This window comes from Lacticaseibacillus zhaodongensis (genome assembly GCF_009687905.1).
GTDB lineage: Bacteria > Bacillota > Bacilli > Lactobacillales > Lactobacillaceae > Lacticaseibacillus > Lacticaseibacillus zhaodongensis.
Map to the genome: position 1 here is coordinate 1 of NZ_BLBG01000015.1, position 56841 is coordinate 56841.

Annotated in this window: 59 protein-coding genes and 2 tRNA genes; 25 read left to right on the forward strand and 36 right to left on the reverse strand. The window is 53.7% G+C overall.

Annotation, left to right across the window (positions count from 1 at the left end; translation table 11 throughout):
* Nucleotides 1–377: 377 nt before the first annotated feature.
* On the reverse strand, nt 378–1775 hold the full coding sequence (locus GN107_RS09080; protein WP_155287544.1) for an aspartate ammonia-lyase: 1398 nt from the start codon (nt 1773–1775) through the stop codon (nt 378–380).
* 210 nt (nt 1776–1985) lie between these two features.
* Between GN107_RS09080 and GN107_RS09085 the strand changes: the two genes are divergently transcribed.
* Nucleotides 1986–2165 (forward strand): hypothetical protein, encoded by a 180-nt coding sequence (locus GN107_RS09085; RefSeq protein WP_155287545.1) that lies wholly within the window; start codon nt 1986–1988, stop codon nt 2163–2165.
* A gap of 39 nt (nt 2166–2204) precedes the next feature.
* Complete coding sequence (locus tag GN107_RS09090) at nt 2205–2804, forward strand: pentapeptide repeat-containing protein (RefSeq protein WP_155287546.1); 600 nt, start codon at nt 2205–2207, stop codon at nt 2802–2804.
* Between the two features lie 86 nt (nt 2805–2890).
* On the opposite strand, the gene GN107_RS09095 is transcribed toward GN107_RS09090, so the two are convergent.
* Nucleotides 2891–3760: an AraC family transcriptional regulator gene (locus GN107_RS09095; RefSeq protein WP_155287547.1), complete on the reverse strand. Its 870-nt coding sequence runs from the start codon at nt 3758–3760 to the stop codon at nt 2891–2893.
* A gap of 112 nt (nt 3761–3872) precedes the next feature.
* On the opposite strand from GN107_RS09095, the gene GN107_RS09100 reads away from it, so the two are divergent.
* The gene (locus GN107_RS09100; protein WP_196246306.1) at nt 3873–4694 is read left to right on the forward strand and encodes an HAD family hydrolase; all 822 of its coding nucleotides are present in this window, start codon (nt 3873–3875) and stop codon (nt 4692–4694) included.
* Nucleotides 4695–4992: 298 nt separating this feature from the next.
* Here the strand turns inward: GN107_RS09100 and rpsR are convergent, their stop codons facing one another.
* The 13 genes from rpsR to dnaA all read right to left on the reverse strand — a co-directional run bounded on the left by rpsR (nt 4993) and on the right by dnaA (nt 19269).
* The gene (gene rpsR / locus GN107_RS09105) at nt 4993–5232 is read right to left on the reverse strand and encodes a 30S ribosomal protein S18 (RefSeq protein ID WP_155287549.1); all 240 of its coding nucleotides are present in this window, start codon (nt 5230–5232) and stop codon (nt 4993–4995) included.
* 27 nt (nt 5233–5259) lie between these two features.
* Complete coding sequence (gene ssb, locus GN107_RS09110) at nt 5260–5862, reverse strand: single-stranded DNA-binding protein (protein WP_155287550.1); 603 nt, start codon at nt 5860–5862, stop codon at nt 5260–5262.
* Nucleotides 5863–5897: 35 nt separating this feature from the next.
* A complete protein-coding gene (gene rpsF, locus GN107_RS09115) occupies nt 5898–6194 on the reverse strand; it encodes a 30S ribosomal protein S6 (protein ID WP_155287551.1) in 297 nt (98 codons plus the stop codon).
* A gap of 239 nt (nt 6195–6433) precedes the next feature.
* On the reverse strand, nt 6434–7066 hold the full coding sequence (locus tag GN107_RS09120; protein WP_230678592.1) for a Gfo/Idh/MocA family oxidoreductase: 633 nt from the start codon (nt 7064–7066) through the stop codon (nt 6434–6436).
* 19 nt (nt 7067–7085) lie between these two features.
* Complete coding sequence (locus GN107_RS11395; protein ID WP_230678593.1) at nt 7086–7340, reverse strand: Gfo/Idh/MocA family oxidoreductase; 255 nt, start codon at nt 7338–7340, stop codon at nt 7086–7088.
* A gap of 66 nt (nt 7341–7406) precedes the next feature.
* Nucleotides 7407–7919: a GNAT family N-acetyltransferase gene (locus GN107_RS09125; RefSeq protein WP_230678594.1), complete on the reverse strand. Its 513-nt coding sequence runs from the start codon at nt 7917–7919 to the stop codon at nt 7407–7409.
* A gap of 14 nt (nt 7920–7933) precedes the next feature.
* Nucleotides 7934–9013, reverse strand: coding sequence for a M42 family metallopeptidase (locus GN107_RS09130; protein ID WP_371863486.1), 1080 nt, complete (start codon nt 9011–9013; stop codon nt 7934–7936).
* A 1005-nt stretch (nt 9014–10018) separates the two neighbouring features.
* Entirely contained in the window at nt 10019–12643 is a 2625-nt protein-coding gene (gyrA, locus tag GN107_RS09135) for a DNA gyrase subunit A (RefSeq protein WP_155287554.1), read from the reverse strand.
* A gap of 108 nt (nt 12644–12751) precedes the next feature.
* Nucleotides 12752–14710, reverse strand: coding sequence for a DNA topoisomerase (ATP-hydrolyzing) subunit B (gene gyrB / locus GN107_RS09140; protein WP_155287555.1), 1959 nt, complete (start codon nt 14708–14710; stop codon nt 12752–12754).
* Between the two features lie 34 nt (nt 14711–14744).
* Nucleotides 14745–15869, reverse strand: a complete 1125-nt coding sequence (recF, locus tag GN107_RS09145; protein ID WP_155287556.1) for a DNA replication/repair protein RecF — start codon at nt 15867–15869, stop codon at nt 14745–14747.
* Between the two features lie 2 nt (nt 15870–15871).
* A complete protein-coding gene (gene yaaA / locus GN107_RS09150; protein WP_155287557.1) occupies nt 15872–16087 on the reverse strand; it encodes a S4 domain-containing protein YaaA in 216 nt (71 codons plus the stop codon).
* Nucleotides 16088–16609: 522 nt separating this feature from the next.
* Complete coding sequence (gene dnaN / locus GN107_RS09155) at nt 16610–17746, reverse strand: DNA polymerase III subunit beta (RefSeq protein WP_155287558.1); 1137 nt, start codon at nt 17744–17746, stop codon at nt 16610–16612.
* A 182-nt stretch (nt 17747–17928) separates the two neighbouring features.
* Entirely contained in the window at nt 17929–19269 is a 1341-nt protein-coding gene (gene dnaA / locus GN107_RS09160; protein WP_155287559.1) for a chromosomal replication initiator protein DnaA, read from the reverse strand.
* A 686-nt stretch (nt 19270–19955) separates the two neighbouring features.
* On the opposite strand from dnaA, the gene rpmH reads away from it, so the two are divergent.
* The 4 genes from rpmH (at nt 19956) to jag (ending at nt 22692) form a co-directional block, all read left to right on the forward strand.
* Nucleotides 19956–20096: a 50S ribosomal protein L34 gene (gene rpmH, locus GN107_RS09165; protein WP_155287560.1), complete on the forward strand. Its 141-nt coding sequence runs from the start codon at nt 19956–19958 to the stop codon at nt 20094–20096.
* Nucleotides 20097–20265: 169 nt separating this feature from the next.
* Nucleotides 20266–20619, forward strand: a complete 354-nt coding sequence (gene rnpA / locus GN107_RS09170) for a ribonuclease P protein component (RefSeq protein WP_155287600.1) — start codon at nt 20266–20268, stop codon at nt 20617–20619.
* A 124-nt stretch (nt 20620–20743) separates the two neighbouring features.
* Nucleotides 20744–21535 carry a YidC/Oxa1 family membrane protein insertase gene (locus tag GN107_RS09175; protein ID WP_196246308.1) on the forward strand — a complete coding sequence of 264 codons (792 nt, stop codon included), beginning with the start codon at nt 20744–20746 and terminating at the stop codon, nt 21533–21535.
* A 377-nt stretch (nt 21536–21912) separates the two neighbouring features.
* The gene (gene jag / locus GN107_RS09180) at nt 21913–22692 is read left to right on the forward strand and encodes an RNA-binding cell elongation regulator Jag/EloR (protein ID WP_155287562.1); all 780 of its coding nucleotides are present in this window, start codon (nt 21913–21915) and stop codon (nt 22690–22692) included.
* 404 nt (nt 22693–23096) lie between these two features.
* Here jag and GN107_RS09185 read toward each other — a convergent pair whose 3' ends face one another.
* On the reverse strand, nt 23097–23267 hold the full coding sequence (locus GN107_RS09185; protein ID WP_155287563.1) for a hypothetical protein: 171 nt from the start codon (nt 23265–23267) through the stop codon (nt 23097–23099).
* A gap of 420 nt (nt 23268–23687) precedes the next feature.
* On the opposite strand from GN107_RS09185, the gene mnmE reads away from it, so the two are divergent.
* Both mnmE and mnmG read left to right on the forward strand, forming a co-directional pair.
* Nucleotides 23688–25070, forward strand: a complete 1383-nt coding sequence (gene mnmE / locus GN107_RS09190) for a tRNA uridine-5-carboxymethylaminomethyl(34) synthesis GTPase MnmE (RefSeq protein WP_155287564.1) — start codon at nt 23688–23690, stop codon at nt 25068–25070.
* A 55-nt stretch (nt 25071–25125) separates the two neighbouring features.
* Nucleotides 25126–27021 carry a tRNA uridine-5-carboxymethylaminomethyl(34) synthesis enzyme MnmG gene (mnmG, locus tag GN107_RS09195; protein ID WP_155287565.1) on the forward strand — a complete coding sequence of 632 codons (1896 nt, stop codon included), beginning with the start codon at nt 25126–25128 and terminating at the stop codon, nt 27019–27021.
* A 102-nt stretch (nt 27022–27123) separates the two neighbouring features.
* On the opposite strand, the gene GN107_RS09200 is transcribed toward mnmG, so the two are convergent.
* The 5 genes from GN107_RS09200 to GN107_RS09220 form a co-directional block, all read right to left on the reverse strand.
* Nucleotides 27124–27630: a GNAT family N-acetyltransferase gene (locus GN107_RS09200; RefSeq protein ID WP_155287566.1), complete on the reverse strand. Its 507-nt coding sequence runs from the start codon at nt 27628–27630 to the stop codon at nt 27124–27126.
* Between the two features lie 6 nt (nt 27631–27636).
* A complete protein-coding gene (locus GN107_RS09205; protein ID WP_196246307.1) occupies nt 27637–28125 on the reverse strand; it encodes a GNAT family N-acetyltransferase in 489 nt (162 codons plus the stop codon).
* Nucleotides 28126–28331: 206 nt separating this feature from the next.
* Nucleotides 28332–28499: a hypothetical protein gene (locus GN107_RS09210; RefSeq protein ID WP_155287568.1), complete on the reverse strand. Its 168-nt coding sequence runs from the start codon at nt 28497–28499 to the stop codon at nt 28332–28334.
* An 11-nt stretch (nt 28500–28510) separates the two neighbouring features.
* The gene (locus GN107_RS09215) at nt 28511–28774 is read right to left on the reverse strand and encodes a hypothetical protein (protein ID WP_155287569.1); all 264 of its coding nucleotides are present in this window, start codon (nt 28772–28774) and stop codon (nt 28511–28513) included.
* 256 nt (nt 28775–29030) lie between these two features.
* Entirely contained in the window at nt 29031–29762 is a 732-nt protein-coding gene (locus GN107_RS09220) for a CPBP family intramembrane glutamic endopeptidase (RefSeq protein WP_155287570.1), read from the reverse strand.
* Nucleotides 29763–29914: 152 nt separating this feature from the next.
* Here GN107_RS09220 and GN107_RS09225 point away from each other — a divergent pair, with 152 nt between their 5' ends.
* Nucleotides 29915–30847: a ribose-phosphate diphosphokinase gene (locus GN107_RS09225; protein ID WP_155287571.1), complete on the forward strand. Its 933-nt coding sequence runs from the start codon at nt 29915–29917 to the stop codon at nt 30845–30847.
* A gap of 235 nt (nt 30848–31082) precedes the next feature.
* Here GN107_RS09225 and GN107_RS09230 read toward each other — a convergent pair whose 3' ends face one another.
* Both GN107_RS09230 and GN107_RS09235 read right to left on the reverse strand, forming a co-directional pair.
* On the reverse strand, nt 31083–31223 hold the full coding sequence (locus tag GN107_RS09230; protein WP_155287572.1) for a hypothetical protein: 141 nt from the start codon (nt 31221–31223) through the stop codon (nt 31083–31085).
* 119 nt (nt 31224–31342) lie between these two features.
* Complete coding sequence (locus GN107_RS09235; RefSeq protein WP_155287573.1) at nt 31343–32476, reverse strand: SLAP domain-containing protein; 1134 nt, start codon at nt 32474–32476, stop codon at nt 31343–31345.
* A gap of 317 nt (nt 32477–32793) precedes the next feature.
* On the opposite strand from GN107_RS09235, the gene GN107_RS09240 reads away from it, so the two are divergent.
* Both GN107_RS09240 and GN107_RS09245 read left to right on the forward strand, forming a co-directional pair.
* Nucleotides 32794–33894 (forward strand): PTS sugar transporter subunit IIC, encoded by a 1101-nt coding sequence (locus GN107_RS09240; RefSeq protein ID WP_155287574.1) that lies wholly within the window; start codon nt 32794–32796, stop codon nt 33892–33894.
* Nucleotides 33895–34080: 186 nt separating this feature from the next.
* The gene (locus GN107_RS09245; protein ID WP_155287575.1) at nt 34081–35121 is read left to right on the forward strand and encodes a branched-chain amino acid aminotransferase; all 1041 of its coding nucleotides are present in this window, start codon (nt 34081–34083) and stop codon (nt 35119–35121) included.
* Nucleotides 35122–35528: 407 nt separating this feature from the next.
* Here GN107_RS09245 and GN107_RS09250 read toward each other — a convergent pair whose 3' ends face one another.
* Nucleotides 35529–36638, reverse strand: a complete 1110-nt coding sequence (locus tag GN107_RS09250; RefSeq protein ID WP_155287576.1) for a lactate oxidase — start codon at nt 36636–36638, stop codon at nt 35529–35531.
* Nucleotides 36639–36820: 182 nt separating this feature from the next.
* On the opposite strand from GN107_RS09250, the gene GN107_RS09255 reads away from it, so the two are divergent.
* The 4 genes from GN107_RS09255 (at nt 36821) to GN107_RS09270 (ending at nt 38817) form a co-directional block, all read left to right on the forward strand.
* Nucleotides 36821–36893 (forward strand) — tRNA-Lys (locus GN107_RS09255).
* Nucleotides 36894–37208: 315 nt separating this feature from the next.
* Nucleotides 37209–37281, forward strand: a tRNA-Lys gene (locus GN107_RS09260).
* 244 nt (nt 37282–37525) lie between these two features.
* The gene (locus GN107_RS09265; protein WP_155287577.1) at nt 37526–38173 is read left to right on the forward strand and encodes an HAD family hydrolase; all 648 of its coding nucleotides are present in this window, start codon (nt 37526–37528) and stop codon (nt 38171–38173) included.
* A gap of 11 nt (nt 38174–38184) precedes the next feature.
* Nucleotides 38185–38817 carry a sugar O-acetyltransferase gene (locus GN107_RS09270; RefSeq protein WP_155287578.1) on the forward strand — a complete coding sequence of 211 codons (633 nt, stop codon included), beginning with the start codon at nt 38185–38187 and terminating at the stop codon, nt 38815–38817.
* 94 nt (nt 38818–38911) lie between these two features.
* Here GN107_RS09270 and GN107_RS09275 read toward each other — a convergent pair whose 3' ends face one another.
* A complete protein-coding gene (locus GN107_RS09275; RefSeq protein ID WP_155287579.1) occupies nt 38912–39349 on the reverse strand; it encodes a MerR family transcriptional regulator in 438 nt (145 codons plus the stop codon).
* 118 nt (nt 39350–39467) lie between these two features.
* Here GN107_RS09275 and GN107_RS09280 point away from each other — a divergent pair, with 118 nt between their 5' ends.
* On the forward strand, nt 39468–40952 hold the full coding sequence (locus tag GN107_RS09280; RefSeq protein ID WP_155287580.1) for an MDR family MFS transporter: 1485 nt from the start codon (nt 39468–39470) through the stop codon (nt 40950–40952).
* Complete coding sequence (locus GN107_RS09285) at nt 40952–41689, forward strand: DUF4811 domain-containing protein (protein WP_155287581.1); 738 nt, start codon at nt 40952–40954, stop codon at nt 41687–41689. Before GN107_RS09280 ends, GN107_RS09285 begins: the two co-directional genes overlap by 1 nt.
* A gap of 79 nt (nt 41690–41768) precedes the next feature.
* Here GN107_RS09285 and GN107_RS09290 read toward each other — a convergent pair whose 3' ends face one another.
* Nucleotides 41769–43121, reverse strand: a complete 1353-nt coding sequence (locus GN107_RS09290; protein ID WP_155287582.1) for an amino acid permease — start codon at nt 43119–43121, stop codon at nt 41769–41771.
* A 277-nt stretch (nt 43122–43398) separates the two neighbouring features.
* On the opposite strand from GN107_RS09290, the gene GN107_RS09295 reads away from it, so the two are divergent.
* Nucleotides 43399–43809, forward strand: a complete 411-nt coding sequence (locus tag GN107_RS09295) for a hypothetical protein (RefSeq protein ID WP_155287583.1) — start codon at nt 43399–43401, stop codon at nt 43807–43809.
* A 121-nt stretch (nt 43810–43930) separates the two neighbouring features.
* Here the strand turns inward: GN107_RS09295 and GN107_RS09300 are convergent, their stop codons facing one another.
* The 6 genes from GN107_RS09300 to GN107_RS09325 form a co-directional block, all read right to left on the reverse strand.
* Complete coding sequence (locus tag GN107_RS09300; RefSeq protein WP_155287584.1) at nt 43931–44368, reverse strand: MarR family winged helix-turn-helix transcriptional regulator; 438 nt, start codon at nt 44366–44368, stop codon at nt 43931–43933.
* On the reverse strand, nt 44368–45003 hold the full coding sequence (locus tag GN107_RS09305) for an NAD(P)H-binding protein (RefSeq protein ID WP_155287585.1): 636 nt from the start codon (nt 45001–45003) through the stop codon (nt 44368–44370). Before GN107_RS09305 ends, GN107_RS09300 begins: the two co-directional genes overlap by 1 nt.
* Nucleotides 45004–45382: 379 nt before the next feature.
* Nucleotides 45383–46687: a serine/threonine transporter SstT gene (gene sstT, locus GN107_RS09310; protein ID WP_155287586.1), complete on the reverse strand. Its 1305-nt coding sequence runs from the start codon at nt 46685–46687 to the stop codon at nt 45383–45385.
* 250 nt (nt 46688–46937) lie between these two features.
* Complete coding sequence (locus GN107_RS09315; protein WP_155287587.1) at nt 46938–48392, reverse strand: PTS transporter subunit IIC; 1455 nt, start codon at nt 48390–48392, stop codon at nt 46938–46940.
* Nucleotides 48393–48536: 144 nt separating this feature from the next.
* Complete coding sequence (locus tag GN107_RS09320) at nt 48537–48845, reverse strand: PTS sugar transporter subunit IIB (protein ID WP_196246309.1); 309 nt, start codon at nt 48843–48845, stop codon at nt 48537–48539.
* A gap of 22 nt (nt 48846–48867) precedes the next feature.
* On the reverse strand, nt 48868–49365 hold the full coding sequence (locus GN107_RS09325) for a PTS sugar transporter subunit IIA (protein ID WP_155287589.1): 498 nt from the start codon (nt 49363–49365) through the stop codon (nt 48868–48870).
* A 224-nt stretch (nt 49366–49589) separates the two neighbouring features.
* Here GN107_RS09325 and GN107_RS09330 point away from each other — a divergent pair, with 224 nt between their 5' ends.
* The 4 genes from GN107_RS09330 to GN107_RS09345 all read left to right on the forward strand — a co-directional run bounded on the left by GN107_RS09330 (nt 49590) and on the right by GN107_RS09345 (nt 52739).
* Nucleotides 49590–50360, forward strand: a complete 771-nt coding sequence (locus GN107_RS09330; protein WP_155288060.1) for a DeoR/GlpR family DNA-binding transcription regulator — start codon at nt 49590–49592, stop codon at nt 50358–50360.
* A 29-nt stretch (nt 50361–50389) separates the two neighbouring features.
* Nucleotides 50390–50818: a galactose-6-phosphate isomerase subunit LacA gene (gene lacA / locus GN107_RS09335; protein WP_155287591.1), complete on the forward strand. Its 429-nt coding sequence runs from the start codon at nt 50390–50392 to the stop codon at nt 50816–50818.
* 72 nt (nt 50819–50890) lie between these two features.
* Nucleotides 50891–51466, forward strand: coding sequence for a galactose-6-phosphate isomerase subunit LacB (gene lacB / locus GN107_RS09340; RefSeq protein ID WP_155287592.1), 576 nt, complete (start codon nt 50891–50893; stop codon nt 51464–51466).
* Nucleotides 51467–51797: 331 nt separating this feature from the next.
* The gene (locus tag GN107_RS09345; RefSeq protein WP_155287593.1) at nt 51798–52739 is read left to right on the forward strand and encodes a hexose kinase; all 942 of its coding nucleotides are present in this window, start codon (nt 51798–51800) and stop codon (nt 52737–52739) included.
* Between the two features lie 48 nt (nt 52740–52787).
* On the opposite strand, the gene GN107_RS09350 is transcribed toward GN107_RS09345, so the two are convergent.
* Nucleotides 52788–53729 carry a LacI family DNA-binding transcriptional regulator gene (locus tag GN107_RS09350; RefSeq protein ID WP_155287594.1) on the reverse strand — a complete coding sequence of 314 codons (942 nt, stop codon included), beginning with the start codon at nt 53727–53729 and terminating at the stop codon, nt 52788–52790.
* 187 nt (nt 53730–53916) lie between these two features.
* The gene (locus GN107_RS09355; RefSeq protein WP_155287595.1) at nt 53917–54363 is read right to left on the reverse strand and encodes a PTS sugar transporter subunit IIA; all 447 of its coding nucleotides are present in this window, start codon (nt 54361–54363) and stop codon (nt 53917–53919) included.
* 231 nt (nt 54364–54594) lie between these two features.
* Between GN107_RS09355 and GN107_RS09360 the strand changes: the two genes are divergently transcribed.
* Nucleotides 54595–55140: a Crp/Fnr family transcriptional regulator gene (locus GN107_RS09360; protein ID WP_155287596.1), complete on the forward strand. Its 546-nt coding sequence runs from the start codon at nt 54595–54597 to the stop codon at nt 55138–55140.
* Between the two features lie 69 nt (nt 55141–55209).
* Nucleotides 55210–55800, forward strand: coding sequence for an NAD(P)H-dependent oxidoreductase (locus tag GN107_RS09365; RefSeq protein ID WP_155287597.1), 591 nt, complete (start codon nt 55210–55212; stop codon nt 55798–55800).
* Between the two features lie 89 nt (nt 55801–55889).
* On the opposite strand, the gene GN107_RS09370 is transcribed toward GN107_RS09365, so the two are convergent.
* Both GN107_RS09370 and GN107_RS09375 read right to left on the reverse strand, forming a co-directional pair.
* Nucleotides 55890–56576 (reverse strand): ABC transporter ATP-binding protein, encoded by a 687-nt coding sequence (locus tag GN107_RS09370; RefSeq protein WP_155287598.1) that lies wholly within the window; start codon nt 56574–56576, stop codon nt 55890–55892.
* A 4-nt stretch (nt 56577–56580) separates the two neighbouring features.
* Nucleotides 56581–56739, reverse strand: a complete 159-nt coding sequence (locus tag GN107_RS09375) for a hypothetical protein (protein WP_230678595.1) — start codon at nt 56737–56739, stop codon at nt 56581–56583.
* Nucleotides 56740–56841 lie beyond the last annotated feature (102 nt).

The following is a 56841-nucleotide window of genomic DNA, read 5'->3' on the forward strand; positions in this document are numbered from 1 at the left end:
TAATTCTTCCTTCAGCAAAATGCTGAAGAACCTACATTTATACGAAACTTTGTTCAGTTTTCAAAGGACTACTTTGTTGCTCGTCATCGCCTCGCGACAACTTTTATATCATATAATATTGTCAGCAGTTTGTCAACAACATTTTTTATTTTGTTAGCAATGAATGCCGGCCCGATAGGCCTTGTGCCGTTCTTGCGAACGCCGCACTCAATTGACAACTTGAATATAGTACCAAGTAGAGCCACTCCCGTCAACAGTTTTCAGCAAACTTTTTCGCCGCAACGTCCCCTTTTCAATTTTGTCTTTACGCCACAGCATTCAAAAAGCCGCAACGGCAGGACCGTCACGGCTTTTGCTTAGTTTACGAATTTACTTAATTAATGACGTTCAGACGAACTCGAGGCCGTTGCCATGGCACTTTTGCCGCCCAGCAAGGATTCATTGCTGAATAGCAGTGCGACCGTGTCCGCATCCAGCAGGCCGTGTTCCAAAATTAGTTTACGCACAGATTGACCGCTGCTCAGTGCCTCCTTGATCAGTTTCGTTGTGGCCGTGTAACCCAAGTACGGCGTTAGCACCGTCGCCGCAACGGCGGAGTGCTCAACCTCATGCTTGCAGCGCTGCTCATCCACATCCAGCTGCCGCAAGCAGTTGTCGACCAACATGCGGATGGCGGCAGTCAGTTGTTCCTCACCTGCAAAGAGCTTTTTGAAAATCAGCGGTTCAAAAGCATTAAGTTCCATCTGCCCCGCTTCGGCGGCCATGGTGACCGTCACGTCATTACCGATCACGGCAAAAGCAATCTGGCTCACCGCCTCGGGAATAACCGGGTTAATTTTGTTCGGCATGATTGATGAACCCGCCTGGCGGGCTGGCAGGTGCAGCTCACCTAAACCAGCTTGGGGACCACTAGATAGTAGGCGCAGATCATTGCAGAGTTTGTTGAGGTTCACGGCTAATGTCTTCATGGCCCCGGAAAACTCCGCAAAGACATCGGCATTCTGGGTGGCATCACTCAAATCTGGTGCCTGCCGCAACTGTAAGCCACTCAGCTTGTTGACCTGGCCCACAATGTGACTCTGATAGTAGGAACTGGCGTTAATCCCCGTCCCGATTGCGGTGCCGCCAAGGTTGACGTCGAGCAAGCTATCGCCCGCAACGCGCAACCGGCGCACATCGCGCTGGAACATGCTGGCGTAGGCGTGGAAGCTGCGGCCGTAAGTAGTTGGGACAGCGTCTTGCAGCTGCGTCCGGCCCACCTTGATCACATCCGCAAATTGGTCCGCCTTACTAGATAATGTCTGGCTGAGACTCTGCACCGCGTTGAGCAATGCCGGCAACAGCCGGACCGTCGCCATTTTGCCGGCACTCGGGTAGTCATCGTTGGTAGACTGACCCTGGTTAACATCATCATTCGGGTGAATGGCGCTGCCGCTCATCTGCTTGGCCAGGTGGGCAACCACCTCGTTGACGTTCATATTGGTGGACGTCCCCGCGCCGCCCTGAATCGCGGGAACAATGAACGCGTCCGCGTGCTTACCTAATAGTAGTTCGTTGCATGCCGCGATAATGGCTTTTGCCTTAGCCTGGGTCAAGGTTCCGCCCTCGAGGTTACACGTTGCTGCAGCCTTCTTGATCAGCAGCAGTTCGTGCACCAATAGTGGGTGGACCCGCTCCTTGAATGGAAAGTTAGCAGCAGCGCGTGCGCTGTGCACCCCATACAGTACGTCATCGGCGAGGGCAAGGCGCCCTACGCAGTCTTCTTCATAATGCATTCCGTAATCCTCCAGTCACAGCTGAAAATTAATTACTGGGCGGCACAATTGCCGTTCCCAAATATTATTCAAATTGTCAGAAGTATCGCACATTCGCGCCGGCTTGTCCATGCCTAACCCGGCTTTTGTTTCATGGAACGGTTGTGGGCGTTATAATGATAGTATTTATCAGTGACGCTAGTAAATCTGACATCAAAGGAGTCCCTCTACATGAGTCCTAAGCATTACAAAACCACCTTGTGGATCATCATCGGCGTATTAATGCTGTTACCACTCTGGATGGTCATTAAGAGTTTCGAAGCCGGGATCGGTAACGGCTTGCTCGCACTCGCCCTGCTGGCTGCCATCGTGATCGGTTTCATCATCTACGCCAAGCCAAGCAAAAAGTAAGCCGCTGCATTTTGCCAGTAACACCGGAGGATAAACAGTATGACTGACCCAGACGAAATCAAGGACCAGACCCTCACGCTTGACGACTGCACCAACGAGCACCGCTACCTAAACTGCATCCTGACTGGCAGTCTGGAGCCGGTCCATCTCGCGAGCGTGCAGTTCGATCACTGCACCTTTCAGGGTGACTGCACGCACACCGAGCTCCTCGACTGCAGCCTAACGCACTGCAACTTGGCTAATAGCGACTGGAATGAAAGTGTGCTTAGCGGCGTGCAGTTTACTAGTTGCCGGCTGACCGGCATTAGTCTGACCGCGTGCCGCCTCATTCAGTGTGCGCTGCGCGATTGTACCGCTAGCATGCTGAACCTGAGCGAATCAACGCTGGAGAAAACGACCATCACTGGGTGTGACCTGCACGAAGCCAGCATGCAGGCTGTAGTGGTGAAGCCAAAGCTGGTCCTTGACGATTGTAATTTGGACGGCGCAGACCTCACCGATAGTAACTTAGCAAAATGGGACCTCAGCGGTGCGAGCTTCAGCGCACTCATGCTGAGCCCGGACCGAATCCGGGGACTCAAAATTGCGTCTTGGCAAGCACCAGCACTGGTAGCAGTACTGGGCGTGCGGGTTAAGTGAAGGGGTACTTTCCCTATCAATATTAAAAGCACATGCTCAGTTGTTGAGTAGCAACTGAGCATGTGCTTTTTGAGTTCTACTATATATTAGCTGCGAGCAGCCACCCGGTACGCGCGCGGCGTCTGGCCAAATTGCCGCTTAAAGACGCGGGCGAAGTAGCTCGCATCATTGAAACCGGCGCGCTGCGCAACGGTCGCCATGTCGAGCTCGGTCCCCCGCAGCAGGGCCGTGGCGTATTCGAGCCGCTTTTGGAGTAACAAAGCATTGGGGCTGACGTCCAGCACCTTGGCAAACAGGTCATAGCACTGGCTGCGCCCGACCCGCCCGGCCCGCGCGATGTCGCTGACCGCAATGTCCGTCGCAAAATTCCGGTCAACATAGTCCACCATCTGCCACACCGCGGCGGTCTGGCTTGCATCGGCGGCAACCTCTGGCCGCACGTTGCGAGCGAAGTGGCCCACGGTCCGTGCACACAAGGCCAGTGCGTCGGTATACGCACTCAGCGGGTCACTGCCGCCGTAGCGGTGGTAATTCGCTAGCAGGCTGAGGCGGCGCAAAATCGTGGCCTGCCACGGAGTCTGCTTCTCCAAATACAGATAATCCTGACTACTGCTGGCGCTGTGCTGCCGTAATTCCGCACCGGCATCAGTGGTGCTCGCCGCCAGCAGCTCGGGATTGACCAGCACGGTGGCGACGCGGGCGGTCGTGCCCCGCTCGGCGCTGAGGTAATGCAGACGCCGACTGTTGACCACTAAACCCGTCCCCTGCTGCAATTGCTGCCACACGCCGTTAACGTAAACCGCAGCCGTCCCGGCAATCACGAGGTAAAATTCCAGATCAGCTTGCCAGTGCGGGGGCTGCTGGTAATTGAGTTGGTACATGTCTAGCACGTCAATATGTAGAGGATAGGTGCCCACGTTATACCGCGTCCCGGGCTTAGGTTCCGCTGTCGCCATCAGTTTTTGCCTCCGTTCCGTACGATAATGATATTTCTACGGACTATTATCGCATATTTTGCGGATTTTGCCAGCTATACTGTGGTCATTGATGCGAAAGGAGGTGGCGGCGATGAGCAAAATCAAACTGGTGGCGAGCGACATGGACGCCACCCTCCTGGATAGTGCCGGGCGCTTGCCCGCAAACTTCAATAACTACGTAACAGCACTGAGCCGGCGCGGCATTCAGACCGTGATTGCCAGCGGCCGCTCGCTGCAGACCCTGCTGGCGATGTTCCCGGAGACGCAACTGAGCCTCATCTGTGATAACGGCGGGCTGATTTACCGCAACGGCCAAATTATCAGTGCCGAGCTGGTGGCGCCCGCGATTTATCGGCAACTGGCGGCGCAGATTGCTGCGGCCGGCGACGTACCCTGCCTCTGCGGGAGCGAATCCGTCTATGTGGCCGCGGCGGACCGCAAGTACCTGCCGGAGCTGCAGCAGTTCTTCAGCAAAATCACGGTCGTGCCCGATTTGCAGCGGCTGCACGTGGCTGTCGACAAAATCAGTGCCTACTGTCCCGGTGCCAGTGCGCAGCAGCAATACGTTGCCCACTACCGCCAACTTTGCCATGGCTGCTACGAATGTACCGTTAGCGGGCCCGCGTGGGTGGACATTGCCCCGCGCGGCGTCAGTAAGGGCCGCGCCCTCCGCATGCTTGGAGCACTCGATGGCATCACGACCGACCAGATGCTGGCCTTCGGGAACGCCGCCAACGATAAGGAGATGTTACAAACAGCCGCGTACAGCTTCATCGTGGCCAACGCGGATCCCGGCATGGAAGCTTACGCGCGCTTTCGCACCACCTCTTGTGATGACAATGGTGTGCTGCGGGTCCTGACCCAACTGCTGCGGCAGCCGAAGCCACCAATGAACGCAGCCCTGCAGGCTTAACAGCGAATTGCGGCAACCCACTTAGGCGTAGACCATTGCCCCAATCGGCCTACCGCAATTCCCCCTCACTAATTTCCACACAAAACCAGTAGCAGCCCGCGGGGGCCGTGTCCCGCGGGCTGTTTTTTCGCTACCATAGTCTAGCTACGAGGAACTAAAGGTTGCGGCCAAAATGTCAAAGCCCAGGTATTTAGTCCGGAGCTCCCTAGTCCTCACCTTCAGACCGTTCCTCTCCGCTCTGTACAAAAAGAGCCTGCAGTTTTTGCAAACTGCAGACTCCCATTAAATTCATGTTTAATTAGTCTTCTGCAACGAAAGGCAAGAGACCCATGATCCGACTGCGCTTGATCGCAATCGTAAGCTTCCGCTGGTTCTTTGCGGAAGTACCGGTAACCCGGCGTGGCAAAATCTTGCCGCGTTCAGAAATGAACCGTTCGAGCAAGTTAGTGTCCTTGTAATCGATGTATTCAATGTGGTTTGCTGCGATGAAGTCTACCTTACGGCGACGACGACCGCCTCCACGACGTTGCTGTGCCATCGAAATCACTCCTTCTTTTTTTAGATTTTAGAAGGGAAGATCATCATCCGAGATGTCGATCTGCTTGCCGTTGCTGGCAAACGGATCGGGATTGTTGAACGGGTCGTTAGAGCTCTTGTTACCACTAGCACCGTTGCCGGCGTTCTGGTTCGAATTGTTCTGCTGATTACCATTCATCTGGTTCCCGGAGCCAGCTGGGGCAGCCGGCCGTGATCCACCCTGGGCTGGACGGTTCTGCTGTGAACCGTTGCCCTGGTTATTGAAGGAATTGCTACTGCTATTTGTATCGTGGGGCCGGGCCTCAGTTGTGGCACGGCTTTCGAGTAGGGCAAAATTGTCGACGACCACTTCGGTCACGTACACACGCTGGCCCTGAGCGTTGTCATAAGTCCGGGTTTGAATCCGGCCCTCGACCCCGATCAGTGAACCTTTACGTGTGAAGTTCGATAGGTTTTCGGCACTCTTACGCCAAATAACGCAGCTAATAAAGTCACTCTCACGTTCGCCCGCCGCGTTCGTAAACTGGCGGTCAACTGCAAGTGTAAATGTCGCGACCGCGGAACCACTCTGCGTGTAACGCAGGTCGATGTCCCGAGTGAGGCGACCAGTTAATGCGACTTGATTAATCATTCCTTCGTCCCCCTATTACCGGGTACTAGGCCCGGTTAGTCTTCACGCTTAACGATCATCTGACGCAGAATATCACTGCTGATCTTAGCAAGACGATCGAATTCGTTGATTGCTTTGTCATCAGAAGCAGTTGCGTTAACAATGTGGTAAGTACCTTCAGTGTACTTATTGATCTTGTATGCGAACTTACGCTTCTGCCAGTCTTTGGAGTCAACGATTGTTGCACCGTTATCCTTCAAAATGTTGTCAAACCGTTCAACAAGAGCTGCTTTGCCTGCTTCGTCCATGTCAGGACGGATGATGTAGGTAATTTCATACTTTGTTTCAGTCATTTGACGTTTCACCTCCTTATGGTCTATTGGTCTCTACACGTAGTAGAGACAAGGGGCAAGCACGGGGTCACTAGGACCAAATACTCACAGACCAATAGCTTATCATAGTTCGGTGCAGGCGGCAAGCACCCACGGGCCACGAGCAAAATATTTTTAGCGACGCCGTGGTTTCTTGCGACCATACTAGTACATTACGCAATGGGTGGCCATCTTTACCGCGGCCACCCAAAATTTTGCCACTATTTTTCCGCTTTGAATGTCGCCACGATCGCCGCGCAGGCCGCGTGACTGGCGATTGCGGACTCCGGGCTGACTGGATTGGCGCCGCCGTCACTGACGGCCTTGAGGAAAGCACGGGTCAGAATCGCAAAGCCGCGCGTTTCGAGCGTCGGTTCCCAGTCGGGCCGGTGCTGGATCTGAATGCCGCTGGTCGTTGCCACCCGCAGCTGGAGCAAGTCGTTGCTCGTCATGCGGGCGTCCGCGGCCTGCACCGTCACCAGTTCGTTGTTGGCGTGGGCGTCCATGTTGGTAATAACTTGCACCTGACTGTGCACGCCGGTCACGGTGAGGTAGCCCTGCAGCAGCTCGCCCGCATCATTGCGGAGCACCCGCGCCGTCTGCCCAGTGACCGGCTCGTCCATCAGCCACAGCGCCGTATCGACGGAGTGAATCATTAGGTCCCAGACGGCAAATTCGGCGTCTTGCAGGGTGTGTTCGCGGTCTTTTTCGGCCACGATCATCTGCTTATTGGGCAGCTGTTTGAGTGCCACGTTGTTCGGCGCAAAACGGCGGTTAAAGCCGCAAGTAAGCAGCACACCCTTTTGCTTGGCCAGCGCGTACAGCTCCCGCACCACGTTCACATCTGTTGCCACCGGCTTGTCGACGTAGACGTTAATACCCCTGCCGCAAGATCTGCGGGTGCGTCGTGGTCGGCGTGTGCACGAACACGGCGTCCATCCCCGCCGCAACCAGCTGGTCCACGGTCTGGAACACGTTCGTGAAGCCGTATTTGGCCGCAAGCGCGTGGCCCTTCTCGGCGTTACGTGTGCACAAGTACCAGTCATATTCATCCTGCATTCCCGCCATCACCGGCAGGTAGGCCTTTTGAGCGATGTTGCCCAGACCCATTACCCCAATTTTTAGCATCAATAGCTCCTTACTTGCGGCCAGCTCGCCGCGCTAGTGTTAGCGCTATTATACCACGAGCAAAATTCAGGCATGCGTGAGCGCGATGTGGTAAATGCACAGCGGTTCATCCCCCTTACCGGGGACCTGCCGCTGCAAAACGCCCCCGTTGGCCTCAATTACGTGGCGGCTGGCCTTGTTCCCGGCGGCGGCCGTCAGGATCACGAAGGGCTCCCCGCGGCGCCGGTACAGGTTCAGGGCGTACTGCAGTAGTTGCTGCGCGTAACCGTGCCTGCGCTGACTGGGCGCGACGCCGTAGCCAATGTGACCACCCGTTTCCGCCAGCTCCGGCGTCATCGCGAGCCGGCAACTGACCCGTCCAGCGATGGTCGCGGCGTCCAGAAAGAGGTAATAATCCACCTGGGGCACCCGCCACTCCGCAGTTGGCTGCAAATTGCTCAGCGCGCGCATGATGGCCTCGTCAACGGTATCGTCAGCATCAAGTTGCCGCCTTATCCCCGCACTGTATGGATTATCCGCATCATTGTCTAGAAAATCACGCCGATACACAGCGTACGCCGCCGCATCCTCGGCGCGCAAACCCCTGATCACCATCAGAACGCACTGAAGCCGCTGATAGTGTCAGCGTCGAGCCGTTCGAGCAGAGCCACGGTAAGCGCCACCGCGTTCTTGTAGTCAGCCAAATTCGCCCAGTTGTACGGCGTGTGTTCGTAACGGACCGGAATGCCCACAACGACCGTTGGGGCACCCTTCCAGTTGCCGATTGCCGCGCCGTCCTGGCCGCCGCCGGTGCGCACTGCCCGGGTGTAAGGAATGCCAAGTTCGGTCGCCAGGTTGGTAGCGTAGGTCTGGAATAGGGGGTTGGCAACAAAGGTCGTGTCGTAATCCCGCAGCATCGGGCCGCCGCCCATGCGGGTCTGACTGAGCCAGTCGGGTTCAAAGGTATCGTCGGCCGGCACCCCTTCGAGTACGATACACAGGTCCGGGTCGATTTTGCGCGCGGTCACGTATGCCCCCCGCAGACCGACTTCCTCCTGCGCGGACAGACCGGCCGCAACATCCACGGCCAAATTTTTGTCGGCAAGCTGGACTAAAGTCTCGACCATGGCCGCGGCACCGAGCCGATCATCAAAATCCTTGCCAAAAAGTAGCCCTTTTTGTTCGTTATATTCGAAGTCCACATCGACAAAAATTGGGCAGCCAGTATCAACCTTGAAGTCCTGAATGGTCTCCTCGCGGCTCGATGAACCGATATCAACCGACATCTCGGCAATCTGCGGCACCGCGTTGCGCTCCGCGGCGGTCATGAAGTGTGGCGGCTTGGTCGCCACCACGCCGGGCAGATAATCGCCGTCCTGATTGCGCACGCGCACCTTCATCGCGGGCAGGTTAGTGGGCACCATCCCGCCGAGCGTGACGAATTTGAGCATCCCGTTCGGCCGGACCGCCTGCGTCAGCAGCCCCACCGCGTCCGAGTGGGCGTCCAGCTGCACGACGGGGCGCTTACCGGTGTTGCCCTTCCGCCGCAAAATTGCGTTAAACATCCCGTCAACGGTCAGCTCACCGAGACCCTCCGTCTGCTCGGCGAACAGGCGCACGACTTCACCCTCGAAGCCCGCGGTCCCGTTGGCATTACTGAATTGCTTGATTCTTTCGACCGACTCCATAATCATTAGCCTCCATGTTGTCTTGGCAAAAGTAGCATCGTTTTCGATAAGCCAACAATAACCGGCAAGCGCATACAGGTCAACTACCTGATGTGCTGTAGGCCGGGCAACGGCACTGTCGGGTGGTGGGGGTATCTACTCCCGCTCCGCCACTGGGGTGGTCCATGCACAGGGTCGCGTTCGAGCCTTGCAAAGACCACAAGTCTCGCCGCTTAGCTCGGGCCAACGCTCCCTTCGGTCGCCCTGTTGTCCCTGCGCTATCCCCAATAATTGGTGGCAAACCTGCAAAAATCGCAGTTTCGCGACCAATTATTGCGATGGCATGGCCCACCCCCGTGGCTACCGCTCCGTAGATACCCCCACCACCCTACGCTAATCTCCATTCTTACAAAACGATTGAATTAACTCTCACAAGGTAACCTTAAAATGCTATTCGTTGATACTACAATCCAGTAATCAACCCAACAATTTGGAGCTTAGGGTTTAAAAAGTTCCACCTGAGTATGCAAACTCTGGTTACCTGCTTAATTACTCAAGGGGAGTTTTAACTAACTGCTATCTTTCCTAATTCTGTTAATCAGATTGTAAGTAGCGACTGGCGTGATATCAGTCCGATAACAGAATAGTTTAGTGTCCATCAGGCAATAGAAATAGCCCAGTACTACTACAAAATCAATGTAGGGCGGTGGGGTCAGCTACGGAGCGGAGGAACGGGGCTGCTCCATGCCATCGCGATAATTGGCAGCTAGACTGCGGTTTATGCAGGCTTGCGGCCAATTATCGGGGGAAGCGCACGGACAACAATGCGAGCCGGAGGCGAGTGTTGGCCGCCAGCTTAGCGGCAAGACTTGCTGGTTTTGCAAGGCTTGAACGCGACCCTGTGCATGGAGTAGCTCCGGGCTGGAGCGGGAGTAGCTAACCCCACCGCCCGGGCCTCTACCTGACCAGTTAACTGTACGCAAATAGGGACCGGAGCAATTCAGCCCCGGTCCCTATCGCTAATTCAATTAACTATTTTTGTGAATCGTCATTGTCGCCGTTATCAGCATCCCCATTGTCCTGGTTCTGCTGGTCATCTTCGGCGCGGTGCAAGAGTTCCTGCACCTGCTGATCCTTTTGCCCGTCAACCGGCTGGTCGGCGCCCGTCGTTGCAGCACTATCCGTTGCGGTCTCAGCATCAGTATCAGCCGCGTCTGGATCATCGTCATCAACGTGGTCCACCTTGGCCATGGTTGCGACCTTGGTGCCCTCGTCGACCCGAATGAGCCGGACCCCAATCGCGCTACGACCGGTCTCGGAAACATCGGAAACGTGGAAGCGGATCATGACCCCGGCGTCGGTAACAGCGAGAATGTCCTCGCTGCCGTCAACCGTGGTGATGCCGGCGAGTGGCCCGTTCTTCTCGGTGATGTTGGCGGTCTTGATACCCTTACCGCCGCGACCCTTGACTGGGTACTCACTGACTGGTGTCCGCTTACCATAACCCTTTTCGGAGATGGTGAAGACTTCGTGGCCCTGGCGCATGATGTCGCTACCGACAACGTAGTCACCAGCACGCAGGTTCATCCCCCGCACCCCAGCGGCGCTGCGACCCATGCTGCGGACCGCATCCTCCTTGAAGGTAACGGCGTAACCATTGTGACTGCCGACCATGATGGTGTCATCACCGTCCGTCAGCAGCACGTTGGTCAATTCGTCATCATCGTGCAGGTTCAGCGCAATCAGGCCGTTGCTGCGGATGTTTTCGAATTCAGCAACCGGTGTCCGCTTAACGGTCCCCTGCTTCGTGACGAAGAAGAGGTACGCGTTCTCGACCTTGGTCCGCGGCACGTTGATGACAGCCTGAATTTTGTCACCCGCACCAATACCGAGCAGGTTCACAATTGGAATCCCCTTGGCAGTCCGGCTGTATTCAGGAATCTCGTAACCCTTATCACGGTAGACCTTCCCGTTGTTCGTGAAGAACAGCAGGGTGTCGTGCGTGGAACTGGTGATGAGGTGTTCCATGAAGTCGTCATCATGGACACCCATCCCCTGAATCCCGCGGCCGCCACGGTTCTGGGTCTTGAACTCGTCTTGACTCAACCGCTTGATGTAACCGTTGTGGGTGAGCGCGATGACCACGTTCTCCTCTTCAATCAGGTCTTCATCCTCAATGCTGAGGACTTCGCCAACGCGCAGTTCGGTCCGGCGCTTGTCGCCGAACTTGTTCTGGATGTCGAGCAGTTCTTGGTAGATGATCTGGTGAATCCGTTCTGGCTTGGCCAAAATGTCTTGGTAGTCCGCGATTGAAGCCCGAACGTCTTTCAATTCGTTCTCAACCTTGTCGCGTTCCAAACCGGTCAACCGCACCAGCCGCATGTCCAGGATGGCCTGACTCTGCTTGTCAGACAACTTGTACTTGTCCATCAAAATGGTCTTGGCCTGGTCCCCAGTCTGGGAACTCCGGATGATGTTGATGATTTCGTCGATGTGGTCGAGGGCGATGTGCAAGCCTTCCAGGATGTGTTCCCGGGCCTTGGCCTTCTTGAGGTCAAAGGCGGTCCGCCGCCGGATAACTTGTTCCTGATGCTGCAGGTAGTACTGCAGGATTTCCTTCAGGGACAAGGTCTTTGGCGCACCGTTGACGATGGCCACCATGTTGAAGGAGAAACCAGTCTGGAGTGGGGTGAGCTTGTACAGGTTGTTCAAAATGACGTTAGCCGACATGTCGCGGCGCACATCAACAACGATGCGCATCCCCTCACGGTCGGATTCATCGTTGACATCCGTGATGCCTTCAATCTTCTTTTCCCGCGCCAGGTCCGCTATCCGTTCAACCAGCTTGGCCTTGTTGACCATGTACGGGATTTCCGTAACGATGATGCGTTCGCGGCCGGACTTTTCCTGCTCGATTTCAACCTTGGCGCGCAGGGTAATGGTGCCCTGGCCGGTTTCATAAGCCTTGCGGATGCCGCTCTTACCCAGAACGACCCCACCGGTAGGAAAATCAGGGCCAGGCAGTGCCGTCATCAAGTCAGCGGTGGTGGCATCCGGATTGTCCATCAGGATGTGCAGCGCGGAAATGACTTCGGCCAGGTTGTGCGGCGGGATGTTGGTGGTCATCCCGACCGCAATCCCGGTGGCCCCGTTAACGAGCAGGTTCGGGAAGCGGGCCGGCAAAACGACTGGTTCACGTTCCGTGCCGTCATAGTTATCCTGCCAATCAACGGTGTCCTTGTTGATGTCGCGGAGCATCTCCATCGTGATTTTGCTCATCCGGGCTTCGGTGTACCGCATTGCGGCGGCACCGTCACCATCGACGGACCCAAAGTTACCATGGCCGTCAACCAGCATGTAGCGGTAGGAGAAGTCCTGCGCCATACGCACCATGCCTTCGTAAATCGAGGAGTCACCATGGGGGTGATACTTACCCATGACGTCCCCAACGATCCGGGCACTCTTCTTATATGGCTTTTCGGGGGTGACCCCAAGTTCGTTCATCCCGTACAGAATCCGCCGCTGGACTGGCTTCAGCCCGTCACGAACATCTGGCAGCGCGCGGGCAACGATGACTGACATCGCGTACTCGAGGAATGATTTGCGCATGGTTGGGACGAGTTTGACCGTCTCAATGCGGTGATCTTGATTATCCATATTCCGCTATTCCGCTCCTCTCTCAGAGTGTGGCAGCAGTTGTTTAACCACTACCACACGTTACTAGCATTTACTGCTAACAATATCGGTTTGTTTAAGTGCCAGATGCTATGCGTCGATGTTCTTGGAATCAACGTACACGGCGTTGTCCTCAATGAACTTGCGCCGCGGCTCAACCTTGTCGCCCATCAAGACTTCAAAGACTGATTCAGCATCCTGCGCGTCCTCTGCAGAAACCCGCAGCAGGCGCCGGTTCTCTGGGTTCATGGTCGTATCCCATAGCTGGTTGGCGTCCATTTCCCCAAGACCCTTGTACCGCTGAATCTCAGGCTTCGGGCTCGGTGGCAACTGGCCTAGCAGTTCTTCGAGCTCGGCATCCGTGTCGAGGTAACGCATCATTTTGCCCTGCTTGACCCGGTACAGCGGTGGCTGGGCGATGTAGACGTAGCCCGCATCGAGCACCGGCCGCAAGTAGCGGTAGATCAAGGTGAGCAACAAGGTCCGAATGTGGGCCCCATCGACATCGGCATCGGTCATGATGATCAACTTGTGGTAGCGGGCCTTCGTGATGTCGAAGTCCTCACCGAAGCCGGTCCCCATAGCGGTGAACAGCGTCCGAATTTCTTCGTTCGCCAGGATCCGCTCCGTGGAGGCTTTTTCAACGTTCAAAATTTTGCCCCGGATTGGCAGGATGGCTTGCGTCAAACGACTACGACCACTCTTAGCGGAACCACCGGCGGAATCCCCTTCGACGATGAAGAGTTCGGAGATTGCCGGGTCCTTACTGGAGTTATCCGCCAGTTTGCCAGGCAGACTGGAGATTTCCAGACCACTCTTGCGCCGGGTAACTTCGCGGGCCCGCTTAGCAGCCAGCCGCGCCTTGGACGCTAGGGTCGCCTTGTCGATGATCAGCTTGGCGGCACTCGGGTGTTCCATCAGGTACTTAGTGAAGTGGTCGGAGAAGGTCCGGTCGGTCACCGTCCGCGCGTCCGAGTTCCCCAGTTTGGTCTTGGTTTGCCCTTCAAACTGCGGGTCTGGGTGCTTGATGGAGACAACGGCGGTCAGACCTTCACGGACATCATCCCCGGTCAGCGCGTCATCGTTATCCTTCAGCGCGCCGGACTTGTGGGCGTAACTATTGATGACCCGCGTGAGGGCGGCCTTGAAGCCGGCCTCATGCGTCCCACCTTCATATGTGTGAATGTTGTTGGCAAAAGTCAGCAGGTTGCTGTGGTAGTCATCCGTGTACTGCAAGGAGACTTCAACCGTGATGCCGTCCTGCTGGCCCTCAACGTAAACTGGTTCCGGCAGCAAGGTGGTCTTGCCGCGGTCCAAAAATTCAACGTAGTGCCGGATCCCGCCTTCGTAGAAGAAGTCGAGCTTCTCGGCCGTGTCGGCGCGCTTGTCGGTAAAGGTCAGCCGCAAGCCCTTGTTCAGGAAGGCCAATTCGCGGATGCGGGTCACCAGAATTTTGTCATCGAAAACCGTGGTCTCGGTGAAAATGTCTGGGTCCGGAACGAAGTGGACCTTGGTACCGTGGACATCTTCGGGAACATCCCCGATGACGTACATCGGCCGATCGACCTTGCCGCGCTTGAAGGTGATGCCGTAGCGCTTGCCGCCATGGGCAACCTCAACTTCAACGTGGGTCGACAGCGCGTTCACAACGGACGCACCAACCCCGTGCAGGCCCCCAGAAACCTTGTAGCCGCCACCGCCGAACTTACCACCGGCGTGCAAAATGGTGTAGACGGTTTCCAGCGCCGGCCGCCCAGTCTGCTTCTGAATGTCGGTTGGAATCCCGCGCCCATCATCGGTCACGGTGATGGAGTTATCAGCCTCAACCACCACGTCGATCGTGCTGGCAAAACCGGCGAGGGCTTCATCGATCCCGTTGTCGATGATTTCCCAAACCAGGTGGTGCAGGCCCTGACTAGATGTGGTCCCGATGTACATCCCGGGACGCTTCCGAACGGCTTCTAGGCCTTCCAGAACTTGAATCTGGCTGGCATCATATTCCGCGGCCCGCTCGGCTTTGGTTTCTTTTTCATTATCCTTATCGCTCAAGGCTTGTTCCTCCTGCTCGCGTGACTTCTAAGTATCAAAAACCATCTTGTTTAGTGAGCACACCGGCGTGCACATTGAAAATTGCCGGTTGCTGAATTATTTCCCGGGCAATCCCGTCCAAACTCGTGGTGGTCAGGAAGGTTTGCACCTTATCCTGAATCGCCGTGAGCAGGTGGGTCTGCCGCTTGTCGTCCAGTTCGGACAACACGTCATCGAGCAGCAGCACCGGGTACTCGCCGGTCTCCTGCTTCATCAAGTCGATTTCGGCCAGCTTCACGGCCAGCGCGGTGGTGCGCTGCTGGCCCTGGCTCCCGTAAACGGCAACATCGCGGTCGTTCACTAGGAACTGCACGTCGTCGCGGTGCGGACCAAACAGGGTCGTGCCCTGATCGAGCTCACGCTGGCGGTGCTTGGCGAATAGTGCCGCCAGCTCCGTCGTCGCAGCCGCAGCGTCCGTGTGGGCCGCTTCCGGCACCTGACTGGCGTAACGCAATGCGAGGTGCTCGGCCCCATGACTGATTTCGCTGTGAATGACCGCCGCAAACTTGCCCATGTCCTGGAGCAGGTGCGCCCGGGCGGCAATCACCTTGCCGCCAAAACCACTCAGCTGCTCGGTGAGCACGTCCAAGTACACGAGGTCCTTGGCCTGATGCAAGCGCAGCTGCTTCAGGTAAGCGTTGCGCTGCTTCAAAACGCTGCGGTACTGGCTGAGGTTGGCCAGGTAACTGGCGCTCATCTGCCCGAACTCCATGTCAATGAAGCGGCGGCGCAGGGCCGGACTGCCCTTAACGAGGTTCAGGTCCTCAGGCGCAAACAAAATCACGTTCAGCTTACCCAGGTACTGCGACAGCCGGGGCGCCTCCAGGTTATTCACGCGCGCGCGTTTACCGGCGGCACTGATCACTAGCCGGAGGTCGGCACCGCCACTGGAGCGGAGTACCCGCCCGTCGATCCGGGCAAAATCACTACCAAAACGAATTAGTTCCCGGTCGTTGTTACTGCGGTGGCTGCGCGTCAGGGCCAAAACGTAGATGCTTTCCAGCAGGTTCGTCTTGCCCTGAGCGTTGCTGCCGATGAGCACGTTGATCTGCGGCGAAAACTCCGCGAAGGCCTGCTCATAGTTGCGGTAGTTCCGCAGCTGCAGTTTCTGCAAATACATGTTTACTCCTGAACGAGCTTGTAAGTGCTGCCGTCCGCGAGGGTGATGACATCCCCAGCGGTCAATTTCCGGCCGCGCCGGTTATCTGCTTCGCCATTAATATCGACCTCGTTTTCAGCGAGATACCACTTAGCAGCCCCGCCAGTACCAACGATCCCGGCCTCTTTAAGAAATTGGGCGAGGGTCAGGGTAGGTGTGTGAATGGTTATTGTTTGCATTCAGTTCACTCTCCATTTGCACGATGAGTTCCAGTAAATCGGCGGCGCAAAATTACGCCGCCGCACAGTTTTTATCCACTACCTATTATAGCCGTTTTCATGGCTTTTAACAATCAATTTGGCGGTTAAAAGCGCCATTTTGCGGCACTAGTTATGACTAGTACCCAGTACCACAAATAACCCTTCGCCGCTTAAATCGCCTCAGAATGAGTTCTAGGGCGAAATCGACCGGAAAATAGCTTCTCAGGTCGCAATCAACTCGCCGCAAGATTGTTCGGATTTTGCGGGCGGAATGAATAACGCAGCCAGACCGCAAAATCTGGTCATTCTTGCAGTCCGATCAGTAGCCGCACACTGACCAGTGACTGCTTGCAGTACCAATTTTGGTCAGACTGCCCCCGACTCAAGAAAAAAGGCCCCCGCTTCCGCAGACGCACTACGGAATTGGAGGCCTCATCCCGCGATGAAATGTCATCTCACCGCGGAATAACAGAAACTGTTATTTATTTAATTAGCTAATTGTTAGAAGGTCCGGACCGGCGTGATCAGCTGGATGTAATTCTCGTGATCTTCGCTTGGCACCAGTGTAAACGGCCGCAGTGGTGCGGTGAACGCAACTTCGATGGTGCTCTGACCAAGGCCTTGGAGCGCAACCTTCATGTAATCAGGGTTGAAGGAAATCTCGAGGTCCTCCCCTTCAAGCTTGCTGAAGCTGAGCTGCTCTTCAACATTCCCGACTTCAGGTGAGTTCCCGTAGATCGTGACGGTCTGCTTGGCCACCTCAATCTTCAGGCGCACAACGTTATTGCGGCCTTCATGACTAAGCAGGCTGGCCCGGTTGATTGCAGCCAGTAGTGCCGGCGCAGCGAACTCAATGCGCGTGCTGGAGCTGTTCGGAATCAAGCGGCTCGTGTCCGGGTAATTGCCATCAAGCAGCCGGGAGTAGAAGGCGGTCTGCCCGATCATGAAGAGCACCTGGTTGTCGGCGATCCGCAGCTCGATTTCCTTGATGTCATCGGTCAGCATCCGGCCCAGTTCGGTCAGGCTGCGGCCGGGAATGATGAACTCGGCGTTAGTCTGGTCGCCTTCGAGCTTGATGCTGCGCTGGGCGAGCCGGTGGGAATCGGTTGCAACAGCAATGAGTGTACCATCTTGAACAACAATGTGCACGCCGGTCAAAATCGGCCGACTTTCCTGCGTGGAAACAGCGATGACGGTCTGATTAATGATCTGGTGGAAGACGTCAGCAGGTAAGGTCAAGGACCGGTCCGTACTGATTTCTGGCAGCTGCGGGTAACTTGCCGCATCCAGACCATTAATGGTGAATTCACTGGCCCCACTAGTAATGACGGCCTGCAAGTTGTCCTCAACGGCAACGGTCATGTCGTCTTCCGGCAACCGCTTAACGATTTCACCGAAAAACCGGGCGGGTAAGAGAATTGAACCAGGTTCATCAATGGTCAAAGTGTTGTTTTCGCTGTCTTCCTTGATGGTGGATTCGATTGAAATATCGGCGTCAGAACCAGTCAAGGTCAAGCCGCTTGCGTGGGCAACGAGTTTCAGATCCGTGAGTACGGGGATGGTGGTTTTGGAACTAATGGCACGGCTGACGTCGTTGAACGTCCGCAAGAAGCTGGAACGGTTGATTGAGAATTTCATTACTGGAGACCTCCCGAGTTTAGATAGATATATATAAAGAAAAGTAGTAGTAGTAGTAGGGCCTGGGGATTTGTGGATAAGTGGCAAAAGCGCCCGTGGTTCTAAGTTATCCACCTGTTGACAAAATGTGGATAAAAATTACAGGCTTGCAAAGTTATCAACATGGCGACTTTTGGGCAGTTTTAGCCCTGGTTACGCAGCTTGTTTTTGAGTTCGATAATTTCGGCTTTCAGGTCGGAGTCATTGGCGACTGCCTTGCTGATTTTATCGCAGGCGTGGATGACGGTGGTGTGGTCCTTGCCGCCGAATTCCTGGCCGATACGTGGCAGGGAGTTGTCGGTCAGCTCGCGGGCCAGATACATTGCGATTTGGCGCGGCATGACGATCTGCTTGACCCGCTTGCGGCCTTTGAGTTCCGTGACCGTGACCTTGTAGTACTTGGCCACGACCTCTTGGATCTCACCGATTGTTAGTTGCGCATTTTTGCCGGACAGGTTCAGGCTCTTGAGTGCGTCGGCAACCAGGCCGGTGGTGATGGTCTCTTGCTTCATATCGGAGAAAGCCTTGACCCGCAGCAGCGCCCCTTCGAGTTCCCGGACGTTACTATCGATTTGGCCGGCGATGTAAGTGAGCGCGTCTTCCGGCACGTCGAGGTGTTCATCGGTGGCCTTGTTACGCAAAATGGCGATCCGGGTTTCCAAATCTGGCGGCGTGATGTCAACGGACAGGCCCCACTTGAAGCGGGATACCAGCCGGTCTTGCAGGTTGGAGATCTCGTTAGGCAGGCGATCACTCGTCAGCACGATCTGCTTCTTATTGTCGAAGAGCGTGTTGAAGGTGTTGAAGAACTCGTTTTGCGTCTCCGTCCGCTTGGCCAGAAACTGAATATCATCGACCAGCAGCAAGTCCACGTGGCGGTAAGTCTGCCGGAACTGCTCGGTCGTGCCGGTGGCGATGGCGTTGATGAAGTCGTTCGTGAAGTTCTCGGAGGTGACGTACTTGACGTTGGTCTCCGGGTTGGTTTCAAGCAAGCGGTGCCCGATAGCCTGCATCAAATGAGTCTTGCCCAAACCAACGCCCCCATAGATGAAGAGCGGGTTGTACAGCGTGCCGGGTTCGTCGGAAACCGCGAGTGCGGCGGCGTGAGCCATCTGGTTTCCGGTTCCGATGACGAATTCCTCAAAAGTGTAGCGGCTGTTCAATGGTGATTCCGCTTTATAAGTGGGAACTTGCTCGGGCGCTGCCGGTTCGGCTGCCTTTTGCCGCTGCGGTTTGCTGCCCGCAATCGTCACTACGGGGTTGATCTCCGTGCCGTTAAAAGCGTACGCGCCCGCAACGACTTGGGTGACGAGGTTGCGTTGCCAGTAATCCTTGTGCAGTTTATCGGGCACTTGAATCTCTAGCGTCCCCGCCTCTAAGCGAACTGGTTTAGCCGTGTCGATCCAGGTTGTGTAACCGACCGCGGACAGTTTCGTCCGGAATGATTCAATGAGGTACGCCCACAATTCATCCATTTCTGCCATGCGGACTCCTTTCCTTCTGTGCAAATTCACTGAATTTTAGATAGGTGGAGATGGTGCGCAGAATTTAGTGCGCACCATCCCCACGAAAATTATTTTTTTGACCACTGCCAGCAGTCAAAATACCAAGATTGAGTTTAGCATTTGCCGCGAAAGTTTTCCACAGGCAAACGGTAATCCACAGGCAGGAATAACTGAATCCGGAGTGTTCACCACTGGTGGACAGTGGAAAACTCGGTCCTGTGGATAGTGTAAAATCATAACCGTAGTTGCTAGTTGTCCACAGAAAGCTGTTCAGAACTGACGCTGTTGGGGCAACATTCGTTAGACTTAAGCACAGCAAAATATCTGCTTGTTGATAACTTATTTACACGCTGTTAATTGCCAATTATTTTCCGGAAAAGCCTGTGGATTATTTTTGCAGTCCTGAAAGATTTTATTTTTATCCACAGGCTTATTTACCCCAGCCGTGACGGCCAAAATTATGGAGGCCTTGTGGATAAGTTAGAAGGCGACCGCGCTAATTTTTCCTTTCATTTGTCCCGAATCGGCGTTCTAATATCTTGCAAAGCGGTGATAATCGTGGTAAAACCTTGACGCCACGCGAAATAATCCGTATAATCAACGTTTGTTTAAGTCTTGTAACTATGAAATGAACATAAAAAGTTCAACTGAAGGAGGTGCCCCCTATGACCACAAAGCGTACTTTTCAGCCTAAGAAGCGTCACCGCGAACGCGTGCACGGCTTCATGAAGCGCATGAGCACTAAAAACGGCCGCCGCGTATTGGCTCGTCGTCGTGCTAAGGGCCGCAAGACTCTCGCTGCCTAAGCAGCCAGAATCGTGTGTCTTAGCAATAAAAGGAGCCAAGACGTAACCTACTTCGTTATGTCTTGGCCCCTTTTTTTGGTTAAATGATGAAATGGTGTCCTTGTCGCCGGCTTTTGCCCCGTCCCCGTGCATCATGTTGTATACTGTTAAAAGATTGTGAGGGATGATGGTGCGCAAATCTTACCGCATTAAACGTGAAGATGAGTTTCAGGATGTGTTCGAAAGCGGCCAGTCAGTCGCTAACCGGAACTATGTCATCTACTACCTCCGGCGGCCGGAAGCCAAACACTTCCGCGTCGGGATCTCGGTCGGCAAGAAAATCGGCCACCGGGCAAACGTCCGGAACCGGATCAAGCGTTACATTCGCCAGAGCCTACTGGAGCTTAAGCCCCAGGTCGATCCGCAGATGGACTTCCTGGTGATTGCCCGCAAAGGTGCCAAGAACCTGGATATGGCCACGAGCAAGAAGAATTTGGTCCACGCGCTCACCCTGGCGGGAATTATCAAACCGGAGCAGAAGTAATCATTTCCGGCGCTGCATCGCTCTAGTAATCCGGACCAGCATCCGGTTACCCCAAAATCAAATTATTTTAGTGAGGGAATTATTCGTGAGTAAGCAAACAAAGAGAATTCTAGCGCTGGCCGGCATGGCATTGCTGGTCGTAACGCTGGCCGGCTGTTCGACGGCGCCGGTTACTTCCCACAGTACCGGTATCTGGGATCATTACGTCATTTATAATGCGGCCCGCTTTATCATCTGGCTGTCCAACCTGCTCGGCGGGAACTATGGTGTCGGGATCATCGCGTTCACGCTGATCATCCGGATCATCATTTTCCCACTGAACGCCATCTCGATGAAGAGCATGACCAAGCAGAGTGAATTGGCCCCAGAGATCAAGAAGCTGCAGGCCAAGTACAGTGCCAAGGACACCGCCACGCAGCAGAAGCTGCAGGACGAGACCCAGAAGCTCTACTCGAAGGCCGGGGTCAATCCGGTCATGGGTTGCTTGCCAACGCTGATTCAAATGCCGTTCCTGCTCGCTCTGTACCAAGCCATCTACCGGACCGACGCCCTGAAAGCTGGCTCCTTCCTCTGGATGCAACTTGGTAAGCCGGACCCGTACTTCATCACCATGATTTTGGCGGCACTGCTCACCGGACTCACCTCCTACCTGTCGATGCTGGCTCAACCAGTGAAGAGCACGATGAACTGGGCGATGGTTGCCATCATGCCAGTCTTCATCTTCATTGTCTCCATGAACCTGCCATCAGCTGTTACTATTTACTGGGTAGTCACCAACGCGTTCTCCGTTGTTCAGCAACTCATCTTGCAGAACCCAACCAAGCTGCGGCGTGAGCGTGAAGCGAAGATTCAAGAAGAAAAAGACAAGGAAAAGGCCCTGCGCAAGGCGCGCAAGCGGGCTTTGAACCGCAAGTAAAGGCAGCCTTGTTTAAATAAAATTACCGGCAAGCACTGAATGTGTGTTTGCCGGTAATTTTTTATAAAACAGAGCGGAGCCACCCGGGTTGCTACTGAGCATCAAGGTGACTTAGGTTTTGCCGGGTGTTCTTCTCGGCAAGGCCTAAGTCATTTTGAGCGGAGCCATTTCCACTTGTGCAGCTTGCTGCCCATAGTGGAATGGACATCGGAGTGGGAGCAGGGTGGCGCAGCTCGACTAGAAACAGAGCGGAGAGATGCGGGTTGAAGCTCAGCATTGCGGCCGACTCTGGGCATTTATGTCACAATCAACTTTTTACGTTATAATATACGCGATACGCAATCGCTCCTGTAGCTCCGAGAAAGGAAAGAACACCCATGCCTACTTTTGAAGGAAAGACCATTGAAACCGCAATTGATACTGGCTTACTGACCCTCGGCGTACCGCGCGCCGCGGTGCGGATCGATGTGCTCAGCGAAGGCCGGCACGGTTTTCTCGGCATCGGTGCTAAGCCGGCACAGGTCCGAATCACCATCAAGGAGGCCGTCAGTGATGCCGCCAAGGCCGCGGGCATGGATCCGCAGGCAACGGCCGAGGAAGCGACCGTTGCGGCAGAGAACGCTCCCCAGGCGGCTAACATGGCCAAAGGTAGCGCTGATGAGGCTGCTACCGATACGACTGGCACCAGCAAACCTGTCCGCAGCAACGAAGCTGGACTGGCTGCCGTTCAGAACTACCTGGAGCAGTCGATCACGGCCCTAGGCATCAAAGTAACTGTTACCCAGCATAAGGTCCGCGGCGGGGTCCAGTTTGACCTTGCTGCCGACAAGGACGCGCTGCTGATCGGTAAGCACGGCAAGACCATTAATGCCTTGCAGTTCCTGGCCCAGACGCTGTTCAACCACCGCGGCCGGTCCAAGTGGATCATCACCCTGAACGTCGGTGATTACCGGCAGCGCCGCCAGCAGATCCTCCAGCGGCTTGCGCAGAAGAGCGCCCGGGAAGTCATCGCGACGGGGAAGCCGGTTTACTTGGACCCGATGCCATCGTTTGAACGCAAAATCATGCACCAAGAGCTCAGCGACAACGAGTTCGTTGAGACGCGTTCCGAGGGTGTGGACCCCCACCGCTACGTCATCGTGGCACCGAAACGCTAATTATTTGTAAATAAAGATTAAAAGGACAGCCGCTGTTGAAGGCTGTCCTTTTTGCATCCGTATTTTTATCTGTGGCGCCAAGTTGCGTTGAGGTGAAAAGCAGCGGTGTCATTTTGCTAAAATCTTTATAGGACATATTTTTAAATATGCGCAGACGTCGCCACAAAGCTTGATGTGGCGGGGGTTTGCGGCGTCGGCGTAAATATGAATTTGAATTTCATATTTACGGTGTAGCCGCAAGCACAGTGATATCAAGGGTTACAGCGGTTTTTGCGCATATTTAAAAATATGTCCCGAGGCAAACGCGGGCTTTTTCCGGCTACCGCATTTTGTATTGACTGAAAATTATTGCGGTGCCAGGCAAACACGAGCAAACAATTCTGTTATCGGGGGAACCAGCCGGTTTATTTTTGCGAGTGTTTCAGTGACGTGATCATAAATAGCATGCCGCTAGCGACGATCAATGCCAGAATTCCCGACACCCAGTGGCCAAATGGGAATAGGCACAGCGCCAGGAAGAAGAAGCCCGAGCAGTATTTTTTAAGCTGCGAATAGTCTTCATCAGTAAGTTTCAATCTGACCACCTCCGCCTTCATAGTAGGCTGTTAATCTGCAAAAGTCATCGCTAAGAGAAAAATAAAGGTAGCGCTTGCAAAATGTTCAAAACTTTTCTCTCCCAGTAACGGTGGCTTGTTGTTACTACCAAACGGGGTGCTTCACTGGACATTCCCAGCTTTCTTTTGTATAGTATTCACAGCTAAATACGGACGAAGCAGTCAAAGTGCTCAGTCCCCCGGGAACGCAACGGGGGATAGTGCACTTTTTTTGTACACAGAGCGGAGCAGGGCGCTTAGAAGCTGAGGATTAACAGACTCTGAAATAAATGCTTGGGTTTAAGCATTTATTTCAGAGTCAGTTAACCGCAAGCTTCTGCCCTGCGCAGCTCGACTATGAAACAGAACGGAGCTGCTCGACAGTAAAGGAGTAAATCAATCATGAGTAATTACGGAGAAGAAACCATCACGGCCATTTCCACCCCACCTGGTGAGGGGGCCATTTCCATCGTGCGCCTGTCCGGGGATGATGCGGTGGCGATTGCGAACAAAGTGTTCCGCGGCAAGGATCTGCGCAAGGTGCCGACGCACACCATCAACTATGGCCACATCGTTGACCCCGAGAACAAGCGGGTAGTCGATGAAGTCATGGTCAGCGTGATGCGCGCACCGAAGACCTTCACCCGTGAAGACGTGGTTGAGATCAACACGCACGGTGGCATCGTGGCCACCCAGCACGTGCTGCAGCTGGTGATCGGCGCCGGGGCCCGCATGGCGGAGCCCGGTGAGTTCACCAAGCGCGCCTTCCTGAACGGCCGCATTGACCTTACCGAGGCCGAATCGGTCATGGACATCATTCGGGCCAAAACGGACCGGGCGGAGCAGGTGGCCGTGGATCAGCTCGGCGGTAGTCTGCGCAAGCTGATCGATAAGCTGCGCAAGGACATTTTGGACACCTTGGCGCAGGTTGAGGTCAATATTGACTACCCTGAGTACGACACGGAACAGATGACAGCTAAGGCCATGCGTGATGCGGCCACCGACGCGTCTGCCCGCCTGCAGGAACTGCTAGCCACGGCGCAGAGTGGCAGCATTTTGCGCGAGGGGTTGGCCACAGCTATTGTTGGCCGGCCGAATGTCGGCAAGAGCAGTCTGCTCAACTACATGATGCACGAGGACAAAGCCATCGTAACGAACGTACCCGGGACCACGCGGGACGTGCTTGAAGAATACGTCTCTGTGCGCGGGGTGCCGCTGCGCCTGGTCGACACCGCCGGGATTCACGACACGGATGATGTGGTCGAACGGATTGGGGTGGCGCGTTCGCGCAAAGCCCTCACCGCCGCGGACCTGGTGCTGCTGGTGCTGGACGCCAGCGAACCCTTGACCGATGAGGACAAGGAGCTGCTTGAGGCAACCAAGAATAAGAAACGCATCGTCGTCCTGAACAAGCAGGACCTGCCGGCCAAAATCACTGCCCGGGAACTCGCAACTTATCTCGAACCAAGTGAGCTCATCAACACCAGCATCAAGACCGCAGAGGGCCTCGATGAGCTGGAATCCCGCATCGCCAAGCTCTTCTTTGGCGGGATTGAAAATAGCCAAAATAATGTCATCGTCAGCAACGCTCGCCAGGCGGGACTCATGCGTCAGGCGCAGACCAGTCTCAAGTCAGTATTAGATGGCCTGGATGCGGGGATGCCACTAGATCTGGTCCAGATCGACATGACCGCGGCGTGGAACAAACTTGGTGAGATTACCGGTGAGGCGGCACCAGACGAGCTGATCAACCAGCTCTTCTCGCAGTTCTGCCTCGGTAAGTAAACTGCATTTTGCACGATAAATTAATGATAATTAACAATAGTGAGGAGACTAACTAATGCCTGAAGTCAAGGAATATGACGCCCAGAATTACGACGTGATCGTTGTCGGGGCGGGGCACGCCGGCTGCGAGGCCGCGCTTGCCAGTGCGCGTATGGGGCAGGAGACACTGCTGCTAACGCTGAACGTTGACATGTTGGCATTCATGCCCTGCAACCCTAGTGTCGGCGGGCCTGCGAAGGGGATCGTCGTGCGCGAAATCGATGCCCTCGGTGGTGAGATGGGCCGCAACATTGATAAGACCTACATCCAGATGCGGATGCTGAACACCGGTAAGGGCCCCGCTGTGCGGGCTTTGCGGGCGCAGGCTGATAAAGCTGCGTACCACCGGACCATGAAGCACACCATCGAAAACACTCCGCACCTGACCCTGCGCCAGGGCCTCGTTAATAGCCTCATCGTTGAGGACGGCAAGGCGCGCGGCGTTATCACCGCTACCGGGGCGCGTTACCACGCCGGCGCCGTTGTTCTGACCGCTGGCACCAGCTCCCGGGGCAAAATCATTATCGGTGAGCTCATGTACAGTAGTGGCCCGAACAACTCGCTGCCCAGCATCAAGCTGTCCGAGAATCTGGAACAGTTAGGATTCAAACTACGCCGTTTTAAGACTGGCACGCCACCACGCGTTGACGGCACCAGCATTGACTTCAGCAAGACCGAAGAGCAGCCCGGCGACAAGACGCCGAACCACTTCAGCTTCACGACGCCGGATTCCATGTACCTGAAGGACCAGCTCTCCTGCTGGATGACATATACCAACAGTCACACTCACGACATTATCCGCGAAAACCTTTCCCGCGCCCCGATGTTCTCCGGTGTGATCAAGGGTGTCGGCCCGCGTTACTGCCCGTCCATTGAGGATAAGGTCGTGCGTTTTGCCGACAAGCCGCGTCACCAGCTCTTCCTGGAGCCCGAGGGCCGCGACACGAGTGAGTACTACGTTGGCGACTTCTCCACCTCCATGCCCGAAGAGATCCAGCTCAAAATGTTGCACAGTGTCGCCGGACTCGAGCACGCCGCACTGATGCGGCCTGGTTACGCCATCGAGTATGACGTCATCGAGCCGTGGCAGTTGCGCGCCAACCTGGAGACCAAGGTTGTTGCGAACCTCTTCACCGCTGGCCAGATGAACGGGACTAGTGGTTACGAAGAGGCGGCCGGTCAGGGCATCATGGCCGGCATCAACGCCGCGCTGCGCGTCCAGGGCAAGCCAGCCTTCACCCTCGGTCGCGACGAAGCCTACATTGGTGTTCTGATCGATGACCTGGTCACCAAGGGCACCAACGAGCCATACCGCCTCTTGACCAGTCGGGCCGAATACCGCCTGCTTTTGCGGCATGACAACGCGGACCTGCGTCTGACTGACAAGGGTCACGAACTTGGGCTGATCGACGAGGATCGCTACGCAAAATTCACCGCCAAGCGCGCCGCCATCGAAGCCGAAAAGCAGCGGCTGAACACCCTGCGCCTGAAGCCGAGTCAGGTCAACGACTGGCTGACGGCCCAGGGTAAGCCTGAGCTCAAGGACAGCGTGACCGCCGCCGAGTTCCTGCGCCGCCCCGAGGTTGACTACTCCGTGCTGACCCAGTTCATTCCTGCCGCTGACGTGGACCACCGCGTCACCGAACAGGTTGAGATCCAGATCAAGTACGCCGGCTACATCGCCAAGGAAGAGGCGCAAGTCGCCCGTCTGAAGCGTCAGGAAGCCAAGAAGATCCCAGCGCACATCGACTACGAAGCCATCACCGGCCTCGCCACCGAAGCCCGCCAGAAGCTGACCAAAATCCAGCCGGAGACGTTGGCCCAGGCCAGCCGCATCAGTGGGGTCAACCCCGCCGACGTTGCGATTTTGTCCGTGTACATTGAGCAGGGGCGGATTGCCAAGGTTCATTAGCTTTAACCTAAATTGAAAAACTACAATTACATGTAATCTAAAATATCCGCAGCCAGTAAAATCTGGCTGCGGATATTTTGCTTATTGGGATAATTTTGATTGTTAATTATTAAACGTCTTGAGCCACCACGCATCGCATACACTACTTGCTGCCGCTTTAGGGGCTTGCTTTAACAACACGAAGCCGTTCTTTTGGTAGAGGTGGTTAGCCGCACCAAGGGCCCTAAATGTCTCCAAGTAAACTTGGCGATAACAGGTTTGGGCGTAAGCTAGCGCCTGATCAAGTAGGCGCTGGCCACCACCAGCCCCCCGGTGATTCTTAGCGATGTAGAACCGTTGCAGTTCCGCCACGCCGTCTGTGAGGGGGCCGATGCCCACGCCACCATATATCACACCACTTTCATCGCTGAGGACCCAGTAGGCGGCATTAGGTGTGCGGTCGTAAAAGGTACTCAGGCGCACAAGTTGGTCATCGGTGTACATTGCAGCCGGGATGGTGCGGCCACTTTTGGCCACGATGTTCCCCGCTTCCATACGGGCTGCATTGATGATGCTGGCGATTTGCGTATCATCGGCGGGGATGATGGGTCTAACTTCTAGAGTGTGCATTCGCCATCACTCCGCAAATGTCTTCAGCCACCACGCATCACACGCGCTGTGTTCCGTTTCCGGCCGGGCCTGATCTAATTGCTTGAAGCCATTCTTGGCGTACAGGTGGTTGGCCGCCAGCAGGCTCTTGAAGGTTTCCAGGTAGACCTGCTGGTAACCCTGCTCCTGCGCGTAAGCGAGCGCTTGGTCGATCAGGCGCTGGCCATCACCATGGCCGCGGTGTCCCTGCCGGATGTAGAGCTTTTGCAGCTCGGCGATACCGGCTGCGAAGGGGCCAATGCCGGCGCCGCCGTAAACCGTACCGTCCGCGCTGCTTAATACCCAGTACGCGGCATCGGGTTCCTGGGCATAGAAGGCGCTCAGGTGGTCGAGTTGCGGATCGAAGTAAGCTGTTCCGGGGATGGCGCAACCGGCCTCCTCGAGGTCGCTACGGACGATGGCGGCCATTTGGGCGTCGTCGGCCGGAGTGATGGATCTAATTACTAAGTTACTCATGATAGTTCCTCCTGCGTTGCAATATGTAGTCGAGCTGCACGGGGCAGAAGCTTGTGCTTTGCAAACTCCGGAAGTAATGCCAAAGCCCGGCATTTCTCCCGGAGTACGCAAATGCTCAGCTTCTAAGCGCCCCGCTCCGCTCTGTTGTGTAGTAAAAGCGAGCCGCCTATTCAGCGACCCGCTTTGGGATTATGAATCAAAAATGCTTAGATGATGCTGACGAGCAGACCCGCGAGAACCAAGGCCAGAGCCGACTTACCGATTGTATTAACGGGCCGGACCTGCTTGGTTTTGAATTCCAGGGCGATTGCGGTGAGCACCGCAACCAAGGCGACACAGAGCATGATGACTAATTTAATAACGGTTTCATCCATTCTGTGGCCCCCTAAACTTCGAAATCGAAGAAGGGGTTGATCCGCTTCTGGAGTTCGTGAATCTGGACGAAATCAATGCCGGGGAACAAGCGGTAAATGAAGCCGGCAAAGGAGTCGCGATTGAACTTGTAATCCATGCGGCCCATGCGGTGGGGCCGGTGATCATCGACGTATTCCCAGACCTCGACGTTGTAGGTTGCTCCGGGGATGACGTTGATGAAAGATGAATCATCAATATTAATGTGCGCCGTTGTACTTGACTTCTGCTCAATCATGTTGCTTTCCTCCAGTCATACTCACGCATTAATTTCTAAATACGCAAATCCCAGTATAGCAGATAAAAAACTGACTGCGTGTTACAAATCTGTGCAATCGGTGCTTGTGAAATAATCGGCCACCAGGCAAAACAACGCTTTTAAATCAGCATTTGCAAGCGCCAACTGATTCACAAACCAGGCTGGACGTGCTTTCATGGCTGGTTTACATTTCGTCCAGACCAAACCAGTGTTCGCATGAATCTGACGGCAGAATTTAGCCCAAAAATGCGCGTAGGAGGCCGGCGACGGCCGGTAAGAAGTTGATGAACATGTGCAAACCAATGTTGTAACGCAGGTCGCGTTGCCGCCGGTAAGTATATGCCAAAACCATGCCTAGTGAAGAATATAACAAGAGGAAGACGCTGAGGTGGGGTTCATGCATGGCCCCGAAAAGTAGCCCGCTGCAGACCACCGCCGCGACATTATTTAAGCGATTGTCTTTTTGCCAGAACAAGTTCATGAACACCCCGCGGAAGATCAACTCCTCGATGAAAGGGGCCAGAACACCCGCCATAAAAAATAACGTCCAGGGCAGAATCTTCATTTCGGCGAGCACGTCGCTTTGGTTTTGCGGCGTGCCGAAGCGAGCAACCGCGTAGTTGGCGAGCAGGACCAGGCCGTACATCGCGACTAGGAAGAACAATTCCTCAAGGTGGAATGGCTTCCGGCCGATGCGGAGCGGATTCCGTTTGCGTAGTTGGTGGCGGTAGAGGCTGTAGAGCAGCGTGATCTGCACTACAGCCAGAATGATGGTGATTCCCGCCAGCAGCGGGTCGTAAGCATGCATTGCCGCGTGCAGAGCCGCTTTGCCGTGGATCCCGTCGTGGTGCTTCAAGTATAGTGGCAAGAGCAGGATGCCGAGCTGGTAGAAGTAAAGCGTGGCAACACAAACGCCAAAAAGCAAAATTGCGCCAGTTCGATTCCAAAAGTATCTAAATTTGTGCATGCGCGCGTCCTCCCGGAGATTTTGCCCTTATTATACAGGTTTTCTGTAAGTAGCCACGTGGCGGCGCTTGCATTTTTGCTAAAAACTAGCGCTTCTGCCACGGCTTCTGTATAATTGAACAGTAGATTGTGTTCGTGAATACAGGAGGAAGAATGGCTAAGATTAAGCTTTTCGCGCTGAACGGTAACAAGCCGCTCGCCCAGAAGATTGCGGCAACGCTGAACATGGAATTATCACCGGCATCCGTCAAGCATTTTGCTGACGGCGAAATCCAGATCGATATTGAAAAATCGATTCGGGGTGCCGATGTGTACGTCATCCAGTCCGTGTCTGATCCCGTGAACGAGAACTTCATGGAACTGATGATCATGATTGATGCGTTGCGCCGTGCGTCCGCGCACCAGATTAACGTTGTGATTCCGTACTATGGTTACGCTCGTGCTGACCGGAAGGCGCGCTCGCGGGAACCAATTACTGCCAAAATGGTCGCTAACATGCTCGAGATGGACGGGGTTGACCGGGTCATCACCGTCGACCTGCACGCCGATCAGCTGCAGGGCTTCTTCGACATTCCCGTCGATCACCTGCGCGCAATGCCCCTGCTGGCTAAGTACTTCACCGACCAGGGCATCACGGATAACGTCGTTGCGGTCGCTCCTGACCACTCCGGCACCAAGCTGGCCCGTAAGCTCGCTGAACACCTTGGTTCACCACTGGCCATCGTTGACGCGCGCCCTGGTGACGATGAGGGCGTCGGTGTGATCGGTGATGTGAAGGGTAAAACTGCCATCATCATCGATGACATGATTGATACTGGTCTGCGGGTTGAAGAATCCGTTGCCGCGCTCAAGGAAGCTGGCGTTAAGGACATTTACGCCGCTGCGACCCACGCGGTGTTCTCAGCGGGTGCTACGGACCGGCTGCGGAACCTCGACATCAAGAAAATCGTTGTCACCGACACCATCGACATTCCTGAAGAGGACTGCCTGCCGAACATGGTGCGGATCAGTGTTGGCGAGTTGCTCGGTGAGGCAATCAAGCTCATCAGCACTAATGAATCACTGCACGATTTGTTTGAAGATTAATAAGTGAATCAAGTAAGGGGTGACGCCGGTTTGTGGCGTCACCCCTTTTTTAGATGATTATTCTTTGCGCACAAAAAGACGCAGCGGCCAGGGGGCCCGCTGCGTCTATTTAGATGGCCATCAACGACGGTCGACCAGGGACCGACCACCGCAATCATTAATAATACACTTCTTTTGAAAATCAGTCAGTTCAGATTTAGCAAACGATTTGAACTGTAACGGTAACTTAAAGCGCTTAGCTACGCTTACTGCTGCGCAAATAACGCAGTAATGCCATTACTAATAATACGGTAACAACGACAACTACTGCCAAGACGATAAACGTGACCGCCGTGAAGATGGTGTCACCCCAAGTGATGCCAACCAATTCAACCATTTTGCTACCTCCAAATTTTTGCAATTCCAACCGCCACTAATATAACGAGTATTCGTTCCGAAAGCAATAAAAATGTAGTGGCGTTAACCACTACATTTACTAATTGCGTTTGCTTTGAACTACTTCAGGTCAATGGCCCGAACGTATTCCTTGGGTCCGATGCGGTACCAGAGCTGACCGTTGTTGATCTTGCCGTAAGCGTTCAACTTAACATTAGCACCGATTGTCCGGGTAACCTTGTTGCCGTTAACGTCGGCGTAGACATTGATGCGCTTTTTTCCCGTGGTAATTTTGCCGCTAAATGCGGTTTCCTTACCCTTCAGGTTAGCGATGACGTAGTGAGCATCGATCCACTGCGCGCCACCCAGATTGTAGTAAGTGTGGCCGTTAACAGTTGTTTCCTGGAAAACCTTCCAGTTGGTGCCGTGCATCAGTTTCTTACCAGGAACTGGCTGGCCGCTGACTGGGGATGTCCAGATGGCAATACCGTAGCCGGGTACGTAGTTGACCTTGATGGAACCACTAACTGCAGTAGCCTTGAAGGAACTGCTGGTGCTCTTGGCGCTGGTCGTGGTCTTTGCGGTAGACGTTGTGTTGCGGTTGATGTTCATCCCGTCAATGTCACCATCGTTAATCCATTGGTTGCCGCCGAGGTTGAACCAAATGAGACCACCGCCTGGTTGTTCAGTGAAGAACTTCCAAGTTGTGCCCCCCTTTAAGGTCTTACCGGCAATTGGCTTTCTCCCATCAGGTGCGGAGTAAACCTGGGTGTCGTGGCCCATCAAAATACCAATCGTACCGCCAGTCTGGACGATCTCGTTGCTAGTTGTGGTTTTGGCAGGCGTTGTTGTGCTGCTAGCCTTAGTCGTGGCTGTTGTCGTGGAGCTAGTTGCCTTTGTGGAAGTGCTAGTTGTGCCAGCAGCGGTGTTGGTCAGAGTTGACTCGGTACCTGCAGCGCTGATCCACTGGTTACCGCCCAGGTTGAACCAGAGGGCGCCGTTAACTTCAGCTGTGCTGAAGTACTTCCAGTTGCTGCCTGCGCTCAGGGACTTGCCGTAAATTGGGTCCTTAGCACCGGGCGTGGTGTAAACAGGCACGCCCTTACCTGGCAAAATGCTAACGGTACCGGACTGCTGAGTTGTCTGTTCCGTGACGGCCTGGGCTGCAGCGTACACGCTGTTGCTGATGGCAGGGACACTTGCGACGCCAGCACCAAGCAGTGCGGCACTAATAAGTAAAGATGTCTTCTTCATAATGATAGAAACCTCCGTAACTAAATGAATTGCGAGATGGAATGGAATTACGTTTATCCGTTCGGCCCTAATACTACACCTAAGACTATGTTACGAAAACATTTCAACGCGATGGTAGCGGAATCTTAACCTTTGTGCCACCGGCCTTTTGCAAGCTTGGTGCCGCCGCAATTTTGTAACATGCCAAAATATTCAAAATTTTTCTGAAAACTATGTTGACTTATTATTAAAATCGGATAATATTAGCTCTCATAAACACATATAACATTTTTTGGCTCTGGAATGCACATCCCTACCCTATTTAGGAGGAAATACATATGGCACAAGCAAATGCACCACAAGCAAAGAGCGATGCCGACATGAAGATCGGCGACTGGGTGGTCCTAGTTTCGCAAGGAATCGGGAACACGATTCTGGTTATCCTGGGGATGGGCCTGCTCATTAATATGCTGGGCACGACCTTCCACATGACAGCGCTGGCGCAGGTCGGCACCATGGCACAGAAGTTACTCGCACCCGCACTGGGGGTCACCATTGCGATGATGCTCCGGTGCACGACACTGGTTACTGGGGCAACCATGATTGCTTCAACAGTTGGTTCCAACGCGGTTTACTTCAGTGCCGCACCAATTGCGCATGCGGTCACTGCAACTGGCTGGCACGGCGCCCAGGCAGCTGGCTCCGTTATTCTTACGTCTGGTCAACCTGTCTCTGCCGTACTCGCTGGGGTCTTCGCAGCGGTATTAGGCAAGTGGCTGACCGGCAAAACGCCGCTGGACATGGTCCTCGTGCCGTTCTGCGTTAGCTTCTTTGGCTCCATCGTTGGTCTCGGCATGGCGGCTGTGACCACACCGGCGCTCAACTGGGTCAGTGAAGAACTGGCATTAACGATGAAGGTCAGCCCGATCATCGGTGCGGCCCTAGTTGCTGCCGCTTGGTTCCTGTTCCTGATGACGCCAGCTTCATCCGCCGCATTAGCCATCGCCGTGCAGCTAGATCCGATGTCGGCGGGGGCCGCGCTCATCGGTACGACCGTTGCCTTCGTTTCCTTCACGGCAATGTCCTACCGGCAGAACACGATCGGTGCGAACATTGCGCAGACGCTGGTAACGCCCAAGGTGCAGTTTAGTAACCTGCTGAAGAGCCCAATGCTGGCGGCTGGGCCGCTGGTAGTTGCGGCGATGTGCTCCGTCTTCGCGGTTGTCTTCTTCAACTTCAAGGTGCCATATTCCATCGCTGGGCTCGGACTGAACTCACTGATTGCGCCACTGTGGCTCGCACCAAATAATCCGCGCGGGCTGGCAGTACTGATGGTCTTCGGGGTCGTCGTTCCGGTCGTTGCATCCTGGCTTTTCTACCGGACAATGAAAGCAGCTGGTCGGACTAAGGAAAATGACTTAAAGATTACTGAACTATAGGGACATGTGGGGCGGAATTTTAAAAAATCCGTCCCACTTTTTTGTAAAAGCCATTCTAATAATGAGAAAATTAGAATATAATGGTAACAGAACTTAGCACAGTCATGCGTGCTGGGTTCACGACGTTAGGAAAGTGTTTCGGAAGTTATTACTTGCGGGACGTACATATAAATAGGGGGTTCTACAATGTCAGAAGAAAAGGCAAAGCCAGAGGATTTTGATTGGAACAATCTTGGGTTCGCTTATCACGACCTGCCGTATCGCTATCGTGCCTACTATAAGGACGGCAAGTGGTCTGAAGGCGGGCTGGAGACGGATTCCTACATGCGGGTCAGTGAAGCCGCGCAGAGTTTCCACTATGGTCAGGAAATTTTTGAAGGTGCCAAGGCGTACCGGCGCAAGGATGGTGGGGTTAACCTCTTCCGGACTGATATGAACGCTAAGCGGATGAACGCTTCCGCTGACCGGCTGCTGATGCCCCAGATTCCCGTCGACATGTTTATCGACGCGATGAAGCAGGTCGTTAAGGCCAACCAAGACTTCGTACCGCCATACGGCACCGGTGCAACCTTGTACCTGCGGCCATTTTACTTCGGGACCACGCCAATGGTTGGGGTGCACGCTGCGACTGAATTCACTTTTGAAATCTTCGCTACCCCAGTTGGTGCCTACTACAAGGGTGGCCTGGCGCCGACCGCTTACGTAACTGGCACTTACGATCGCGCTGCCCACAATGGGACTGGCCGCGCCAAGGCTGCCGGGAACTACGCTTCAAGCCTGCTACCCGGCGATAACGCACACAAGGCCGGTTACTCTGACGTTGTTTACCTCGACCCTCGTTTGCACGAAAACATTGAGGAGCTGGGTAGTGCCAACTTCTTCGGGATCACTAAGGATGGCAAGTTCCAGACACCCAAGTCACCATCAATTCTGCCATCAATCACCAAGTACTCCCTGCTTGCACTTGCACCAGAGTTTGGCCTGATTCCAGAAGAGACCACCGTAAGCATCAATGACCTTGACCGCTTCGCTGAAGCCGGCGCGATGGGGACCGCGGCGGTTATCTCCCCAGTCGGGTCCATCACCCACAAGGGCAAGAAGCACGTCTTCTTCTCCGAGACCGAAGTTGGTCCGTACACCCAGAAGCTGTACAAGCGGCTGACCGGCATCCAGTTCGGTGACGAAGAAGCGCCTGAGGGTTGGATCTACGATGTGCCATTGAAGTAATTAATGCAAACCAAGGTAGAATTAGGAGTAGTTGTCCGCAGGGATGGCTACTCCTAATTTTTTATTTCCCGGGCAATAATACCGAGTGGGCAAAAAGCAAACAGGAGCCACCGGCCAGTTATGGTCAGCAGCTCCTGTTAGAATGAGGTGCTTAGAGGCTACTGTCGACCATCGCTGCCGGCCGACTCCTGACCTATTTTAATTATGGTGAGGAGTCGGCCACCTCCGCTATGCTACGGATGTGGGAGAGTAAGCGATAAATCGCTAACCCTCCCAGCATATAAACGTGTCTCACAACGCAGCTCCTTCCGCTTAGCTTAAAAATCACCCACTCCCAAATTCGGGAATGGGTGATTTTCTGCTAATGCTCAGGAGCTAACCGCGTTGCGAGCCACTCTTTTTTTATTTTAGTAGTGGAAGTGGGTCAGTGGGGCGTTCTTAACGTCCTCAATCGTCTTGGTACCGGCGAGCTGCATGGTGATTGCGAGCTCGTGGCCGATGTGTTCGAAGACGCTCTGGACACCAGCGGCGCCACCGAGAGCCAAGCCGTAAATTGCGGGGCGGCCAAACGCAACGAGGTCAGCGCCGGAAGCGAGGGCCTTGAAGACGTGACTGCCGCGGCGAACGCCGGAGTCGAAGATGATTGGGACCTGCTTGTTAACAGCCTTAGCAATTGCTGGCAATACGTCGAAGGATGCGGGACCACCATTGAGCTGGCGGCCACCGTGGTTGGAGACGTAGATCCCGGCAGCACCAGCGCCGATTGCACGCAGGGCGTCTTCAGGAGACTCGATGCCCTTAACGATTACGGGCAGGTCGGTGTATTCAGCAATGCGGCGCACATCATCTTCGCTGATCTTCTGGGCAGCGGAAGCGTAAATCTCGCCGATACCCTTTCCTTTACCGTCACCCTCAGAGAACTTGGTTAGGTTGGCCATTGGGATTGGGAAGGAGAAGTTGTTGATGATGTCAGACTCACGATAGCCATCAACAGTAGCGTCGACCGTCAGCAGAATTGCCTTAACGCCAGCCTTCTTAGCTTCGTCAAGCAGGGAGTAGTTGAAGTCCCAGTCCTTGCTCATGTAGAGCTGGAAGAACTGTGGTGCACCCGGTGCTGCGGCTGCGGTGTCGGCGATGGATGTTGAGCTGTACGTGCTCTGGGCCATCAGTGCACCGGCTGCGGCAACCCCCTTGGCGGTATCAACTTCACCCTTGGCGTGGGCGAGACCCTGCGCTGCGGTTGGAGCCATCATTACTGGTGTCTTCAGGTCGATGCCGAAGATGCTGGTGGAAAGGTCGGGGTTCTCAATGTTTGAGAGGGCCTTGGGAACAATCTGGGCGTGCTCAAAAGCCTTAGTGTTCTCGGCGAGGGTCCAGTTGTCCTCACTACCACCGGCGATGTAGCCAAAGCCGCCGACTGGGATAATTTTCTTGGCATCGGCCTCGAGGGCAGGCAGGTTGAGGATGTCGAGCTTCTGTTCACGATCACTCTGTTCGTAGCCATTAACTGTTGTCATAATTGAATACCTCCATTGGAATTGCTTGATGAGTTCATCATATCACTAACAAAAAGTAAGTAAAGCCCCAAACGTAAAAAAAGTGGATTTTGTTGGCTGCAGTTCGTTAAACCAAAATAATCACAAAAGTCTCTTGCCAAAACTGCCGATTCCATGTATTATAGTTAAGTCGTTAAGGCAATGGGCGGTTAGCTCAGCTGGCAGAGCACCGGACTCTTAATCCGGGTGTCCAGGGTTCGATCCCCTGACCGCCCATAACCGTGGCGCCATCTCTTCGGAGGTGGCGCTTTTTGTATGCCGTAACGGCAGTCAAACGTACCATCTGCATTATAAGCACGGCGGAGCATTCATCCTAGTTAATTGGCTGCAGGCGGCAGAGTTTTATGGCAGCACTGCAAATTAGTGACTGCGAATTAGCAGTTTTTGCATTAAAGCTTCAATGTAGTCGGTAGGTGCGACTACCACGGTTGGCAGTTTGCGGGTCCGAGGAACTTTTTTAGCAAAAAGCCTTGCGCAAGTAGGGCTGCCATGCTATTATTATAAAGTTGTCGCAGGGCAATGAAACGCTATGGGCGGTTAGCTCAGCTGGCAGAGCACCGGACCCTTAATCCGGGTGTCCAGGGTTCGATCCCCTGACCGCCCATCATAGCGAACGTCACTTCTTCGGAAGTGGCGTTTTTTTGCAATTTTGCTTAGTGAGCAAGGAGCGTAGCGACGCAGGGAACTTAGCAAAATGCACTAAGACGGCGCAGCCGCCTTAGTTCCATGTTTTATATAGTTAATTAAGATAGTGCAGCATTACACTGCTTGATAGTTTGCAAAATTCCCCCGCATACGATATCGTGTCAATTGTATCCGCTTACTACTATAGAAGAAAGAGGTGCGACATGATTCACGCGGTGATTTTCGACATGGACGGGGTGCTCGTGGACAGCGAGCCTGTGTACTACCAGCGGCAAATAGAATACATGCGCAGCGTGGGGGTCACGCCCGCAACGACTAACATACAGGATTATGCCGGTTACCCCGGTGATCAGGTCTGGGCGCACGTGATTCCCGACCCGGGGCTGCGCAAGCAGGTGCGGAGTGGCTTTGAGCAAGGGATTGTGACCCAGCCAATTAATTACGGCACCATTGTCATTCCGGGAGTGCAGGAATTGCTGCAGCACTTGCACAAGCATGGGTACCAGACCGCGCTCGCATCAGCTGGCCCACTGCCTGGCATCAAAACCATGTTCGCGCAGACCGGCCTCGGACGGTATTTTGATAGCGTCATTAGCGGGGAGACGGTCAGCCGGAACAAGCCCGACCCCCAGGTGTACCTGGAGTCGCTCGCTAAATTGAAGGTACCCGCAACGGCTGCGCTCGCAATCGAGGACAGCAAAACAGGCATCGCGGCGGCCAAAAACGCTGGAATGCAGGTGTGGGCCTTGCAGCCGCGTGCCTACACACTAGATCAGAGTACTGCGGATTATGTGGCGGCCGACATGCAGGCAATACTCCTCCGGCTGCGGCAACTGGAACGAGAAGGGTAGGCAGTATTTAAATGAGCGAAGAACGTTTGCACGACGGCAGTTTGTACATGACTAGGGACCAAGAACTAGGGGCTGCGCAGGCGCGCTACTTGGATGAGTTATTTGCGTTCAACCAAATTCGGCCTAGCCAGACCAAACTCCGTGACCAAATGCTGCACAAAATGTTCGCTGAAATCGGAACCGGCTGTTACTTTGAAGGTCCGCTGCACGCAAACTGGGGCGGCCACCATGTGCATTTTGGCAGCCATATCTACGCTAACTTCAACCTGACCTTGGTGGATGACACGCACATCTACGTGGGTAGTTACACGCAGTTCGGCCCGAACGTGGTGCTCGCTACTGCAGGCCATCCAATCCTGCCAGAGCTGCGGCCGCTCAGTTACCAGTACAACGCGCCCATCCACATCGGTACCAACTGCTGGTTGGGTGCGGGCGTGATTGTGCTGCCAGGCGTGACGATTGGCAACAACACTGTCGTTGGTGCTGGCGCGGTCGTGACGCGTGACCTGCCCGCGAATGTGGTGGCGGTGGGTAATCCGGCTCACGTTATGCGGTCAATTGGTGACCGCGACCGGGAGACCTACTTCCGGGGTAAGCCCATTGATTGGGACCAAGTGCACCGGGAAACAAACAATCGTTTATAACGCAAAAGGGCGCCACCGAATTCTGTTTTGAATTCGGTGGCGCCTGTTTATTAGCTAGTTTTGGACCCATCCGCTTACCGGGTGATTGATATAGTTACACTGTTTCACGTGGAACAATGTCAAAGGAGGCTGTTTCGTCAGTGACCCGCGCCTCGATATTGCAGTCGGGGCGGTTAGTCAGGGGGCCAAAGGTAAAGCTCGTGCTACCATCATCATTTTCGTGCATATCAATGAAGACCTGCTTGATCAGGGCGTGAATGCGGTCGGATTGGTGCTGGTGGCTGCGGACGATTTCACTGACCTTAGCGAGCGTGTAGCCCTCTTCAAGAAATTCGCGGATGCGGATGATGGCAACTAGATTTTTAACATCAAACCGCTTGTTCCGGCCATCTTTGGGCGTGAAGGACTTGATCAGCCCCTTCTTTTGCCAGTAGCGAATTTGGGTCACAGTTGCCCCACTGATGCGGCTAGCTTCCCCAATCCCAACTGATATCGCCAGTGTTTTCATATCCTTAACGAAAGGTGGTTCCATTTTTTCTCCCCCTTGGGTGTTGACTAATTAATAATATAGTTGTAATGTTTTCTATTGTCAATATCACAAAACGTGATAAAGGTATTCTGTAACATTATATAGATTAGGGGCGACAAAAATGCAAAATGTTCGTGATATTCACGGCAAAAAAGTTAACGCGATCATGCTCATGATCACCATGATCATCGGGGTCTTCATGACCGTGCTTAACCAAACCATCCTGTCCACGGCGTTCCCAACGTTGATGAAGGCTTTTAACATCAGTGCTGGGACCGTTCAGTGGCTGACCACCGGGTTCATGCTGGTCAACGGGGTGATGATTCCAGTTTCCGCATACCTGACCGCCAAGATTCCAACTAAATGGTTGTACATCGGCGCGATGACTACTTTCGGAATTGGGACTCTAGTAGCATACGTCGCCGGTAATTTTGGCACGCTGCTCGCTGGCCGTTTGATCCAAGCGGTCGGGGTCGGGATTACGATGCCACTACTGCAAAACGTTATGCTCGGCATGTTCCCACCTGAAAAACGGGGGGCCGCCATGGGGATCTCCGGGATTGCCATTGGGGTTGCACCAGCGATCGGCCCGACCCTTTCCGGTTGGGTGCTTGATAACTACAGCTGGCGGACCCTGTTCGGCATGTTGCTGCCGATCATTGTGGTCGTACTGGTTCTGGCCTTCATTTTTATGAAGGATATCCTGCCAAACAACAACCCGAAGCTCGACTTCTGGTCACTGGTTGAATCATCAATCGGGTTTGGGGCACTCCTGTATGGCTTCTCTGAAGTTAGTTCAAAGGGCTGGCTCGACCCAGTTGTGCTTGGTTCCATGGCCGTTGGACTTATCTTCATCGTGATCTTTGGGGTGCGTCAGCTGCACCTCGAGACGCCGTTCTTGGAACTACGGGTTTTCAAGAGCAAAATCTTCACCATCTCTTCCATTCTTTCTTCCATCGCCATGATGGCAATGGTTGGGGTCGAAATGGTTCTGCCAATGTACCTGCAGATCATTCACGGCCGGTCCGCGTTGCAGTCAGGCCTGACACTTTTGCCTGGTGCAATCATGATGGCTGTAATGAGTCCAATTACTGGTAACGTCTTTGACCGGATCGGTGCTAAGCGGCTCGCCCAGCTCGGGATGTTCCTGCTCACCGCCGGAACCGTGATGCTTGCGTTCATTAACGCGACAACACCAATTATGTTCATTACCATGATTTACGCAGTGCGGATGTTCGGGATCTCAATGGTTACCATGCCACTGACGACCAACGCGATGAACTCACTGCCAACTAACCTGATCAGCCACGGGACCGCCGTCAACAACACCCTGCGGCAAGTCGCTTCGTCAATGACGACCGCGATCATGGTCTCCGTCCTGTCTGATGTCACTAGCAACAATTCACCAGTTAAGCACCTGCTCAAGACTGACCCACTGGCATACAAGCACCAGTTCTTCAGCGCAACTATGAGCGGTTACCAGGCAGCGTTCTGGATCGGCGTGGGGATTTCCTTCGTCGGCTGGATTTTGACCTTCTTCCTGAACTCGGAGAAATCCAGCTCCAAGGACATCAAGAACCAGGCAAAAGTTAAGGAGGCGGCATAATGATTATTGCTCTAGTAATTATTACCTTGCTGGCGTTCTACTTGGCCTTCATCATGATGAAGCCGGGCGCGCTGCGCACCACCCTCTGGGTAATTTTTGGCATCTGCTTCCTCGGTTCCTTGGCTGTGCTTTACGGTAATTATGCGCACCACTTTGGCATGGAAAAGCGGACCGAGACCTCTGAACAGGTCATCTACAGTGCTTCGCCTAATAAGCAGTTGCCAATGCTCTTGAAACAGGACATCGGTACTAGTGGTAAGCACCAGGTTTACATCTACAAGACCAGTGATAAGTCAAAGGCCAAAGCGACCCACACCAAAGCTGATTACGATGTCCACAACCAGGTGCAGACAACTAGCCGCGACACCGCCACAATCACCAGCAAGCGCGTTGTTTGGCGGTACAAGTCTGGCTTCTACAAGTCACTCTTCTCCAACCAGAACAATGGCAAACTTGTGCGCCAGACCAATACCATCAAGGTGCCAAAGACTTGGGTGCAGTTAAGCACTACCCAGGCTAAGGCCCTCGGTAAGAAGTTGTCCGGCATGAAGAACCCATCCGCTGCGCAAAAGAAGCAGATGGGTGCGGCCATTCAGCAGGCAGTCATGGCTGCCCGCCAGAAGAACCCGCAGATGACTCCAGCCCAGATGCAGGCAGTTGAGAAACAAGCAACCGCCAAGATCCAGCAGCAGGTGATTCAGCAGGCTATCAAAGAAGTAAAGAGTAGCGTTAAGTAATATCTAGGCTACGCAAACAGGTCCCCGTCTTTGCTGACGAGGACCTGTTTTTGTGGACTTGATTATTGCCCGGGAAATATCACCCGTGTTTACGCTGCCGCCGGAAATATAGCAGCGTCATCAAGGCTTCATAAATGACGCCGACGAGCAACGAGATTCTGGTCTCTGGGTTCAGCACCATGAAGAATAAGGTCAATGCCAAGAAGGCCAGCGTGAGGTAGTTACTATAGGGTGCGAAGGGCATTTTGAAGGGGTGGTCGGCCATCTTGTCTGCGTGGACCTTGCGGAAGCGCGTCTCGCTAATTAGAATAACGACCCACGGCACCATGCCGGGCAGCACACTGGAGCTGTAAACGAGCACGAAGATGTTGCCGATGCTAGGTGCGACAATGGGCAAAATGGCGTTGAGCAGTACGCCCAGCACGATCCCCAGCCCAACGGAAACGACCGGGTAGAAGGGCACCCCGTGACGGTTCAGCTTGGTAAACATCTTGGGCAGCTGCTTGCCATCCGCTAAGGTGTAGAGCATGCGGCTGGCTGAGTAGATCCCGGAGTTAGCGCCAGACAAGGCGGCGGTGATGACCACGAAGTTGACCAGGCTGGCCGCGAAGGTGATCCCGATGCGGGCAAAAGTCTGCACGAATGGGGAGCCTAAGCTGCTGAGCTGGTTCCATGGGTAGACGGTGACGATGACGAAGATGGCGCCAACGTAGAAAATCAGAATCCGGCCGACGGTACTTTTGACGGCCTTAACGATGGTTGGCCGCGGGTTCTCCGCCTCGCCAGCCGTAATGCCGAGAAGTTCAACACCCTGATAGGAGCCAAGCACGATTGATAGCGCGAAGAGGAACCCTTTTGCTCCGTGGGCGAAGAAGCCGCCATGACTCCAGAGGTTGCTCAAGCCGATGGGGTGGCCGCCGTTACCAATGCCGAATAGGATCAGGCCGAAGCCGGCGATGATCATCATGACGATGGTGACGACCTTAATGAGTGCAAACCAGAACTCGAGCTCGCCGAACATGCGCACGGAGATTAGGTTGGCGAGCACTAGCGTGATAATCGCCACCAGGCCCGGGATCCAGCCGGGTAATTGCGGCCACCAGTAATCAAAATATTGGCCGATCGCAATCATTTCCGACATACCGACCACCACGAACTGGAAGATGTTACTCCAGGCGGTGAGGTAGCCGAACACGGGGTGCATGTACTCACTGGCAAACTTGGCGAAGGAGCCGGTGTCGGGATCGACGTAAAGCATCTCGCCCAACGCACGCATGATTAGGTAGAGGAATACCCCGGCGAGGGTGTAAGCCAGCAGGACTGATGGTCCCGTCCACTTAATGGTGGAGTTGGCACCCATGAACAGGCCGACCCCAATCGTACCCCCGAGAGCAATCATCTGCATGTGTCGTGCGCTGAGTTTGCGCTTCATTAGCAATCACCGTCCGTTTCTAAATAGTCTGGCCGTAGCCACAATAGTGGTAATGATAACAGAATGTGTCACTATTTTGCAACACTTGTTCACGGATACTACACAAGCTGCATGATTGCCGGATAAATGCGCAGTTAAAAGCAGTAACGCTTACAAACGTCGTATTTTGTTCGAAAATGTTTATTTGCCCCTTTTGTTAGCGCTTCCTCTGCGTTATAATGGTAAATGTAGATAGATGAAGGCGTTCGCAACTAGCGAATGAGGGAGGACCAAGATAATGACAGCTAAGACAGCTGAGGTAACGAAAGTTGAAACTAAGGAGCCAGCAAAGAAGAAGCTGAGCCCACATGAACGGCTAGTGCGGCGGCGGGCATACATCTTCTGGAGCGTTGCAGTAATTGCTGCCAGCGTTCTGGAGTGGGTATTCCCAAGCATTCCGATGAACATTGTTCAGTTCAGTGTTGCCGCACTTGCACTGTTCCGGCTGCTCAGCTTGGACGACAACTTCAAGCGAGCGCATCTGGCTGCGCGGGTCGGCTACAAGTCCGACCAGGCGCGGGCTGAGCTTGCAAAGGTGTCAGCCGCTAAAAAGAAGAAGGCCGCACCTAAACCAGTCGCTGAAGCTAAGCCAGAGTTCATCAACAAGAACTTGAACCCAGATGTTAAGCAGCATGTGGATATCAAGTAAGATTCAGTCATGCGTTAAATATCGAGCGTTAATTTGAGAAATTATTATTGATATTTTGTTATTAAGCATAAAAACAGGGCTCTCCAAAATGGAGGGTCCTGTTTTTGTGGACAGAAGTGGGTTATTGCTCGTCCATTAACGCAATTTGGCGCAGCGCCGCCAGCAGTTCGGCACGGCTGATAGTGCCTGCCGCCGCCAGCCGCTGAGCGAGGGCGTCTTCCTGGGCGTCTAGAGCTGCCTTGATTTTGGGGTATAGTTCCTCGCCGGCTGGAGTGAGGCGCAGTACGTATTTCCGTCTGTCCTGATCAGACTGCTGCTTGTCAACGAAGCCCAGTTCCGCAAGGCGTGCGATTTCGCGATTAACGTTGCTCTGGTGCAGGCTGTCTTCACGGACGAGTTGGTCTTGGGTGACACCCGGGTCATCGTGCAGCTTCAGGATGAAGAAGAACTGGCTCCGGTTTACCCCTAGTGGTTTTAGCCTGTGCTCCAGTACCTGGCTAGCAATGTGGGCGGCGACGTTTAACTGCTTAGTGATGGTGTTGTCGTTTTGATCGATCATTATGCATCCACCACGGTGAAACGCTGCTGACTGTGCGCTGGCTGCTCAACCTCAGCGAGCATTGCTGCCGCGTAGTTGGCAATCGTGACAACGGCCTTGCCGGCTGCATTCGTCATGACCTGGTCGCCGCCAATTTTGTAGCTAGTCTTCGGGCCATCCACAAAATCGGTTGATGGCGTGACCGCGGTCCAGTCCACGTTGTCGACCCACTGCAGGAAGTGGAGCTCGTGGTCTTGCTGGATCGGCGAGGCAATCCACGGTTCAGCGGCAAAGCGCTTCAGGGTGTCGGACAGGAGCGTTGTCCCGTCAGCTTTTTGCAGGGTTGATGAACCGATAACGAACATGAGCTTGGTGGTCTGGTCCGCACGGTAGAGGCTGACCAGGTGGGTGGCCAGATCGAGCTGCTCATATGGGGCCTGTGATGCGAAGGCATCAATGATCACGTCGAGGCCGGTGAGATCATCCTTGGTGAGGGCTAAGGCGTCCTTAGCAAGGATTTTGGTCTGCTCACCGAACATATCCGTGGCTTTACCCGCGTTGCGGACGATGGCGGTGACTTCATGGCCGCGGTCTAATGCCTCAGTGGTGATTGCCTGGCCAACGTGACCAGTTGCGCCGATAATACCGATTTTCATGTTAGAATCTCCTTTAGTTTTGCTTTTGAATGGGGATTTTGCCCCCGTGATGTTATGAGTGTAGCACAAGTATATGCGTGTGCATACAGTTTTATCAAAATTCACTAACTTTTAGGCAGGAGGAAATGCGGAAGGTACATAAAAACGAGTACCGGTCTCAATGAGTGGCTTCGAATTAACTGTCGATCATCGCTGCCGGCCGACTCCTGACCGTTCGTAATTATGGTGAGGAGTCGGCCTGTAAACGTGGCCCGCAATGCAGCTCCTTCCGCTTAGCCACAAATAAGGGCCATTCCCAAAGTTCGGGAATAGCCCTTATTTTCGCTAATGCTCAGGAGCTAACCGCATTGTGGTCCACTCTCGTTGTATTATGTGTCACTTAATCGGAGATGGCAGATTTGACGCTTGCGCTCACCGTGTCGGCATCACTGTCGCTGCGTTTCGCATCGGCAGCGTGAACCGCCGCGGTGATGTCCACCTTTTGCCCGTCCTTCATTAGATCGTGGTATTCAGCCGTCGCGGTGAAGAGCAGGTCGGCGGCGGAGTTAACCGCCGTTTCAACGGAGTCCTGGATGACCCCGATGATGAAACCAATTGCAACGACCTGCATCGCGATTTCGTTGCTGATGCCGAAGAGGCTAGCGGACATTGGAATGAGGAGCAGTGAGCCCCCAGCGATACCTGACGAACCGGTGGCGGAGATGGCGCTCAGGACGCATAGCATCAGTGCCAGGGGGAATGACACGTGAATGCCGAGTGTGTTCGCTGCGGCGAGCGTCATGATGGAGACGGTGATTGCGGCCCCACCTGAGTTGGCGGTCCCCCCAAGGGCGATGGAGACGGCGTAAGATTTCTCGTTCAGGCCAAGGTCGGCGCAGGCCTGCAGGTTAACGGGGATGTTAACCGCGGAGCTGCGGGTGAAGAAGGCGGGAATCCCGGAGACTTTGAGGGTCCAGAAAATTAACGGGAACGGGTTCTGCCGCGTCATGATGCCGACCATTGCGGCGTAAACGACGAGGTAGGTGAAGACCATTGTCCCGACGAGGAGCAGGACCAGCTGGCCGTAACGGGCGATGCCGGCAAACCCGGTCGTTGCGATGGAGTTGTGCAGCAGGCCGATGATCCCGAACGGTGCAAACTCAATGATGAACTGCGCAGCGTGCTCGATGGTTTTGGAAAAGTCGGCGATGACTTGCTTGGTGCCCTTACTTGCGTGCCGCAGTCCGAAACCGATGATGAGGCCCCAGAAGAGGATGGTGAGGTAGTTAGCCTGAACGAGGGCGGCTACAGGGTTGCTGACGGCCTTCGTCAGCAGGTTGGTGACGACAGAGCCGAGGTCTTGTGGTGCCTTCTCGGCGATATGTGTTGCCTGCGGGAAGAGCAGGTGGATTTTGAAAATATATGATGCCCCAACCGCAGAGAGTGCGGCGACGAGGGTAGCGGTGATGTACAGGATCACGACGGTCCCGAAGTGGTTCTTGCTGCCGGATTCATATTTAGAAATTGCGGATAGGATGAGCATGAATACGAGCAGTGGTGCAATCGCCCGCAGTGCCCCTACGAAGAGGTCACCTAAAATATTAATTGCGGTCCAAGAGGGAACCAGTACCCCTAAAATTGCCCCAATCACAATCCCAATGACGATTCGCAAAATCAGCGAAACGCTTGTGTAACGTTTAAACATGAAATCCCCTCCAGAGTGTAGTCTTCATTTCGTGAACACTTGTATTTAATATGTAGCCATTATGGCAGATTAATTTGCTTTTGACTAGAGTCTTTTGATAATTTCCTGAATGATTACGTTTTCATGTTGATGTGGCGGGGGTTTTGCGGTGCGGGCAAACGCGAGGGCGGGTGATCAATGGGCGCTCAGAGTACACAAAAACAGCCATCCACGTCTGTGGATGGCTGCAAAGCCGGATGAATTCAGCTGACTACTTAGCAGCAGCAGCCTTGTTCTTGAGCATGACATCAGGGTTAACCTTGTGTCCCTGCTTAGCGTATTCGGTGTTCCGCTTGAGCATTTCGTGACGGTACCACATGAACAGGGCAACGTATGCAACCATTGCGAGGAAGAAGAACATCAACATCTTCATGTCCCCACCCTGACCTTTACCAAGAAGGTAAGCCAGGAACTGTTCGATAGGACCTTCCTTAGTTGAGGAAGAAATCATCGCGTGACTGCCGACACCTTTGAGCATGTTAGGAGCAATCTTCTTAGCAGTAGTCGTAACGAATGGTGCGGACAGAGAACCAGCCCAGAGGAACAGAGGAAGTTCGAGAGCACCAATGACGATCATCCGAATCAGACGACCACGAGTTACGATCAGCAGAGCAGGTGTAACACCCATCCCGATGATACCACCGAGTGGGAGGATTGAGTTACCAGGAAGAATAAGTGCTTCAGCCAGCATGATTGGTGCTAGAACGTTAGCAGCGGCCCAGATTTCGGCACGGCCAGCCATGAATGGCCAGTCAAGTCCGATGTTGAATACACGACCGTTAAGGTGCTTGGTAGCAAAATCAGTAATACCTTGTGAAAGAGGTTCAACAGAAGCAATGAACCAAGAACCGATGATACTGAAGAGTTCCAGGCAGGTTGCAGCTGTAAATGCAAGTGTGAAGATAGTACCAACTGGTTGGTGACCGAGGATGCCGATGAAGATACCAAGGTAAATACCAATGGCGTAACGGCTGCCCCAGAAGCCAATCTTTTCGTTCAGCTTGGCAGCATCAAAGTCGTACTTGTCGAGCCATGGGAACACAACATCAAAGATCTTGTTAAACACCATGATCAATGGGTTCATCATGTAGTTCAAGTGAGTGGTGGTCATTGGGTTGTCCCAGTTGTCCAGCAGGTCGTTGAACGTAGGCTTCATGAGGTCTGAGTTGAAAATCTTCATGATACCAATGAAGACAACGAACAGAGTACCGGTGAGCAGGTTAGCACCGAAGTAGATAGCCAGCAAACCGGTGAAGGACATGTGCCATACATCGAAGATATCAACATCGAGTGTGTCGGTGAGGTGCATTACCAGCATGGCGATGTTAACAATAACCAGAATCAATAGGAAGAACAGCGTGTATGGCGACCCCCAAGTAATGGTTGCCAGTGGTGCCCAACCTAAGTCAGTGGTTCCTAGGTGCAACCCGGTTGACTTAACGAAGGCTTCAACGGCCGGCTGGAAAGCACCGGTCAAAAGTCCAATGATACTTGAGATCGCGGTCAGCGCAATCCCTAACTTGATACCACCTTCTAGAGCGTGGAAGAAGTTAACCCCGACGGCCCAAGCAATCAATGTTAAGACAATCAACATGATAGGTGCAGCACCCAGCTTGATGATTGGGTTAAAGATTACGTTTGACCAATGAATTATAGCTTGTAACATATACTTTTTCACCCCTTAGAGAGATAAACAATTGCAACAACAACAAACAATGAATGAATTGAAACTAAAAATTTTAAAAAGCTTGGAACCAAAGATAATTTCTGGCGGCCGCAGCAGCCGCCTCGTCACATTGAAAGCTGAAGGTTACTTCAAGCCTTCCTTTTTGATGATAGCTTCAACCTTGTCGTAAACAGGCTTTGCCATAGCTGGCATCCGGTAGAGGATAGCACCTGCGTCAACGACTGGAATCTTAGGTGTGAAGGACATGTCAGTCTTAGCGATTTCTGCGTAGATGTCGTAGCCATCAAGCAGGCCTTCGTTCAGGTCCTTAATCATAACGGCATCACAGTGAACATCGTAGCCACGCTTCTTCATTTCCTTTTCCAAAGCGTCCTTGATTTGGTGACTGGAGTTAACACCGGCACCACATGCAGCAATAATTTTGATCATAATAATTAACCTCCTAAGGTTTTATTTACTCCTGATTAAAGTAAGTGTTGAGGAACGAGTAGATGGCCGCGCGGTTGGTCTCGTTGAAGAAGTGTTCTAGGTCTTCAGCGGGAGTGGTGGTCAAGAAACCCATAATCTCGGAAAGAACGTTTGCCTGGCCGTCAGGGTCATTGTTCAAAATCATGAACAGGAATGAAACCTTGAACTTGTCAGCAGGTTCAATCATGTTGCCAAAATCAACTGGGGTAACCAGTTTAATAGGAACAATGAGACGCACATTGACGAAGTTGCCTTCGGTGTGTGGGATCGCCACGTTCGGGTAATCTGGATTTACAACCGACATATCAATTCCGGTCGGGTAGTTCTTCTCACGTTCGGAGAGGTTGACCAGGAATTCAGGCTTTACATATTGTTTTTCGAGCAGCTTATCGGAAACTTCTTTAAAGATGGCTTCCTGTGTTGTCTGTTCAGTTACGAACACCGCTGTTGGATCAAAGAGCGTTTTGCTTGCTGTGTCGGGCATACGGCATCACCTCCGTTAATTTTTGTTCGTTTGTGTTCACCGGACTACAGCTTTAATTATATACAAGCGCTTCCACGCGTCAACTCCATTAGGACATTTTTTTAAAACGTTTTCGTTTTCCCCATAATACGAGTTGACAGGGCTTACATGAGGTGGTACTTTATTGTCGTACCAAGTAAGTGAACAAAACAGAACAAAAGCGAACCGTGGAGGTGATGCAAAAGGTGCTTAAACGACAGAGACTCCTAACAATAAGGAACTTAGTTGATCGTAAGGGAATTATTACCGTCAACGAAATTGGGGCGGAACTAAACGTTTCTACTATGACAGTTCGGCGTGATTTGGCGGAGCTGGCAGAAAAGAACGCGGTGATCCGCGTCCATGGCGGAGCGCAAAGCCCGCGCCTGGCGCAGAACCAAGACCAAGAGCTGTCGCGTCTCGAAAAGCGGGATTTGCACGTTGACGAGAAGCGGCAGATCGCGGCAATCGCTGCTAGCTTAGTTGACCCCGGTGACACGATTTTTATCGGTCCTGGTACGACCAACGAGTTCATCGCCGACTATTTGACTCAATCCGAACTAAGATTGGTGACAAACAGTCTGCCAGTGTTTGAAAGCTTCAAAAGTAAGGCCGACCGTTACGAACTATGCTTCGTCGGTGGGACTTACCGGGAACGTAGTGGTGCGTTCATTGGTAACCTTGCTATCGAAACGCTAGATAAGCTGCGCATGACCAAAGCATTCGTGTCTGCGAACGGCGTCTGCGACAGCACCGTCAGCAATGCTAACGCTGATGAGGGTCAAATCCAGCGCCTCGCGCTTAACAACGCCCGGCATCGGTACATCCTTGCCGACCACACCAAGCTCGACACTGAAGACTTCTACGGGTTCTACAACCTGGCAGATGTTGATGGCCTCGTGACTGATGAGGGCATTGAGGACGACCAACTCAGCGACTACGGGAAATTAACGCACGTCATAACTTCTGTTAACTAAATTACCTATATATAAAGGAGATACAAATCATGGATGTTGTTATTGGCTCAGACAAAAACGGTTTTGAACTAAAGGAAAAGGTCAAGAAGTACCTGCAGGATCACAATTACAACGTGATCGATGTGACTGAAGAGCCTGCTGAAGACTTCGTTGAATCTTCCCTTGCTGTTACCAAGGAAGTTTTGAGCAAGGGCATCAAGAAGGCCGTTATGTTTGACGAATACGGCGTTGGTTCTGCCATGGCCAGCAACAAGGTCAAGGGCATGGTTACCGCGAACGTTAACGAAGAGCGGACCGCACACATGACCGCGATGCACAATGGTGCCAAGGCAATTTCCCTCGGCGCAGGTATCGTGGGTGAGAAGCTTGCTTACAACATTGTTCAGCACTACCTCGACACCGAGTACGCTGGTGGCCGGCACGTGGTTCGTCTCGACATGCTCGAGAAGATGCTGTAAAAGCACGCCGCAATTATTTGACGCTGTACGTTAACGTGAAAAATTAGCTTTATTAAATTGGAGGAACAATCAATGCTTGAAAATGACATGCCACAACCAGAATTTGTAGATCCAAAGATTGATAAGAAGACCGTCATCTCTTTGGGGAACGACCACATCGTTACGTCCCTGAAGATGCTGGTATCTGACCACCTGAAGGCTGAAGGCTACCAGGTTATCGATGAAGGTACTCACGACAACACCCGGACGCACTACCCAATCTACGGCAAGCGTGTTGCTGAAGATGTTGCGGATGGCCGCGCTGACCTTGGGATCGTCCTTTGCGGGACTGGTATCGGTGTTTCCACCGCTGCCGACAAGAACACTGGCATTCGCGCAGCTATGGTCGGTGACCTTGCCCAGGCTGTATACGCACGTGAAGAACTCAATGCTAACGTGCTTGGCTTTGGTGGGATCGTTCTTGGCCGGGACTTCGTATTTGACATCGTTGATGCATACCTGAACGCATCATATAAGCCAAGCGACGCTAACAAGAAGCTGATCGACAAGATCGACCACATCGCAAAGCCAAACCCAGAACAGAAAGACAACCCACACTTCTTCGACGAAGAAAACAAGAAGTGGGCTGAAGGAGTTTACCACGACTAATTAAACAGAGCGGAGCGGGACGGTTTGAAGCTGAGCATTAACGGACTCTGGGCAAAATACCGGGTTTTAGGCATTTGGACCAGAGTGTGTTAAGCGGAAGCTTAAGTCCCGCGCAGCTCGACTATGAACAGATTATCGCATTAACTGCACCCCCAAGGCCCATCTTCCCCGGGTCCAGCCCATTCCCAGGCACGGGTAGCAATGACGAAAAAGGCTAAGGACATAATCAAAAGTCCTTGGCTTTTTTTACGGGACGGAGCACTCCGCCCCATACATACTGAGGCATGTCGTTGCCACGTATCCGGCAACGTAATTATTAGGAGGCTAACTAATGACAATTCTTGCAGTAACCATGAACCCATCAATTGATGTGCAGTATCCACTAGAACACCTGACCATTGACGACGTAAACCGGGTCACCACGGTGCGTAAAACCGCTGGTGGCAAGGGCCTGAACGTCGCGCGGGTGCTTCACTGCTTGCAGCACCCCGTCCTCGCAACCGGGGTCCTCGGAGGCTTCTTTGGTCAGTATCTGTCCGCGCGTTTGCAAAAGGACGGTATCGACGGGGATTTTGCCCAGATCGATGGGGAAACGCGGTCCTGCATCGCAATCCTGCACGATGACGGTAAGCAGACTGAAGTGCTGGAAAAGGGCCCAACACTCAGCAGTGCTGATGCCGCCAAGTTCCTGGATCACTACAAGCAGTTACTGCAAAAAGTTGACCTGGTCACCATTTCGGGTAGTTTGCCAGGCGGCTTGCCGACTGACTTTTACGCCCAGATGGTTGCGCTTGGGCACGCGGCTGGTGTCCCAGTGTTCCTGGACGCATCTGGTGCGGCTCTTGAAGCAGCACTAAAGGCCCCAGAAAAGCCAGACCTGATCAAGCCAAATGATTCCGAACTGGGCGCGTTGATCGGTGAAACGGTTGACCGCAAGAACCTGCCGCAGCTCGCCAAGCAGCTGGCTAACCCTGTTCTTGATGGAGTCAGCTGGGTCGTTGTCTCCCTCGGTTCCGCAGGCGCGTTTGCCAAGCACGATGAAGACTACTACGCGGCTAAGATTCCCAAGATCAACGTGGTTAACCCCGTTGGTTCCGGAGACTCCACCCTTGCTGGTTTAGCCTACGCCACTGACCGCCACGAAAGCACGGAGGATACCCTCCGCAGTGCGATGACTTGCGGGATGCTGAACACGATGGAAGCTAAGACCGGTTACGTTGACAAGAGCAAATTTGATGAGTATTTTGCCAAGGTAACCGTTGAAAAGCAGTAATTTATAACTAAAAAGTGTCTGGACAATTCACGTCCAGACACTTTTTTACTATCTTCGGCTAATAAAATCAGAGTGAATACCGACTTGACCTGATGCCGCCCCAGTCGCCAAGCGTAAGGCGGCGGCGCCAACGTCACGGTAGTGGTGGTCAATCGTTGGGAAGCCGAGCAGTTGGCCCGATAACTGTTTGTCTTGGCCCATGAGCCCGGGTGCGGGTAGGCCGCGATCCTTGTAGTACTGGGCGACACCGGTGGCGATGTCGTCCCCGTTGGCGAAGATAAAATCGGGATTGAGGTTATTGCTGACGTAGTATTCGGCTGCGGAATAGCCATCCGCGTAGGTCATGGTCCCGAGCCGCGTTAAGCTGCCGTTGGGCTTTTCACCGAACACTTTGGTGTAAGCATGCACGGTCTCGGCGCCGGTTGCGCTGAGGGCGGGGTCGCGGGGCAAAAGTAGGCCGATCCGGCGGTAGTCATGGCGCTTGATCCACGTGAAGGCCTGCTCATATGACGGCCCGCGCTCGCTGTAGGCGGCGTCAATATCGATGTCCCCCGGGTCGTGACAAACGACGATGCGCCCGTAACGCCGATAGGTCAGCATTTCCTCGATGGGGATGTTATGGGTGGTGAAAATGAGCGCGTCGTACGCCTTGCGCCGCAGCTGCTCCATGTAGCCGCGCTCCTGGTCGTTGTCGTAATTTGAGGGTAACTGCATCACGTTGTAACCCGCAGCAAACGCCGCGGTCATGATGCCCGCACTGAGGTCGGTATAGTAGGGATGGTCAATGTTCAGCATCACCGCACCGATGGTCATGGTCTTGCCCCGACTTAGGTCCCGCGCGACGTCATTCGGAACGTAATCAAGTTTATCGATGACGGCTTGGATTTTGGTCCGCACGGGCGTGGATACATAGTTTTTGTGGTTGAGGACCCGGGAAACGGTGGACACGGAAAAGCCACTGATACGGGCGATGTCCCGAATATTGGTCATACTGGCACTTCCTTTTTAATTAGCTAGCTAATTGTCGACAAAATTCCTACCCTCATAATAACACGCGCAGCGGTGAGCATGCTTCTGGAGGCGACCAGAGGGCTGTGCTCACCGCTGCGCGTGTTAATTTTGCTTAACCAGAGTGCGGTCGTTTTGCTTGTTTACGGTTTGCATGGAACTGACCGCATCAAATGATTTCGTGGAGCAGCTTGTTTAGGTCACTAGAGCTGTCGCGCCACTCATCAAGTTGATTCAGGTGCGCACTGACGGTGGCTGCGGCCTTTTGCGTGAGTGCATCAGCGTTATCATCGGCAGTGGGCATAACTAGAACGACTGCGTAATCAACGCGGTTAGACGCATCGTCGTTCCAAGGGATGAACTTGCTGAAGGTAATAATCATTCCAGTTGCTTCCTTGATTTCGCTGGAGGTGGTGTGGGTGATGAGAACCCGGCCGGCGACAATCTGGTTGGTGCCCGCTGCGGTGCTCCCAAACAGGCCACTTTTCAGCTCCTGGGCGTCCAGATTCAGCTTGTTTGCCGTGCGGGATGCCAGTGTCTTGAGCACTTCGATGGTGTCGGTGCTGCTGAGGTCAACATTGGTGGCAACATTCTTCTTCTTCAAAAGTCCAAACATGATAATTCCTCCTGTTGTGTGCGCTACAGCGAAATGATGCCGCCGTAGCAAGTGACATTGAGTTGTAAGAATGGAGGGTTCCCGCGCGGATTTGTTAGCCCTTTCATCTCTACAAGAACAGTGTATTTTGTCGAACGCGTTTCAGGTCAAGGCTTTTCGCAAAATAATTTATAAAAAGTTTGGTAGTCAGTATTTTGGCCATGCTAAGATAGGCGTGCGAGGTGATTAGGTATGGACTTAGAAGCTTACTATGAACAAATCAAGGCTACGGGGCAGCGGCGCAGTTATCCGGCGGGTGCAGACTTATTGCTGGAGGGTGATACCGCTCACGAAGCATTCTTCATAGAGAAGGGTGGGGTGCGTTTGTGGCACAACGACGATGGCCGCGATATTACCGTCCAATTCTTCTTTGAAGACCAAGTGGTGACGTCTTTTGAGAGCTTCTACTTGGAGCGGCCCAGCTTGTTTTCAATTACAACGATCGAGCCGACAACGGTGACAATTGTCGACGGGCGCAAATTGCGGCAAACGCTCGCCACCAATACCGAGTTGATGGCGGCCTTCACAAATTATGTCTGCCAGCGTTTTATTGATTACACGGGCTATTTTCTTAACCGAATTCAGGATTCCCCAGAGTTGCGTTATCAAACTTTGCTACAGACCGATCCTGAATTAGTTGCCCGGGTCCCGCAGCACGAATTAGCCTCATATCTCGGCATTACGCCGGTATCATTATCGCGAATTCGCAAAAGAGTCAAAAAAGATGCCGCCAATTAACAATTGTTAATGCTCGGATTAATAGCGGCCCATATACTAGCTTCATCAACAACAATTTGGAGGCTAATTATGACAAACACAGTAATCGTTACATCTCACCCATACGAAGGTAGTTTCTGCCACGCACTGATGATGGCAGCAAAAGAAGGCGCACTGGCAGCTGGCAACACGGTCGACGTCATTGACCTTGAAGCGGATCACTTCGACCCCGTCATGCACAGTGCAGATTTGATCGGGTTCCTCAAGCACAAGGCGCAGGACGAGCAGGCTAAGGACTACATTGCCCGCGTCAAGGCTGCCGACCACCTCATTTTGGTTTTCCCAATCTGGTGGGAACTGATGCCAGCGATGATGAAGGGGTTCATCGACAAGGTCGTTTTCCCCGGTGAAACTTTTGATTACACGCACGGTGGCAAGGGGATGGCATCCAAACTGGACAAGCTGCAGTCCACGACCATCATGACCACGATGAACACCCCGAAGTCTCTGTACCGCTGGGTGTTCGGTAACGCGATCCAGCGTGCACTTGTCCGCGGCACCTTCCGCAAAATGGGTCTGAAGAACATTCGCTGGATGAGCTGCAACATGGTTAAGGGCAGCTCTGATCAGCGGCGTGCCGGGTGGCTAGACGAGGCTAAACGGGTCGGCGCTAAAGCATAGGCATCAGCACCACATCTGAATCATATCTAGACAATACCAAAAATGACTTCCAGCCGCTTTGTGATGCAAAGCTCTGGGAGTCATTTTTGTTATGCACTAGGATTTGCTTTTTTGCTCAGGTAACCGTCCTTGATTTCGTAAAGGTGATCGGCCGCGTCAATCAGCCGGGTGTCGTGGGTAACGACGACGACCGCCTTGTTGTGCTTGATGGCGAGGTCCTTCAACAGGCCACCGACCACTGCCACCCGCGGGCTGTCCAGCGCGGAGGTGGGTTCGTCGGCGAGGATGATCGTTGGGTTCGGGTATAGCGCTCGGGCGATGGCAACACGCTGCTGCTGGCCACCTGACAGCTCGTCGGGGTACTTGTGCAGCAAGTCTTTGATGCCGAGGGTCGTCAGCACATCATTAAGCGCGTCCTTATCCAGATTGCCCTGCGGCTTGACCCGATCGACGAGTTCAAACTGATCGGCAACGGTCAGGAAGGGCAACAAGTGGTACTTTTGCAGGACGAAGCCAATGGAATCAAGGCGCAGGGCGTCGCGGTCCTTTTTAGAACGTTCGGTGTAGCTAACACCATTAACTTCAACGGTGCCCGATGTTGGGGTGAGCAGGCCACCAGCAATCGCAAGAAAGGTGCTCTTACCCGAGCCAGATGGACCCATGACGAGGCTGAGTGTGCCCGCTTCCGCCGCAAAATTGACATCGTGGAGCGCGTGCACCTGGGCGCTGCCGCTACCATAAATGTGATTGACGTTTTTCAATGCAAATGAGTTCATGAGTTTAACCTCCAATGACGGATACTGGGTCGATACTGAGGACAGACTTGATTGGGATCAAACTGCCAATCAGGGCCATTAGCAGTAGGCCCACACCCACGCCGCTCAGGGCCGGAATGGCGAAGGCCATCGGTACGGCCGCGGGGATGATCAGTGCGGTCACCGCCGTCAGCAGTGCGGCAATAATAGGGTCTGTGCCAACTGGTGTTGAAGAATAAATATATCATTCGGGAAGATCTCCATGATAGGAGGTCTTTTTGTTATT

Coding starts and splice junctions, on each gene's coding strand:
- GN107_RS09305 (WP_155287585.1), bottom strand. CDS start 45,003: ATGAAAATCGGTATTATCGGCGCAACTGGTCACGTTGGCCAGGCAATC.
- GN107_RS09275 (WP_155287579.1), bottom strand. CDS start 39,349: ATGGAACCACCTTTCGTTAAGGATATGAAAACACTGGCGATATCAGTT.
- lacB (WP_155287592.1), top strand. CDS start 50,891: ATGCTTGAAAATGACATGCCACAACCAGAATTTGTAGATCCAAAGATT.
- dnaA (WP_155287559.1), bottom strand. CDS start 19,269: ATGGCAGAAATGGATGAATTGTGGGCGTACCTCATTGAATCATTCCGG.
- GN107_RS09350 (WP_155287594.1), bottom strand. CDS start 53,729: ATGACCAATATTCGGGACATCGCCCGTATCAGTGGCTTTTCCGTGTCC.
- GN107_RS09210 (WP_155287568.1), bottom strand. CDS start 28,499: ATGGATGAAACCGTTATTAAATTAGTCATCATGCTCTGTGTCGCCTTG.
- GN107_RS09215 (WP_155287569.1), bottom strand. CDS start 28,774: ATGATTGAGCAGAAGTCAAGTACAACGGCGCACATTAATATTGATGAT.
- mnmG (WP_155287565.1), top strand. CDS start 25,126: ATGCCTGAAGTCAAGGAATATGACGCCCAGAATTACGACGTGATCGTT.
- GN107_RS09295 (WP_155287583.1), top strand. CDS start 43,399: ATGACAGCTAAGACAGCTGAGGTAACGAAAGTTGAAACTAAGGAGCCA.
- recF (WP_155287556.1), bottom strand. CDS start 15,869: ATGTATTTGCAGAAACTGCAGCTGCGGAACTACCGCAACTATGAGCAG.
- GN107_RS09360 (WP_155287596.1), top strand. CDS start 54,595: ATGGACTTAGAAGCTTACTATGAACAAATCAAGGCTACGGGGCAGCGG.
- GN107_RS09355 (WP_155287595.1), bottom strand. CDS start 54,363: ATGTTTGGACTTTTGAAGAAGAAGAATGTTGCCACCAATGTTGACCTC.
- GN107_RS09235 (WP_155287573.1), bottom strand. CDS start 32,476: ATGAAGAAGACATCTTTACTTATTAGTGCCGCACTGCTTGGTGCTGGC.
- GN107_RS09265 (WP_155287577.1), top strand. CDS start 37,526: ATGATTCACGCGGTGATTTTCGACATGGACGGGGTGCTCGTGGACAGC.
- dnaN (WP_155287558.1), bottom strand. CDS start 17,746: ATGAAATTCTCAATCAACCGTTCCAGCTTCTTGCGGACGTTCAACGAC.
- GN107_RS09080 (WP_155287544.1), bottom strand. CDS start 1,775: ATGCATTATGAAGAAGACTGCGTAGGGCGCCTTGCCCTCGCCGATGAC.
- GN107_RS09240 (WP_155287574.1), top strand. CDS start 32,794: ATGGCACAAGCAAATGCACCACAAGCAAAGAGCGATGCCGACATGAAG.
- mnmE (WP_155287564.1), top strand. CDS start 23,688: ATGAGTAATTACGGAGAAGAAACCATCACGGCCATTTCCACCCCACCT.
- rpsR (WP_155287549.1), bottom strand. CDS start 5,232: ATGGCACAGCAACGTCGTGGAGGCGGTCGTCGTCGCCGTAAGGTAGAC.
- GN107_RS09345 (WP_155287593.1), top strand. CDS start 51,798: ATGACAATTCTTGCAGTAACCATGAACCCATCAATTGATGTGCAGTAT.
- yaaA (WP_155287557.1), bottom strand. CDS start 16,087: ATGCAAACAATAACCATTCACACACCTACCCTGACCCTCGCCCAATTT.
- ssb (WP_155287550.1), bottom strand. CDS start 5,862: ATGATTAATCAAGTCGCATTAACTGGTCGCCTCACTCGGGACATCGAC.
- GN107_RS09280 (WP_155287580.1), top strand. CDS start 39,468: ATGCAAAATGTTCGTGATATTCACGGCAAAAAAGTTAACGCGATCATG.
- GN107_RS09090 (WP_155287546.1), top strand. CDS start 2,205: ATGACTGACCCAGACGAAATCAAGGACCAGACCCTCACGCTTGACGAC.
- GN107_RS09290 (WP_155287582.1), bottom strand. CDS start 43,121: ATGAAGCGCAAACTCAGCGCACGACACATGCAGATGATTGCTCTCGGG.
- sstT (WP_155287586.1), bottom strand. CDS start 46,687: ATGTTTAAACGTTACACAAGCGTTTCGCTGATTTTGCGAATCGTCATT.
- GN107_RS09130 (WP_371863486.1), bottom strand. CDS start 9,013: ATGATTATGGAGTCGGTCGAAAGAATCAAGCAATTCAGTAATGCCAAC.
- GN107_RS09095 (WP_155287547.1), bottom strand. CDS start 3,760: ATGGCGACAGCGGAACCTAAGCCCGGGACGCGGTATAACGTGGGCACC.
- rpsF (WP_155287551.1), bottom strand. CDS start 6,194: ATGACTGAAACAAAGTATGAAATTACCTACATCATCCGTCCTGACATG.
- GN107_RS09365 (WP_155287597.1), top strand. CDS start 55,210: ATGACAAACACAGTAATCGTTACATCTCACCCATACGAAGGTAGTTTC.
- GN107_RS09325 (WP_155287589.1), bottom strand. CDS start 49,365: ATGCCCGACACAGCAAGCAAAACGCTCTTTGATCCAACAGCGGTGTTC.
- jag (WP_155287562.1), top strand. CDS start 21,913: ATGCCTACTTTTGAAGGAAAGACCATTGAAACCGCAATTGATACTGGC.
- GN107_RS09230 (WP_155287572.1), bottom strand. CDS start 31,223: ATGGTTGAATTGGTTGGCATCACTTGGGGTGACACCATCTTCACGGCG.
- GN107_RS09200 (WP_155287566.1), bottom strand. CDS start 27,630: ATGCACACTCTAGAAGTTAGACCCATCATCCCCGCCGATGATACGCAA.
- GN107_RS09270 (WP_155287578.1), top strand. CDS start 38,185: ATGAGCGAAGAACGTTTGCACGACGGCAGTTTGTACATGACTAGGGAC.
- GN107_RS09225 (WP_155287571.1), top strand. CDS start 29,915: ATGGCTAAGATTAAGCTTTTCGCGCTGAACGGTAACAAGCCGCTCGCC.
- gyrA (WP_155287554.1), bottom strand. CDS start 12,643: ATGGATAATCAAGATCACCGCATTGAGACGGTCAAACTCGTCCCAACC.
- GN107_RS09250 (WP_155287576.1), bottom strand. CDS start 36,638: ATGACAACAGTTAATGGCTACGAACAGAGTGATCGTGAACAGAAGCTC.
- GN107_RS09175 (WP_196246308.1), top strand. CDS start 20,744: ATGGCATTGCTGGTCGTAACGCTGGCCGGCTGTTCGACGGCGCCGGTT.
- GN107_RS09245 (WP_155287575.1), top strand. CDS start 34,081: ATGTCAGAAGAAAAGGCAAAGCCAGAGGATTTTGATTGGAACAATCTT.
- lacA (WP_155287591.1), top strand. CDS start 50,390: ATGGATGTTGTTATTGGCTCAGACAAAAACGGTTTTGAACTAAAGGAA.
- GN107_RS09100 (WP_196246306.1), top strand. CDS start 3,873: ATGAGCAAAATCAAACTGGTGGCGAGCGACATGGACGCCACCCTCCTG.
- GN107_RS09300 (WP_155287584.1), bottom strand. CDS start 44,368: ATGATCGATCAAAACGACAACACCATCACTAAGCAGTTAAACGTCGCC.
- GN107_RS09220 (WP_155287570.1), bottom strand. CDS start 29,762: ATGCACAAATTTAGATACTTTTGGAATCGAACTGGCGCAATTTTGCTT.
- GN107_RS11395 (WP_230678593.1), bottom strand. CDS start 7,340: ATGCTAAAAATTGGGGTAATGGGTCTGGGCAACATCGCTCAAAAGGCC.
- GN107_RS09205 (WP_196246307.1), bottom strand. CDS start 28,125: ATGAGTAACTTAGTAATTAGATCCATCACTCCGGCCGACGACGCCCAA.
- GN107_RS09315 (WP_155287587.1), bottom strand. CDS start 48,392: ATGTTACAAGCTATAATTCATTGGTCAAACGTAATCTTTAACCCAATC.
- GN107_RS09370 (WP_155287598.1), bottom strand. CDS start 56,576: ATGAACTCATTTGCATTGAAAAACGTCAATCACATTTATGGTAGCGGC.
- rpmH (WP_155287560.1), top strand. CDS start 19,956: ATGACCACAAAGCGTACTTTTCAGCCTAAGAAGCGTCACCGCGAACGC.
- GN107_RS09285 (WP_155287581.1), top strand. CDS start 40,952: ATGATTATTGCTCTAGTAATTATTACCTTGCTGGCGTTCTACTTGGCC.
- GN107_RS09085 (WP_155287545.1), top strand. CDS start 1,986: ATGAGTCCTAAGCATTACAAAACCACCTTGTGGATCATCATCGGCGTA.